Source organism: Massilia sp. (genome assembly GCF_046293535.1).
Lineage (GTDB): Bacteria > Pseudomonadota > Gammaproteobacteria > Burkholderiales > Burkholderiaceae_D > Telluria.
This window is the reverse complement of sequence record NZ_JBKBOV010000005.1, coordinates 86,863-143,053: the sequence shown is the minus strand read 5'-3', so window position 1 is coordinate 143,053 and position 56,191 is coordinate 86,863. Positions and strand designations below refer to the sequence as shown.

Annotated in this window: 49 protein-coding genes (2 of these 49 running past the window's edge); 21 read left to right on the top strand and 28 right to left on the bottom strand. The window is 67.4% G+C overall.

Going from position 1 to position 56,191, the window contains the following annotated elements; translation table 11 throughout:
• The 3 genes from ACK4S9_RS04825 to ACK4S9_RS04815 form a co-directional block, all read right to left on the bottom strand.
• Positions 1-11, bottom strand: the 5' end (the start) of a protein-coding gene (locus ACK4S9_RS04825) for a hypothetical protein (protein WP_409722222.1). The gene continues 1,705 nt to the left of window position 1, outside the view; only the first 11 of its 1,716 coding nucleotides appear in the window; the start codon lies at positions 9-11; its stop codon lies off the left edge, out of view.
• 221 nt (positions 12-232) lie between these two features.
• Positions 233-460 carry a sulfurtransferase TusA family protein gene (locus tag ACK4S9_RS04820; RefSeq protein WP_091876271.1) on the bottom strand — a complete coding sequence of 76 codons (228 nt, stop codon included), beginning with the start codon at positions 458-460 and terminating at the stop codon, positions 233-235.
• Positions 461-732: 272 nt separating this feature from the next.
• Complete coding sequence (locus ACK4S9_RS04815; protein WP_409722219.1) at positions 733-1,737, bottom strand: DUF4892 domain-containing protein; 1,005 nt, start codon at positions 1,735-1,737, stop codon at positions 733-735.
• 223 nt (positions 1,738-1,960) lie between these two features.
• On the opposite strand from ACK4S9_RS04815, the gene ACK4S9_RS04810 reads away from it, so the two are divergent.
• A complete protein-coding gene (locus tag ACK4S9_RS04810; protein WP_409722216.1) occupies positions 1,961-2,935 on the top strand; it encodes an IS1595 family transposase in 975 nt (324 codons plus the stop codon).
• 65 nt (positions 2,936-3,000) lie between these two features.
• Here ACK4S9_RS04810 and ACK4S9_RS04805 read toward each other — a convergent pair whose 3' ends face one another.
• From ACK4S9_RS04805 to ACK4S9_RS04785, 5 genes are all read right to left on the bottom strand, one after another.
• Positions 3,001-3,210, bottom strand: a complete 210-nt coding sequence (locus ACK4S9_RS04805; protein ID WP_409722213.1) for a cold-shock protein — start codon at positions 3,208-3,210, stop codon at positions 3,001-3,003.
• Positions 3,211-3,440: 230 nt separating this feature from the next.
• Positions 3,441-4,271: a 3',5'-nucleoside bisphosphate phosphatase gene (locus ACK4S9_RS04800; protein WP_409722210.1), complete on the bottom strand. Its 831-nt coding sequence runs from the start codon at positions 4,269-4,271 to the stop codon at positions 3,441-3,443.
• Positions 4,272-4,347: 76 nt separating this feature from the next.
• On the bottom strand, positions 4,348-4,896 hold the full coding sequence (locus ACK4S9_RS04795) for a FlgO family outer membrane protein (RefSeq protein WP_409722208.1): 549 nt from the start codon (positions 4,894-4,896) through the stop codon (positions 4,348-4,350).
• Positions 4,897-4,914: 18 nt separating this feature from the next.
• The gene (locus ACK4S9_RS04790; protein ID WP_409722205.1) at positions 4,915-5,586 is read right to left on the bottom strand and encodes a hypothetical protein; all 672 of its coding nucleotides are present in this window, start codon (positions 5,584-5,586) and stop codon (positions 4,915-4,917) included.
• A 249-nt stretch (positions 5,587-5,835) separates the two neighbouring features.
• Entirely contained in the window at positions 5,836-6,729 is an 894-nt protein-coding gene (locus ACK4S9_RS04785; RefSeq protein WP_409722203.1) for an alpha/beta fold hydrolase, read from the bottom strand.
• A 166-nt stretch (positions 6,730-6,895) separates the two neighbouring features.
• Here ACK4S9_RS04785 and ACK4S9_RS04780 point away from each other — a divergent pair, with 166 nt between their 5' ends.
• Complete coding sequence (locus ACK4S9_RS04780) at positions 6,896-7,420, top strand: gamma carbonic anhydrase family protein (RefSeq protein ID WP_409722200.1); 525 nt, start codon at positions 6,896-6,898, stop codon at positions 7,418-7,420.
• 3 nt (positions 7,421-7,423) lie between these two features.
• Entirely contained in the window at positions 7,424-8,377 is a 954-nt protein-coding gene (hslO, locus tag ACK4S9_RS04775) for an Hsp33 family molecular chaperone HslO (RefSeq protein ID WP_409722197.1), read from the top strand.
• A gap of 52 nt (positions 8,378-8,429) precedes the next feature.
• Here hslO and ACK4S9_RS04770 read toward each other — a convergent pair whose 3' ends face one another.
• On the bottom strand, positions 8,430-9,170 hold the full coding sequence (locus ACK4S9_RS04770) for a hypothetical protein (protein ID WP_409722194.1): 741 nt from the start codon (positions 9,168-9,170) through the stop codon (positions 8,430-8,432).
• Between the two features lie 192 nt (positions 9,171-9,362).
• On the opposite strand from ACK4S9_RS04770, the gene ACK4S9_RS04765 reads away from it, so the two are divergent.
• Entirely contained in the window at positions 9,363-9,869 is a 507-nt protein-coding gene (locus ACK4S9_RS04765; protein WP_409722191.1) for a Dps family protein, read from the top strand.
• A gap of 153 nt (positions 9,870-10,022) precedes the next feature.
• On the opposite strand, the gene ACK4S9_RS04760 is transcribed toward ACK4S9_RS04765, so the two are convergent.
• Positions 10,023-10,298 carry a hypothetical protein gene (locus ACK4S9_RS04760; RefSeq protein WP_409722189.1) on the bottom strand — a complete coding sequence of 92 codons (276 nt, stop codon included), beginning with the start codon at positions 10,296-10,298 and terminating at the stop codon, positions 10,023-10,025.
• Positions 10,299-10,547: 249 nt separating this feature from the next.
• On the opposite strand from ACK4S9_RS04760, the gene ACK4S9_RS04755 reads away from it, so the two are divergent.
• Complete coding sequence (locus ACK4S9_RS04755) at positions 10,548-10,967, top strand: PAAR domain-containing protein (protein WP_409722185.1); 420 nt, start codon at positions 10,548-10,550, stop codon at positions 10,965-10,967.
• Positions 10,968-11,005: 38 nt separating this feature from the next.
• Here ACK4S9_RS04755 and ftsB read toward each other — a convergent pair whose 3' ends face one another.
• The 4 genes from ftsB to ACK4S9_RS04735 form a co-directional block, all read right to left on the bottom strand.
• On the bottom strand, positions 11,006-11,347 hold the full coding sequence (gene ftsB, locus ACK4S9_RS04750) for a cell division protein FtsB (RefSeq protein ID WP_409722182.1): 342 nt from the start codon (positions 11,345-11,347) through the stop codon (positions 11,006-11,008).
• 93 nt (positions 11,348-11,440) lie between these two features.
• Complete coding sequence (eno, locus tag ACK4S9_RS04745) at positions 11,441-12,727, bottom strand: phosphopyruvate hydratase (protein WP_409722179.1); 1,287 nt, start codon at positions 12,725-12,727, stop codon at positions 11,441-11,443.
• 141 nt (positions 12,728-12,868) lie between these two features.
• Positions 12,869-13,723, bottom strand: a complete 855-nt coding sequence (kdsA, locus tag ACK4S9_RS04740; protein WP_409722176.1) for a 3-deoxy-8-phosphooctulonate synthase — start codon at positions 13,721-13,723, stop codon at positions 12,869-12,871.
• Positions 13,720-15,408, bottom strand: coding sequence for a CTP synthase (locus tag ACK4S9_RS04735; protein ID WP_409722174.1), 1,689 nt, complete (start codon positions 15,406-15,408; stop codon positions 13,720-13,722). Before ACK4S9_RS04735 ends, kdsA begins: the two co-directional genes overlap by 4 nt.
• A gap of 230 nt (positions 15,409-15,638) precedes the next feature.
• Here ACK4S9_RS04735 and ACK4S9_RS04730 point away from each other — a divergent pair, with 230 nt between their 5' ends.
• From ACK4S9_RS04730 to ACK4S9_RS04710, 5 genes are all read left to right on the top strand, one after another.
• A complete protein-coding gene (locus ACK4S9_RS04730) occupies positions 15,639-16,790 on the top strand; it encodes a YjgN family protein (RefSeq protein ID WP_409722171.1) in 1,152 nt (383 codons plus the stop codon).
• A gap of 10 nt (positions 16,791-16,800) precedes the next feature.
• Positions 16,801-17,847, top strand: a complete 1,047-nt coding sequence (locus ACK4S9_RS04725; RefSeq protein WP_409722169.1) for a M48 family metallopeptidase — start codon at positions 16,801-16,803, stop codon at positions 17,845-17,847.
• Positions 17,848-17,963: 116 nt separating this feature from the next.
• Positions 17,964-19,673: a methyl-accepting chemotaxis protein gene (locus ACK4S9_RS04720; RefSeq protein ID WP_409722166.1), complete on the top strand. Its 1,710-nt coding sequence runs from the start codon at positions 17,964-17,966 to the stop codon at positions 19,671-19,673.
• Positions 19,674-19,880: 207 nt separating this feature from the next.
• A complete protein-coding gene (locus ACK4S9_RS04715; protein WP_409722164.1) occupies positions 19,881-21,026 on the top strand; it encodes a YaiO family outer membrane beta-barrel protein in 1,146 nt (381 codons plus the stop codon).
• Positions 21,027-21,160: 134 nt separating this feature from the next.
• Positions 21,161-23,431: a penicillin-binding protein 1A gene (locus ACK4S9_RS04710; RefSeq protein ID WP_409722162.1), complete on the top strand. Its 2,271-nt coding sequence runs from the start codon at positions 21,161-21,163 to the stop codon at positions 23,429-23,431.
• Between the two features lie 46 nt (positions 23,432-23,477).
• Here ACK4S9_RS04710 and ACK4S9_RS04705 read toward each other — a convergent pair whose 3' ends face one another.
• Positions 23,478-25,085: a mucoidy inhibitor MuiA family protein gene (locus ACK4S9_RS04705; protein ID WP_409722160.1), complete on the bottom strand. Its 1,608-nt coding sequence runs from the start codon at positions 25,083-25,085 to the stop codon at positions 23,478-23,480.
• Positions 25,086-25,173: 88 nt separating this feature from the next.
• Positions 25,174-26,826: a methyl-accepting chemotaxis protein gene (locus ACK4S9_RS04700; RefSeq protein ID WP_409722157.1), complete on the bottom strand. Its 1,653-nt coding sequence runs from the start codon at positions 26,824-26,826 to the stop codon at positions 25,174-25,176.
• 143 nt (positions 26,827-26,969) lie between these two features.
• Between ACK4S9_RS04700 and ACK4S9_RS04695 the strand changes: the two genes are divergently transcribed.
• Complete coding sequence (locus tag ACK4S9_RS04695) at positions 26,970-27,791, top strand: cupin domain-containing protein (protein WP_409722154.1); 822 nt, start codon at positions 26,970-26,972, stop codon at positions 27,789-27,791.
• A gap of 27 nt (positions 27,792-27,818) precedes the next feature.
• On the opposite strand, the gene ACK4S9_RS04690 is transcribed toward ACK4S9_RS04695, so the two are convergent.
• From ACK4S9_RS04690 to ACK4S9_RS04675, 4 genes are all read right to left on the bottom strand, one after another.
• The gene (locus tag ACK4S9_RS04690) at positions 27,819-28,355 is read right to left on the bottom strand and encodes a gluconokinase (protein WP_409722152.1); all 537 of its coding nucleotides are present in this window, start codon (positions 28,353-28,355) and stop codon (positions 27,819-27,821) included.
• Positions 28,352-28,999: a DUF6624 domain-containing protein gene (locus ACK4S9_RS04685; RefSeq protein ID WP_409722149.1), complete on the bottom strand. Its 648-nt coding sequence runs from the start codon at positions 28,997-28,999 to the stop codon at positions 28,352-28,354. Before ACK4S9_RS04685 ends, ACK4S9_RS04690 begins: the two co-directional genes overlap by 4 nt.
• A gap of 94 nt (positions 29,000-29,093) precedes the next feature.
• Positions 29,094-29,837 carry a PEP-CTERM sorting domain-containing protein gene (locus ACK4S9_RS04680; RefSeq protein WP_409722146.1) on the bottom strand — a complete coding sequence of 248 codons (744 nt, stop codon included), beginning with the start codon at positions 29,835-29,837 and terminating at the stop codon, positions 29,094-29,096.
• Positions 29,838-29,956: 119 nt separating this feature from the next.
• Positions 29,957-33,139, bottom strand: a complete 3,183-nt coding sequence (locus ACK4S9_RS04675) for an error-prone DNA polymerase (protein WP_409722143.1) — start codon at positions 33,137-33,139, stop codon at positions 29,957-29,959.
• A gap of 100 nt (positions 33,140-33,239) precedes the next feature.
• On the opposite strand from ACK4S9_RS04675, the gene ACK4S9_RS04670 reads away from it, so the two are divergent.
• The gene (locus tag ACK4S9_RS04670) at positions 33,240-34,043 is read left to right on the top strand and encodes a PhzF family phenazine biosynthesis protein (protein WP_409722140.1); all 804 of its coding nucleotides are present in this window, start codon (positions 33,240-33,242) and stop codon (positions 34,041-34,043) included.
• 102 nt (positions 34,044-34,145) lie between these two features.
• Complete coding sequence (locus ACK4S9_RS04665; protein ID WP_409722137.1) at positions 34,146-35,972, top strand: M61 family metallopeptidase; 1,827 nt, start codon at positions 34,146-34,148, stop codon at positions 35,970-35,972.
• Positions 35,973-36,072: 100 nt separating this feature from the next.
• Here the strand turns inward: ACK4S9_RS04665 and ACK4S9_RS04660 are convergent, their stop codons facing one another.
• Positions 36,073-36,660: a PEP-CTERM sorting domain-containing protein gene (locus tag ACK4S9_RS04660; RefSeq protein ID WP_409722135.1), complete on the bottom strand. Its 588-nt coding sequence runs from the start codon at positions 36,658-36,660 to the stop codon at positions 36,073-36,075.
• Between the two features lie 281 nt (positions 36,661-36,941).
• Here ACK4S9_RS04660 and ACK4S9_RS04655 point away from each other — a divergent pair, with 281 nt between their 5' ends.
• The 4 genes from ACK4S9_RS04655 to ACK4S9_RS04640 all read left to right on the top strand — a co-directional run bounded on the left by ACK4S9_RS04655 (position 36,942) and on the right by ACK4S9_RS04640 (position 43,021).
• Positions 36,942-39,383, top strand: coding sequence for a TonB-dependent receptor plug domain-containing protein (locus ACK4S9_RS04655; RefSeq protein ID WP_409722132.1), 2,442 nt, complete (start codon positions 36,942-36,944; stop codon positions 39,381-39,383).
• 146 nt (positions 39,384-39,529) lie between these two features.
• Positions 39,530-41,020 (top strand): ATPase domain-containing protein, encoded by a 1,491-nt coding sequence (locus ACK4S9_RS04650; protein WP_409722129.1) that lies wholly within the window; start codon positions 39,530-39,532, stop codon positions 41,018-41,020.
• Positions 41,007-42,728, top strand: a complete 1,722-nt coding sequence (locus tag ACK4S9_RS04645) for an ATP-binding protein (RefSeq protein ID WP_409722126.1) — start codon at positions 41,007-41,009, stop codon at positions 42,726-42,728. The genes ACK4S9_RS04650 and ACK4S9_RS04645 overlap by 14 nt, the downstream gene beginning before the upstream one ends.
• Positions 42,729-42,814: 86 nt before the next feature.
• Positions 42,815-43,021, top strand: coding sequence for a hypothetical protein (locus tag ACK4S9_RS04640; protein ID WP_409722123.1), 207 nt, complete (start codon positions 42,815-42,817; stop codon positions 43,019-43,021).
• A gap of 105 nt (positions 43,022-43,126) precedes the next feature.
• Here the strand turns inward: ACK4S9_RS04640 and ACK4S9_RS04635 are convergent, their stop codons facing one another.
• Positions 43,127-43,378: an MbcA/ParS/Xre antitoxin family protein gene (locus tag ACK4S9_RS04635; protein ID WP_409722119.1), complete on the bottom strand. Its 252-nt coding sequence runs from the start codon at positions 43,376-43,378 to the stop codon at positions 43,127-43,129.
• Positions 43,379-43,389: 11 nt separating this feature from the next.
• Positions 43,390-44,517: a branched-chain amino acid ABC transporter substrate-binding protein gene (locus tag ACK4S9_RS04630; protein ID WP_409722116.1), complete on the bottom strand. Its 1,128-nt coding sequence runs from the start codon at positions 44,515-44,517 to the stop codon at positions 43,390-43,392.
• Between the two features lie 260 nt (positions 44,518-44,777).
• Between ACK4S9_RS04630 and ACK4S9_RS04625 the strand changes: the two genes are divergently transcribed.
• Positions 44,778-45,041 (top strand): hypothetical protein, encoded by a 264-nt coding sequence (locus tag ACK4S9_RS04625; RefSeq protein WP_409722113.1) that lies wholly within the window; start codon positions 44,778-44,780, stop codon positions 45,039-45,041.
• A gap of 9 nt (positions 45,042-45,050) precedes the next feature.
• Here ACK4S9_RS04625 and ACK4S9_RS04620 read toward each other — a convergent pair whose 3' ends face one another.
• Both ACK4S9_RS04620 and dacB read right to left on the bottom strand, forming a co-directional pair.
• Positions 45,051-47,195 carry a TonB-dependent receptor plug domain-containing protein gene (locus ACK4S9_RS04620; RefSeq protein ID WP_409722111.1) on the bottom strand — a complete coding sequence of 715 codons (2,145 nt, stop codon included), beginning with the start codon at positions 47,193-47,195 and terminating at the stop codon, positions 45,051-45,053.
• Between the two features lie 8 nt (positions 47,196-47,203).
• On the bottom strand, positions 47,204-48,667 hold the full coding sequence (dacB, locus tag ACK4S9_RS04615) for a D-alanyl-D-alanine carboxypeptidase/D-alanyl-D-alanine-endopeptidase (RefSeq protein ID WP_409722108.1): 1,464 nt from the start codon (positions 48,665-48,667) through the stop codon (positions 47,204-47,206).
• A 202-nt stretch (positions 48,668-48,869) separates the two neighbouring features.
• Here dacB and ACK4S9_RS04610 point away from each other — a divergent pair, with 202 nt between their 5' ends.
• The 3 genes from ACK4S9_RS04610 (at position 48,870) to ACK4S9_RS04600 (ending at position 53,133) form a co-directional block, all read left to right on the top strand.
• Positions 48,870-49,919, top strand: a complete 1,050-nt coding sequence (locus ACK4S9_RS04610) for a sensor histidine kinase (RefSeq protein WP_409722105.1) — start codon at positions 48,870-48,872, stop codon at positions 49,917-49,919.
• A 4-nt stretch (positions 49,920-49,923) separates the two neighbouring features.
• Positions 49,924-50,682 (top strand): LytR/AlgR family response regulator transcription factor, encoded by a 759-nt coding sequence (locus ACK4S9_RS04605; RefSeq protein WP_409722102.1) that lies wholly within the window; start codon positions 49,924-49,926, stop codon positions 50,680-50,682.
• 81 nt (positions 50,683-50,763) lie between these two features.
• Positions 50,764-53,133: a PAS domain-containing protein gene (locus ACK4S9_RS04600; RefSeq protein WP_409722099.1), complete on the top strand. Its 2,370-nt coding sequence runs from the start codon at positions 50,764-50,766 to the stop codon at positions 53,131-53,133.
• Here the strand turns inward: ACK4S9_RS04600 and ACK4S9_RS04595 are convergent.
• The 3 genes in view from ACK4S9_RS04595 to ACK4S9_RS04585 are tightly spaced (at most 46 nt apart) and all read right to left on the bottom strand, a layout consistent with a single transcriptional unit that may run on beyond the window.
• Positions 53,122-54,522 carry an ATP-binding protein gene (locus ACK4S9_RS04595; protein ID WP_409722095.1) on the bottom strand — a complete coding sequence of 467 codons (1,401 nt, stop codon included), beginning with the start codon at positions 54,520-54,522 and terminating at the stop codon, positions 53,122-53,124. The two genes, ACK4S9_RS04600 and ACK4S9_RS04595, sit on opposite strands and share 12 nt — an antisense overlap.
• Complete coding sequence (locus ACK4S9_RS04590; protein WP_409722092.1) at positions 54,519-55,181, bottom strand: response regulator; 663 nt, start codon at positions 55,179-55,181, stop codon at positions 54,519-54,521. Before ACK4S9_RS04590 ends, ACK4S9_RS04595 begins: the two co-directional genes overlap by 4 nt.
• Positions 55,182-55,227: 46 nt before the next feature.
• Positions 55,228-56,191 carry the 3' portion of a Do family serine endopeptidase gene (locus ACK4S9_RS04585; protein ID WP_409722089.1) on the bottom strand. Its footprint extends 560 nt past the window's final position, so only the last 964 of its 1,524 coding nucleotides appear in the window; its start codon lies beyond the right edge, outside the window; its stop codon occupies positions 55,228-55,230.

Below are 56,191 nucleotides of genomic sequence, written 5' to 3'. Positions count from 1 at the left end.
AGATGGCGCATGTGGGCGACTGTGGGCTCGAAAATGTCGATTCTGCCACAAGCGAGGCCGTGGGAAACGGCTTTATTGTCGGGCCCAGCCCGGGCGCCTCATGGGGCCACGCCGCCGGAGGAATGTGAGGCAAAAAAACAAGGCCTTCACGAATTCCGGGATCCGGCTTTCGAGAAGGACCTTGATACCCGGCGCGGCGCGCCAGGACTGCTGCCAGGCGTCGTGCCCGGCCTTACTTGCGTTGCATCCAGAACGTGAATTCGCCGTTCTCGGCGGTGTGCGCCAGCAAGGCGTTGCCGGTTTGCTTGGCGAACGCCTGGAAGTCGCGCACGGAACCGGTATCGGTGGCGACGATGCGCAGCACCTGCCCGCTTTCCATCTCGGCGAGTGCCTTCTTGGCTTTGAGGATCGGCAACGGACAATTCAGTCCGCGCGCATCCAGGTCTTTCTGGAATTCCATGGTGTCAATGTCGAGTGTAGTGTCGCTCATCGCATGCCTGCAAAGTAGATGGTGCTCGGAAGTCGAATACTACTCCCTTTTCCGCAGTATGACGCAGCGCACCAAAATAGTCACACATTGTTGCATGTCTGCAACCGATTGTGAAATTATCTATGCTTGCGCACCATGGCAAGTCACAAGCGACACCAAACGGCACCGCCATGGTGCGACACATGGTAAGTGCGGGCCTCCCGCCCGATTGCAAGCAGGCAGGTGCATGCCTGCCCTGCCGCCTACTGCTCCACCAGTTCGACCCGCCGGTTTTTTTGGCGGCCGGCATCCAGGCGGTTGGAGGCCAGCGGCGCGTACGAGGCCACGCCTTTCGGGCTCAGCCGACGCGCGTCGACCTTGTAGCCCTCGGCCAGCGCCCTGGCCACGGACTCGGCACGCTTCTGCGACAAGTCCAGGTTCCGGGTCAATTCCCCCTGGTTGTCGGTATGGCCCACGACAAAGACCTTCAGCTTCGGATCCTGCTGCAGCATCTTTGCCATCTCGGCCAGTGCAGGTTTCGATTCCGGCTTCACCTCTGCCTTGCCGGTGTCGAAGTACACGCCGTACACGGCGACTTTGCCTTCGCTGGCAATACCCTTGGCCATGTCGGCCGCGTTCAGGCTGGCGGATACCTTGCCGCCTTCCATCGGCTTGCCCTCGACGATTTCCTGATACACGGCGCCGATGTGGTCCTGCACCGGGGCCACCACCCACACCGCCACATGCATGGGCGTACCGTCGGGGCGGGTGCCAGTGGCGAGCAGGTAGCGTCCGTCCCCCCTGCCATAGTTGAACGGCGCCCAGCTGGCTTCGCCTCCCTTGATGAAGCCTTGGCCAATCCGCTTGTCGAGGAAGTGCTCGCCCATGCCTTCGCCACAAGCTTCCCTGGCACAGGCAAACACCACCTTCAGCCCGGCACGTTCGAGCGCCGCCTGGTAGTTGCGCATGACTTCAAGCGACGAACGCTCCTTGGGGTAGTTATAGGCGAGGCGCGTCACCTTCCCTTCGACCGCCAGCGTCTTCTCGAACATCCACTTGCGATCCTTGCTGAAGTAGCGCTTCCCCGCCGGGAGCGCCGCCTCATCGAATTCCTTGACGTCATGGCCGACCAGCCTGGCACCGTCGAAACGCGACAGTAGCGGGTGGTCCTTGCCCCCCTTGACGGTATCTTCCGCCGGCATCCTGGCGTAGGCCAGCGATACCGATCCCATGCAAACCAGCAGTCCCAACATCCGATAAGCGCGCATATTTGTTTCCTGGAAACGGTTGAACAGCGGGCGATTCTAGGGTGAGCTTGTGTTGACAGCAACAGATAGTCATCGTGCATGGCCAACCGTGCGCGACCATGCGTGCTGCATGGCCGGGGTGCCGGCACCAATAAAAAGGCGCTGTCAACCTTAACTATGGATGAGGGCCGAACTGCTGAGCTGCTCCATAGTCAAACGCCTGTCACCACAGACGGGAACGACCATGCGCGCACCGCATTTCAAGAAGTGGTTTGCCAGGCTCCCTGCACTGAACCTGCCCCAGCGCCTGCAGACGCTGGCCGCCCTGCATCCCGCTGCCGGGCTGGACCAGGCGATTGCCCTCATCGGCCAGATCGGTGCAACGCGGCGCCGCTGCCCCAGTTGCGCATGCGAACGTTACTACCGGCATGGGCAAGCCAATGGCCTGCAGCGCTACCGCTGCCGCGCCTGCGGCCGCACCTATAACGACCTGAGCGGCACACCGCTGGCGCGGCTGCGGCTGCGCGAAAAATGGCTCGATTACCTGGGCACCGTGATCGACTCGACGTCGGTGCGCGCTGCAGCCAAGAAAGTCCGGGTGCACCGCAACACCGCCTTTCGCTGGCGCCACCGCTTCCTCAAAGGCCCGGAGCAGGACCAGCCACAGCGCCTGGGCGGCATTGCCGAGGCCGACGAAATGTTCATGCTGGAATCGCAAAAGGGCGCGCGCAAGCTGGACCGTCCGGCTCGCCGGCGCGGCGGGCGCGCAGGCAAGCGCGGCATCTCACGCGAGCTCGACTGCATTCTGGTCGCGCGCGACCGCAGTGGACAGACCGTCGATGCCGTGGTCGGCCGCGGCGCCTTGACGGCAGCGCAGCTGGAGCGCCACCTGCTGCCCAGGCTCGAGCGGCAGGTGCTCCTGGTCAGCGACGCGCACGCCGCTTATCGCAGTTTCGCCCGCAAGCACGGCATTGCGCACGAGGCGGTTAACCTGCGCGCCGGCGTGCGCGTACGCCGCGGCCTTGCCGGCGCAATCCATGTCCAGAACGTCAACGCGTACCACCAGCGCTTCCGGCAATGGCTGAGCCGCTTCCGCGGTGTCGCTTCGCGCTACTTGCCGAACTATCTTGGATGGCGCCGGGCGCTCGATGGAGGACGGATCACGACGGCGGAGCAATTACTGCGCATCGCGATCGGAGTCATCCATAGCGAACGGTGACAGCGCCAAAGAAAAAGCCCGCTTGCGCGGGCTTCCAATTCCTGAACGGGCGCGGAGCCCCTGGTTCAGATGGCGCGGATTTCGCTCGCCTTGTCGCCCTTGGGGCTGCTGGCGCGCATGAAGGACACGCGCTGGTTTTCCGACAGGCTCTTGAAGCCATCGGACTGGATGTCCTTGAAGTGCGCGAACAGGTCGCCGCCGCCTGCGTCAGGGGTGATGAAGCCGAAGCCTTTGGCGTCGTTGAACCATTTGACGGTGCCGGTTTGAGTAGTCATGTAGATACCTTGAATGTGATGAGGCAAAGATGCCGGAATGCACAGGCAAGCAAGAAGGATGCAACTGAAGAGAATCAAACAGGACTGCCGGATGGCAAGACGGGAGAGAGACCAACGAGGACGACGACTTGATGTGTGCCCGATTGAAGATACAGGACTTCGCCCGCTTTACCTAATGATTTCGTTTTTATTTCACTGCCGCGTGCAGAACTTGCCAGCCTGCACACGTCTCAGAACCAGTCGTGCCAGACTGGCGTGAGGCCCGCCGGCAGCGGCGGCAGCTCGGCAAATTCCACCCGCGCCTCGCCGGGCGCATGGAAATCGGTCCCGCGCGAGGCCAGGAAGCCGTAGCGCCGCGCCACTTCGGCATAGCTCGCATACTGGTCCGGCGTATGGCTGCCGGTCACCACTTCGATGGCATTGCCGCCCAACTGGCGGAACTCGTCGAACAACGCGCCTTCGGCCGTGTCGCTGAACGGGTAGCGGCCCGGATGGGCGATCACCGGAATGCCGCCGGCGCCGCGGATCCAGCCGACCGCGTCGGCAAGCGTGGCCCAGCGGTGCGGCACGTAGCCTGGCTTGCCCTCGGTAAGGTATTTGCGGAACACCTCGGAAGTCGAGCCGCAGGCGCCGATCTCGACCAGGTAGCGGGCGAAATGGGTGCGCGAGATCAGGTCCGGGTTGCCGACGTAGCGCAGCGCGCCCTCGTAGGCGCCGGGAATGCCGGCGCTGTCCAGCTGGGCCCCGATTTCCCTGGCGCGCGCCTGGCGGCCGTGGCGGGTGGCGGCCAGGCCGTCGATGAGGGCCCGGTTGTCCTCGTCGATCCGCAGGCCGACGATGTGGACGGTCTCGTTCGCCCAGGTCACCGAAATCTCGACCCCGGCCACGAAGCGCATGCCGAGCTCGCCCGCCGCCTGGCGCGCGGCCTTGATGCCGCCGACCTCGTCGTGGTCGGTCAGCGCCCAGACGTCGACCCCGCCCTTGCGTGCGTAGGCGGCGACGGCGGCGGGTGCGAGCACGCCGTCGGAAACGTTGGAATGGCAGTGGAGATCGGCTTTCATGGCACGGCAATGTCATTGGCGATGGAGCGAAACATTGTACGCGCCAATGGGCCGGCCGTGCGGCTACGGGAACAGATCAGTTGGATTGCAGCATGGAACGCACGGTAGCTTCTTTCGCCAGCACGTAGTCGTGGCCGGCAAGCACCAGGTTGGTGCTCGGCTGGATCACCTTGACGTTGATGAAGACCGCTTCGCGGGTCTCGGCATACGAGCCCACCACCACCGCCTGGGCGTTGTGGGCGCTGGCCACCTCGCCGATCTCGCGGGTGAGCATCAGCTCGCCCTGCCCGCGCTTGAGGTAGACGCTGTTGCGCAGCTTCATCTCCAGCATCTTCATGCCGCCCTGCGCGAGGCGGGTCGAGAGCTGTTCCGACACCAAGCGGCCCAGCATCGACGTCTGCTCGAGCGCGTCGATGTTGACGATGGTGGCCATGATCAAGGGCTTCTCGTCCGCCAGCTTACCGCGTAGCTGCAGCGCCAGCGCGTCGGCGGCGCGGTAGTTGGCGGCGACGAAAGCGTTGGCCGAGACCGAGGTGTAGTTGGTGTCTTCCCTGGTCGTCGAGCAGGCGCCCAGCAGCAGGGGCAGCGCGAGGACCGCGGCGCAAAGGGTCGGGATTCGCTTCATGGCCTCAGTGCTCCGTACTCAATAGTTGCGGACCGCGAAGGTCTTGGTGGGTTGCGCCGCCGCGTCGTACAGCGCGCGATCGCTGTCGGTGGTGTAGTACACCGAGGTGGTGCGCGCGTAGTAGCGCGCGTCGTCGGCCAGCGACAGATTGACGACGATCTCGGTCTTCGGCGTGTCGCCGGTGGCGAACTGGGAGCGGAACCAGGAATAGGCGTCCTCGGCGAAGATGGCGGCGGTGGCCAGCCACTCGACGGTGTGGTCGATTTCGGTCAGCACCCAGGCGCCCGCCACCAGCAGGCTGCGCTCGCCGGCGAACTTGTACTGGGGACGCTTGCTTGAAAAAGCCACGACCTGGGTGTCGAGTTCGATGCGCAGCGTGTTTGCGTCCGGCACCTTGACCACGACGTAGCCGTCGTTGACCAGGGCCGTGACCAGGTGGCTGCCGACGCCCTGGGCAAAGGCGCTCGACTGCTGCGAGCCGACGTACAGCGGGCGCTTCGCGTTCACGCGCAGCGAAGGCGCCAGCTGGCCGGCCATGTGGCGCGCAATGACGCCCCAGTGCGCGGCCGCCTGCAGCTTGGCCTGCTGCGTGCTGGGGAAGTTGGTGGCCACCGGGGCCGGGCTGTAGGGGATGGCGCAGCCTGCCGTCAGGAGGGCGCCGCAGAGCGCGAGGCCGGCTCGAAATCGCATGTGTGTCCTGTGAGTCTGTCGAAGGCGCGCGTGGCGCCGGGTCGGGTGCGACTGTAGCACAGGCGTTTCCATGCGGCAATTATCCCGAAGGGCGTTGATGGGTACTAACAACGCTTAGGGTGCGCTACGAACTTGGGTTCCGGCCTTCGCCGGAACGACGGAACTACCGCCAGTCGCCAGCTCAAGCACGTCGTACGCGCCACTGGCGCCTACTACTCCCGGCCAAGGCCGGGATCCAGTTTCAGCAACTCAGCCCGGAACTTCAGCCCCGGTCAGGAATGCCTCGATCATCCGCGCCAGCAGTTCCGGCTGATCGTGATGCAGCATATGCCCCGCTCCCGGCATCATGCGCGCCGTGACCTTGGCCAGGTGCTCGCGGCGGCGGTCGATCTCCGCCCTGGCCTGCTCCTTCGGCCCCATCCAGCGCCACATCTCGGTGTCTTCCGCCTCGATCCACAGCACCGGCGCCGTGATCTGGGTCCAGCAGGCCAGCACCTCATCGGCGTGGTACAGCAGCGGGCCGGTCATCTTGTGCGCCGGGTCGCCCAGGATGCGCCACTGGCCGTCCGCGTCCAGGGCTGCCCAGTGCCCGGCCAGGAAGGCCGCCCGCTCCCCAGGCAGGCGCGGATTGGTCTTCTGCAGCCGCGCCGCCACCTCTTCCAGGCTGGCATAGCCGCGCATTTCCGGCTTGGCCTTCAACTCGTCGAGCCACTTGGCGAATCGGCCCGGCGCCTGCGAGGGACGGGTCGCCGGCAGGCCGAAGCCTTCCAGGTTGACCAGCTTGGCGATGCGGGCGGGGCGCACGCCCGCGTACAGGCTGGCGATGTTGCCGCCCATGCTGTGGCCGAGCAGGTTTACCGCCTCGCCCGGCGCATAATGGTCGAGCACCGCTTCCAGGTCGGCCAGGTAGTCCGGGAACCAGTAGGTGTCCGAGTGCGAGCGCTCGCTCAGCCCGAAGCCGCGCCAGTCGAAGGCGATTACGTGCCAGTCGTCCTCGAGCGCATCGACCACGAACTGGAACGAAGCCGACACGTCCATCCAGCCGTGCTGCATGAAGATCTTGGGAGCGCCTTCGCGGCCCCAGTGGCGCACATGGGTGCGCAGGCCGCGCACGGTGAGGAATTCGGAACGGGATGCTTGCATAGGTAAGATGGAGGCGCGAGCGAAAGGATGAGGAAAAAAGTACGATCGTTCGCATTATACCGCGTCGACCTTGATTTCGTGTTGCCCGGCCCCATTTGCCATCGACCGGACGATCGCGGACAGTGGGTTTACAATAGCGGCATTTCAATCTTCCGCGAGCACATCCATGGCGATTTACCAGCTGGGCGAGCATGCGCCCGAGATCGACGCGTCGAGCTTCGTGGCCGATTCGGCAACCCTGATCGGCAAGGTCACGCTCGAGGCGAACGCCTCGGTGTGGTACGGCGCAACGCTGCGCGGCGACAACGAGCGCATCACCATCGGCGAAAACAGCAACGTGCAGGAAGGCACGGTGATGCATACCGACATGGGATTCCCGCTCACGCTGGGCAAGAACGTGACCGTCGGCCACCAGGCCATGCTGCACGGCTGCACGGTCGGCGACGGTTCGCTGATCGGCATCCAGGCCGTCATCCTGAACGGCGCCCGGATCGGCAAGGGCTGCCTGGTGGGCGCCGGCGCGCTGGTTACCGAAGGCAAGGAGTTCCCGGACGGTTCGCTGATCCTCGGTTCGCCTGCCAAGGTGGTGCGCACCCTGACGGAAGAAGACATGCTGCGCCTGCAGGCCAGCGCCGCGAGCTACGTGGCGCGCGGCCAGCTGTTCAAGGCGCAGCTCAAGAAAATCGGATAAAGAATGACTACAACTACCCGTGACACCCTCCAGAAATTCATCTTCGATAACGCCGCCGTGCGTGGCGAGCTGATCGAGATCTCCGACACCTGGCGCGAGATCCAGGCCAGGCACGCCTACCCGAAGGCGGTGCGCGCCGCCCTCGGCGAAATGGTGGCGGCAAGCGCCTTGCTGTCGGCCAACCTGAAGTTCAACGGCGCCATCGTGATGCAGATCTTCGGCGACGGCCCGGTGCGCCTGCTGGTGGTCGAGTGCGACGCCCAGCTGCGCATCCGCGCCACCGCGAAGCTGGCGCCGGATGCCGAGATCCCGGAAGACGCGACCCTCGCCCAGATGTTCAATGCGCACGGCAAGGGCCGCTTCGTGATCACGCTCGACCCGGTCGACAAGGTGCCGGGCCAGCAGCCCTACCAGGGCGTGGTGCCCCTGATCGGCGAGGACATGGCGACCGTCATCGAGAACTACATGCTGCGTTCCGAACAGATGGACACGCGCCTGTGGCTGGCGGCCGACGACCAGGTCTCGCGCGGCCTGCTGCTGCAGAAGCTCCCGCGCCACAGCGGCAAGGAAGACCAGCAGAAGCAGGCTTCGGAGGCGGAAGACCTGGAAACCTGGAACCGCGCCGTCATGCTGGGCCAGACCCTCAAGCGCGAGGAACTCCTGAGCGTCGACATCGAGACCCTGCTCAAGCGCCTGTTCTGGGAAGAGACGATCCGCGTGTTCGACCCGCAGCACCCGCAATTCCACTGCAGCTGCACGCGCGAGAAGGTCGGCAACATGCTCAAGATGCTGGGCCAGCCGGAAGTGGAATCGGCCCTGGCTGACCTGGGCGAACTGGGCATCAACTGCGACTTCTGCGGCAAGCACTACGCCTTCGACAAGGTGGATTGCGCCCAGCTGTTCGCCAGCGACACCCCGGTCGAGACCATGATGCCGGCCAGCGGCAGCATCAACTAGGCATCGTAGCGATGCTTTTCGTAAGTGGGCGGCGCTGCCGCCCACTTTGCGTTTACGGCGTGGCCGGCGTCTCGGCAAATTCGTACACCACCAGCGCATCGTCGTCCCAGCTCTTGTCGCGCAGCGGGGCCATGTAGGCCGCGCCGCCCAGATAAAGCGGGAGTGCGGCCTTGCGCGCGCCCGACACCACGGTGGCCGAGGCCAGGCGCCGCGGCGCGCGGTAGGGATAGGCCACCATCGGCACCCGGCACAGGCCGCCCGCGGCGGCGGCCCCTGCGCGATACAGCAGCGGAATGTCTTCCTTGCGTACCGCTACGCCCACCTCGCACTCGAGGCGCAGGTCGCCCAGGCGCCGCGCATTCTCCGGCACGCCCGGCGTGCGCACCCGCGGGCGCCAGCGGATCTCGCCCTTCTTGCGGTTCGAGACCAGATCTGCCCGGTCGTCGAAGGCCTCCTGGCTGCGCGGCAGGACGAAGGTTCCGTCCGCATCGAGCGGCAGCGCGATGTCGACCGTGTCGCCGGCGATGCGCAGCTGCAGGCCCTCGGTGGCGGCCGGCTTGCCGTCCCCCGTCCACAGTTCGAAGCGCAGGTCCGCCTGCGGCGCCAGCGCGCGTTTCTGTTCCCAGGCGTCGAGGCCGCGCAGCATGCGGCGGTAGGGAAGCAGTTCGGGATCCTTGATGCTGCTGACTTCGACCTTCTCGGCGCCGGCCGGCGCATCCGGCGGCATGGCGTCCTGTGCAAACGCGGGCGCGGCCATCGCCAGCAGCGCGGCGATGATGGTGAGATGTTTCATGCATGTCCTTCATGGTTGGAACAACATGCATTGTAAAGACGGTTGAGTTGGCAATTTGCGCACATTCCCACTGCCCCGCATGTGAACCGGGACACTCAAAACACGCATTTTTTTCAGCGGTGCTAAGCTGATGCATCTTTGACAGTGTTGTCATTTCCTTACAAACACTGCACTTACCTCAGGAGAAAAACGATGCACATGGATACCGGAATCAGCACCGAAGACCGCGCCAAGATCGTCGAATCGCTCTCGACCGTCTTGAGCGACGCGTTCATGCTTTACCTGAAAACCCATAACTTCCACTGGAACGTCACCGGGCCGATGTTCTCGACCCTGCACGTGATGTTCGAGGAGCAGTACACCGAGCAATGGAATGCGCTGGACGAGATCGCCGAACGCATTCGTGCCTTGGGCCACTTCGCCCCTGCCACGTCCAAGCGCTATGTCGAACTGTCGAGCATCAAGGAAGAGCCGGAAGTGCTGTCGGCCAAGGAAATGATCCGCCAACTGGTCGAAGGCAACGAGATCCTGGTGCGCACCATGCGCGAAGGCGTCAAGGTTGCCGACGAACTGGACGACTTCCCGACGGCCGACATGCTGACCACCCGCATGGAAGTGCACGAGAAGAATGCCTGGATGCTGCGCTCCTTCCTGGAGCAGGGCGCCGGTTCGATGCAGGGCGAAGCTTCGTCGGAGTAATGCGAAGAGGGCCGCGACCGGCGGCCGCGGCCCCTCATGAAGTTTCAAGCGTCTAACAAAACCCCTAGGGCAAGGCGCACCATCGAAGACAGTACCCTAGTACGGCGAGATGGTGCAAGGCAGCCATAGGGGGAATTGTTAGGCGCTTCGGGCTCAGCCCCGGCCCGACATGTGCAGGTCGACCACCTTCATGATCTCGAGCGTGAGGTCGAGGTTGAATTCGTCCGCCAGCAGGGCCGTCTGCAAGGCCTCGCGCGGCATGCCCACGGCAGCCGCCAGCGCGCCCAGGCCGGGCGCCTGCGCCACGGCCCGCATGGCCACAGTGATGATGGCGCCCTCGCCATCCTCGAAGGCATCGGCCAGGCAATCGGCGATCGCGTCGAGCGAATCGAGCTCCGCAGGATTCGGAGGAGTGTTTTCTTGGTTCATGCTTGGTTCCATGAAGTCATTTTAGTGATCATACACTGCGTGCGCCTACCCTGTTTGCATCCCAATACCCCCATTGCGGTAACTTCCATGTAGTCCCAGTCCTACATCAAAATTGTTTTGAGGAAAGTCAAACATGGCCCGGCCTTGACGGATTCCAATACGCTTCGCCATATCGAGAGTAAGACCGCGCCGAGCACGCCCGGCAAGCGTGGAAGGGTCACTCGCCGGTCACACCCCATAGGAGCGTCAATGAAGCGTATGTCCGCAGCGGTAGCAGCGTCGGTCGATCACGAATTCAATCCGGCACCGGCACGCCGAAAAATCACGGCCCGTTATCCCATCGCGACGATCGGGTCGCGTACCGAGCAAGGCGGGGAGGTCGTCGTGGCCGACAATGTGGTGAACATGGACGGTTTCCGCATCGCCTGCGTCGGCGACCGGGTCCGCTATCCCGACGGCCGCGAAAGCATCATCGTTTCCGGCGCCGGCAATGCCTCCACTTTCGGCGACCGGCCGGTGGCGCTGGTCGGCAGCCATGTCGAGAACGGCGACCGGATCGCGCTGAGCCGGCAGAACATGGGCGAAATCGTGCTGTTCGAAGGCGATGCGCCGATCGTCGGACTGCTGCAGCCCGGCTACCTGCCGCCGCGGAGAAGCAGCGAAGCCTGAACCCGCGCCGCGCGCCGCCGCCGACGGGAAAGGAGCCGTCAGCGGCTGCGCTTTTCCTTCGGCTCGGGCGGGGGCGGCGGCTCGGTCATCGAGACCGCGGGCTGTTCGTCCTTGCGCAGCACCTGCACGAAGATCTCGTTCTGCTTGATCATGCCCAGTTCGTAGCGGGCACGCTCCTCCACCGCGCCGGTGCCGTCGCGCAGGTCGCGCACTTCCGATTCGAGCTTGGCATTGCGCGCCTCCAGCTGCTCGGTCTTGATGCGGGTCTTCTCGACCTGCTCGCGCATGTCGGCGACGTTGAGCCAGCCGCCCTTCCCCAGCCACAGCGGGTACTGGATCAATAGCAGCAGGACGGCGAGGGCGATGGTGATGAGTCGCATGAATGCAGTGTGACGACACGGGTGTGGCTAAATACAAGGCCGGACCGCCCGTATGGACAGTCCGGCCAACGGCCTTCGCAGGCTTGCCTGGGCTTACTTCAGATTATAGAACGCGTCACGGCCCGGGTAGGAGGCGACCTCGCCCAGGTCTTCCTCGATGCGCAGCAGCTGGTTGTACTTGGCCATGCGGTCCGAGCGCGACATCGAGCCGGTCTTGATCTGCAGGGCGTTCAGGCCGACCGCGATGTCCGCGATGGTCGAATCCTCGGTTTCGCCCGAACGGTGCGAGATCACGGCGGTGTAGCCGGCGCGCTTGGCCATCTCGATGGCGGCGAAGGTCTCGGTCAGGGTGCCGATCTGGTTGATCTTGATGAGGATCGAGTTGGCGATGCCCTTCTGGATGCCCTCTTTCAGGATCTTGGTGTTGGTGACGAACAGATCGTCGCCCACCAGCTGCACCTTCTTGCCCAGCGCGGCGGTCAGGGTGGCCCAGCCTTCCCAGTCGCCTTCGGCCATGGCGTCCTCGATCGAGATGATCGGGTACTTGTCGCACCAGGTGGCCAGCATGTTGGTGAAGTCCTGTGCCGACAGGGCCAGGCCGCCCTCGCCCTCGAGCACGTACTTGCCGTCCTTGTAGAACTCGCTCGCGGCGCAGTCCAGGCCGATCGCGATCTGGGAGCCCGCCACGTAGCCGGCCTGGTCGATCGCCTGCATGATCAGCTTGATCGCTTCTTCATGGTTGGCCACCGACGGCGCGAAGCCGCCTTCGTCGCCGACCGCGGTGTTCAGGCCCTTCGAGTGCAGGATCTTCTTGAGGGTGTGGAACACTTCGGCGCCCCAGCGGATCGCTTCCTTGAAGGACGGCGCGCCGACCGGGATGATCATGAATTCCTGGATGTCCAGGTTGTTGTCGGCGTGGGCGCCGCCGTTGATGACGTTCATCATCGGGACCGGCAGTTGCATCGCGCCCGAACCGCCGAAGTAGCGGTACAGCGGCAGGCCGGCTTCCTCGGCGGCCGCCTTGGCCACGGCCATCGACACGGCCAGCATGGCGTTGGCGCCCAGGCGGCTCTTGTTTTCGGTGCCGTCGAGATCGATCAGGGTACGGTCCAGGAAGGCTTGCTCGTTGGCGTCCAGGCCCATGATCGCTTCGGAAATCTCGGTGTTGATATTCTCGCAGGCCTGCAGCACGCCCTTGCCGAAGTAACGCTGCGGGTCGCCGTCGCGCAGTTCGATCGCTTCGCGCGAACCGGTCGACGCGCCGGAAGGCACGGCGGCGCGGCCCATCACGCCCGATTCCAGCAGGACGTCGCACTCCACGGTCGGATTGCCGCGCGAGTCAATGATTTCGCGGCCGATGATATCAACGATAGCACTCATGTTTTTCAGTCTCCGGAAGGATAAAAATCTGTAGCGGCCGCCTGCTGGGAACAGCCCCGCGGCCAAGTCGCTTGACATTGTAGCAAACGCGCGCGTCCACCCGGCCGCCGGGCGCACGCGCGCACCTTGCCGATGCCGTGCTTACTTGAAGTCGGCTTCCAGGAAGCCGGTCTTCTTGACGATGCGGTCGAGCTCGACCAGCGTGCCCAGCAGTTCCTTCATGCGGCCGAGCGGCACGGCGTTCGGGCCGTCCGACATGGCGTTGGCCGGGTCCGGGTGGGTTTCCATGAACAGGCCGGCGATACCGGCCGCCACGGCCGCGCGCGACAGCACCGGCACGTGCTCGCGCTGGCCGCCGGACGAGGTGCCCTGGCCGCCCGGCAACTGCACCGAGTGGGTCGCGTCGAACACCACCGGGCAGTTCGATTCGCGCATGATGGCCAGGGAGCGCATGTCCGAGACCAGGTTGTTGTAGCCGAACGAGACGCCGCGTTCGCAGGCCATGAAGTTGTCTTCCGGCAGGCCCGCTTCGCGCGCGGCGGCGCGTGCCTTGTCGATCACGTTCTTCATGTCGCCCGGCGCCAGGAACTGGCCCTTCTTGATGTTGACCGGCTTGCCCGAACGCGCGCAGGCGTTGATGAAGTCGGTCTGGCGGCACAGGAAAGCCGGGGTCTGCAGCACGTCGACCACGCTGGCCACCTGCGGGATCATCTCTTCGTCGTGCACGTCGGTGAGCACGGGCACGCCGATTTCCTTGCGCACGTCGGCCAGGATTTCCAGGCCCTTGTCCATGCCGGGGCCGCGGAAGGACTTGCCCGACGAGCGGTTGGCCTTGTCGAAGGACGACTTGTAGATGAAAGGAATGCCCAGCGCGCTGGTGATTTCTTTCAAGGTACCGGCGGTGTCGAGCGCCATCTGGCGCGATTCGATCACGCAGGTACCGGCAATCAGGAAGATCGGCTTGTCGAGGCCGACGTCGAATCCGGCGAGTTTCATGCTGCGTCTCCTTGCAGTGCCGGCGTCTTGTCCGCCGCCACGTTGTTGTTGCCCGCCTGGTGCTTCAAGGCGGCCTGGATGAACGCGGTAAACAGCGGGTGGCCGTTACGCGGGGTCGACTTGAACTCCGGGTGGAACTGCACGCCGATGTAGAACGGGTGCGCATTGTCGCCGCTGCGCGGCAGTTCCATGATCTCGAGCAGGTCTTCGTTCGGGGTGCGCGCCGATACCACCAGGCCGGCCGCTTCGATCTTCGGCAGGTAGTAGTTGTTGCCCTCGTAGCGGTGGCGGTGGCGCTCGGTCACGACATTGCCGTAGATATCGGCGGCCAGCGTGCCCGGTTTCACCGCGCAGGTCTGGGCGCCCAGGCGCATGGTGCCGCCCAGGTCGGAATTCACGTCGCGCTTCTCGACCTTGCCGTCGTGGTTCTGCCATTCGGTGATCAGGGCGACCACGGGCTGGTCGGTCTCCGGATCGAACTCGGTCGAGTTGGCGTTCGGCAGGCCGGCGATGTTGCGCGCGTACTCGATCAGCGCGACCTGCATGCCCAGGCAGATGCCCAGATACGGGATCTTGTTCTCGCGGGCATAGCGGGCGGCCTGGATCTTGCCTTCCACGCCGCGCTTGCCGAAGCCGCCCGGCACCAGGATGGCGTCGTACTTGGCCAGGTGATCGCAGCCGCGGCTTTCGATCTCTTCCGAGTCGAGGTATTCGATGTTGACGCGGCTCTCGGTATGGATGCCGGCGTGGCGCAGCGCCTCGGTCAGCGACTTGTACGATTCGATCAGGTCGACGTACTTGCCCACCATGCCGATGGTGATCTCGTGCTTCGGGTTTTCCAGGGTGTGGATCAGTTTCGTCCACATCGACAGGTCGGCCTTCGGCGCTTCCAGGCCGAGCACCTCGAGGATGATGTCGTCCAGGCCCTGGTCGCACAGCACCTGGGGCACCTTGTAGATGGTGTCGACGTCCCACACCGAGATCACGGCCTGCTCTTCGACGTTGGCGAACAGCGAGATCTTGGCGCGCTCGTCGTCCGGGATGCGGCGGTCGGCGCGGCACAGCAGCGCGTTCGGCGAGATGCCGATCTCGCGCAGCTTCTGCACCGAATGCTGGGTCGGCTTGGTCTTGAGCTCGCCGGCCGAAGCGATGTACGGCACCAGGGTCAGGTGCACGAAGGCGGCGCCCTTGCGGCCCGAACGCAGCGACAGCTGGCGCGCCGCTTCCAGGAAGGGCAGCGACTCGATGTCGCCGACGGTGCCGCCGATCTCGACCAGCGCCACGTCCACGCCTTCGGCGCCGCGGCGGATGAAGTCCTGGATCTCGTTGGTGATGTGCGGGATCACCTGCACGGTCTTGCCGAGGTACTCGCCGCGGCGTTCCTTGCGGATCACCGATTCGTAGATCTGGCCGGTGGTGAAGTTGTTCACCTTCTTCATGCGGGTGCTGATGAAGCGCTCGTAGTGGCCCAGGTCCAGGTCGGTCTCGGCGCCGTCGTCGGTGACGAACACTTCGCCGTGCTGGGTGGGGCTCATGGTGCCCGGGTCCACGTTGATGTACGGGTCGAGCTTGAGCAGGGTGACTTTGAGACCGCGCGATTCGAGGATCGCGGCGAGGGAAGCGGCCGCGATCCCCTTGCCCAGGGAAGACACGACGCCGCCAGTGACGAATACGAATTTGGTCATTTGTACTGAAGGTGCCGAATGGCACGCGCGGGAAATAGAAATTATACCTTAAAGCGCGCAAATACTTCTGGTCACCGTGCCAACTGCCCTTAGAAAGCGCGCATTCGGGCCCATTGCCTTGGAAAACGACGACATCTGCATGACACGCGGCAAACGCCCCAAGAATATGCCCTATCAATTGACCGACCAACGGGGGTGCCACCTATACTGCGATTTTGTCCGGCCGATCCATGCATACCTTGACTGAGCCGTCCGCCGACGTCGCCGCCCCGCCCGTGTTCGAGACGCCTGCCGCGGCCCCGCAGCCACGCCCTTTGGCGCTCGGTTTCACCGGCGACGGCCGCGAATATTTCCGCATCTGGGTGGTCAACCTGCTGCTCACGCTGGCGACTTTCGGTATCTACTCGGCCTGGGCCAAGGTGCGCCGGCTCCAGTATTTCGACCGCAACACCCACCTGGCCGGCGCCAGCTTCGATTTCCACGGCAATCCGCGCGCGGTGCTGGCGGGCCGCCTGTTGTCGGTCGTGCTGCTGGCGGCTTACCACTATGCCTTCGGCTTTTCGGCCACCTTCGGCGTGGTGGTGGTCGTCATCCTGCTGCTGGCCTTCCCCTACCTGATGCGCGGCGCGCTGCGCTTTCGCCTCGGGAACACCAGCTACCGCGGCCTGTCGCTCGGCTTCGACGGCTCGGTCGCCCAGGCCTACCTGGCCTGGCTGCCTCCCGTGTTTATCTTCCTGGCGCCGGGCGCCCTGCTCGCCCGCTATCCGGAACGCCCCGCGCTGGCGGCGCTGCCGGTGCCGCTCTACCTGCTGTGGCCACTGATGCACGCGCGGATCCGCCACTTTCAGCACGCCCACCTGCTGTTCGGCGACCAGCACGCCAGTTACGAAGTCAAGGGGCGCCGCTTCTACCGCTTCTATCTCGTGGGCGGGGGCCTGGGACTGCTTGCCGCCTTCTGCGCCGGCATGGCCGCCGGCTTCGCCGGCGCCGCCGCGGGCAACGGCAGCAACGCGACCATGTTCATCGCCATGTTCACCGGCGTCGCGACAGCCTACCTGGCCTACCTCCTGATCGGTCCCTACATGGTGGCGAGGGTATCGAACCTGGCCTGGTCGAGCACCCGTTTTCCCGGCATTCGCTTTCGCTCCACGCTGCCGGCACGCGCGTTCATGAAGCTGCAGGCCAGGAACGCCCTGCTCACCGTCCTGAGCCTGGGCCTGTACCGCCCCTTCGCCGTCGTCGCCGTGTACCGCTTCCGCCTGGCCCACCTGCACATCGAGGTCGACGGCGACATCGACGCCGCCGCTTCCCGTGTAGCGACCCGCGGCGGCGCGGCCGGCGACAGCGTTGCCGACGGTTTCGGCATCGATCTCAGCTGGTAAGAGAGGCATCATGAGCGCAGCACACTACTTCGATGGCCGCAGCGCACGCCTGCACGTGGTCGACATCAGCGCCGGCGACGGCGCCATCCACCTGGACGGCGAGGCCAGGCGCAGCTACCCGGCGTCCAGCACGCGCCTGGCCGAACCCTTCCGGCATGCCCCGGCCGTGCTGTATTTCGAGGACGGCAGCCAGGCCGAGGTCCACGACCCGGCCATGGGCGCGCTGCTGGCCGACGCGCTCGGCTACCGCAAGCCCTGGGTGGTGCGCTGGCAGGAACACAGCGCCGCCGCCCTGGCCGCACTGGTGCTGCTGGTGCTCCTGATCGGCGCCGCCTGGCACTGGGGCATCCCGGCCGCCGCCGAGCGCCTGTCGCGCGAGGTCCCGCCGTCCGCCGACCATGCGCTCGGCCGCAATGCCCTCGCCCTGCTCGAGCGCAGGGGCCTGCTCAAGCCCTCGCGCCTGAGCGACGACCGGATCGCGTCCCTGTCCAGCATCCTGCTGCGGGTCCAACCGGCCGCGCCGCGCATTCCCTTGCGCCTCGAGGTGCGCGCCGCGCCGCAGATCGGCCCGAACGCCCTCGCCTTCCCGGACGGGACGATCGTCCTGACCGATCAGATGGTGCGCATGGTCATGGGCAAGAACAACGATTTCGACGCCCGCGCCGTGGCGACGCTGGCCGGCGTGCTCGCCCACGAGGTCGGCCACATCGAGATGCGCCACAGCGTGCGCACGATCACCCGCTCCTCCCTCGGCGCGGCACTGTCGGCCACGCTGTTCGGGGACTTCAGCGCGGTCGCCGCCGGCCTGCCGGCAGTGCTGACCAACATGGAGTATTCGCGCGAGATGGAACTGGCCGCCGACGACTACGCGGCCCGCGCGCTCAAGGCAAACGGCATCCCGACCGCTCCGCTGGCGGACCTGTTCCTCCATCTCGACGAGCGCGCCAGCAAGATGCCGAAGTTCATGCGCCAGGCCATGTCCTACGCGGGGAGCCACCCCGACGGCGGCACCCGCAGCCTGCGCCTGCGTCGATCCTCAAGTCGACAAGCAGACTGAGGCCAAGTGTTGTAAATCATCGATACAAACCAGGCCGCATAGAAATAAAGCATGCACTATAGTTACATCTGGACAATAATAGTTGCTTTCTAATTGCATGTTTGGCAGGTTCAGCTATGCGCACTTTCAACGATCTCGGCATCGGCATCCGCCTGGCCGTCGGCTTTACCCTCACCCTGGTCATGGCGGTCCTGATCGCCGGCTCGGGCATGTGGCGCCTCGAGCAGGTCTCCAGCGCCGCCCACGACACCCTGGCGGCGCCGCTCACCAAGGAGCGGCTGATCGCCGAGTGGTACACCCAGATTTTCGCGGCCGTGCGCCGCACCGCCGCCATCGTCAAGAGCAGCGATCCCTCGCTGACCGCCTATTTCAAGGAAGACGCCGCCGCCACCGCCAGGACCTCGGCCGAACTGGTCAAGCAGATCGAGCCGCTGATCGCCGGCGAGCAGGAAATCGCCCTGTTCCGCCGCATCACCGAGCAGCGCAAGCTGTACGGCGCGGCGCGCGACAATGCGGTCAAGGCCAAGGCCGAGGGCAACCAGGAGCTGGCCGACCAGATCCTGGAGCAATCCTTCACCCCGGCCGCCAGGGCCTACCAGGAATCGATCCATGAACTGGTGGCGATGCAGCGCGCGCACATCGCCGCCACCGCCGCCGGCATCGATGCGACCGCCAGCCGCGGCCAGGCGATCATCGCCGGCCTGACGGCGGGCGCCGTCGTGCTCGGCGCGCTGTTCTCATGGATGCTCACGCGCGGCATCACGCGCCCGATCCGCGCCGCCGTGCAGGCCGCCGAGACCGTGGCCGCGGGCGACCTGACCGGCCGCATCGACGCCGACACCCGTGACGAGACCGGCGCCCTGCTGCGCGCCCTGCGCAACATGAACGACAGCCTGGTCAAGATCGTCAGCGAGGTACGCAGCGGCACCGACACCATCGCCACCGCATCCGGCGAGATCAGCGCCGGCAGCCTCGACCTGTCGAGCCGCACCGAGCAGCAGGCGGCCTCGCTGGAAGAGACCGCGGCCTCGATGGAGGAACTGACCGGGACCGTGCGCCAGAACGCCGACAACGCACGCCAGGCCAACCAGCTGGCGCTCACGGCCTCGAGCGTGGCCCAGGATGCCGGCAAGGTCGTCGACCAGGTCATCACGACCATGGGCTCGATCAACGATTCGTCGAAGAAGATCGTCGACATCATCGGCGTGATCGACGGCATCGCCTTCCAGACCAACATCCTGGCGCTGAACGCGGCGGTGGAAGCGGCGCGCGCCGGCGAGCAGGGCCGCGGCTTCGCGGTGGTCGCCTCGGAAGTGCGCACCCTGGCCCAGCGTTCGGCCGCGGCGGCCAAGGAAATCAAGACCCTCATCGGCGACTCGGTCGAGAAGGTCGGCGCCGGCACGAAGCTGGTGGACCAGACCGGCGCCACCATGGAGCAGGTGGTCACCTCGATCCGCCGCGTCACCGACATCATGGCCGAGATCGCATCGGCCAGCCAGGAACAGACCGGCGGCATCGAGCAGGTCAACCAGGCGATCGGCCAGATGGACCAGGTGACCCAGCAGAACGCGGCACTGGTCGAAGAGTCGGCGGCGGCGGCCGCGTCGATGCAGGACCAGGCGGCCCGCCTGGCACAGGTGGTCGGCGTGTTCAAGCTCGATGCCCAGGCCGCGCACAGCGTGGCGGCAAGCGCCAGCCCGGCTGCTCCGGCGCGCGCCCTGGCACTGCCGGCCAAGCCTGCCGCGCGGCCGGCCAAGCCGGTCGCGGCAGCGGCGCGTCCACGCACCGCTGCCCGTGCCGACGCGGATGAATGGGAAACATTCTAACGACGCAGCTCGAAAAAAACGCCCGGTTCATGGACCGGGCGTTTTTCATGGTGGGCGAAACCACATGGCCAGGATGACCAGCGTCTGACGATTCCACGCGACACCCGGGTGCTCAGCCTTGGTGTTTCCTTGACGCACTCCCCCTGCTCGGGCAAAGTTTGGGCTCTTCAAAGGCGCAAGCCGTTTTCGTTTTCCTCATTTGCTTCCATGCCCGTCGATTACCAGCAGCCACCCGCCGCAGTCGCCCAGGTCCAGCCTGCCGCCACCGCCTCGTTCGAACAACAATATGAACAGGCGCGCACGCTCGCCAACGCGGGGCAGCCCGCACTGGCGCTGGCCGCCTACGGCGCCCTGCTGGCGCGCGCGCCGGGCAACGTCGACGTGCTGCTCGGACGCGGCATCGTGCTCAGCCGCCTGGAACGCTGGACCGAGGCCGAAGCCGACCTGAGCGCCGCCGCCAGGGCCGCGCCGGACTACGCCGACGTCTGGTTCGCGCTCGGCAACCTGTACCAATGGCAGGGCCAGCCGGCCAGGGCCGCCGATGCCTATGGCCGCGCCGCCGCGCTGCGGCCCAATGATGCCGCCATCCTGGCGGCCCAGGCCCAGGCGCTGCGCGCCGCGCAGCCGCAGGTTCTGATGGGCAGCCCGGAAGCGGCGATCGCCGCCGGCTACACCTGGGTTGCCGGCCTGACCGGCAACTGGGAGGACGTCGGCGCCGGCCCGTCCTGGAACGACCAGACCCTGAGCGTGCGCCACTACATGAAGCGCGGCTCGATCGGCTTCGAGGCGCTGCGCGCCCACCGCTTCGACCAGACCGGACGCGCCTGGGCCATCGACGCCTATGCCGGCCTATGGCAGGGCGCCTACGCCAACCTGCGCTACCAGCATGCGCCGGCCGAACGCCTGTTCCCGGCCCGCTCCGGCCGCATCGAGCTGTACCAGTCGCTCGGCAACGGCTGGGAAGCCTCGCTCAGCGGCGACCTGCTCGGCTTCGATGCGCGCGTGAACATCTACGGGATCAGCCTCGCCAGATACACCGGCAACTTCTACGTCCAGCTGCGCCACCAGAACATCGTCTCGCAAGACGCGCGCAGCTCGGGCGACCGTCTGCTGGCGCGCTGGTACTACGCCGGCACTGCCGACAGCTACCTCGAGGCGGCCATCAACCGCGGACGCAGCGACGACCCGCTCTCGCTCGGCGGCGGCCGCGCGCGCTCGGGCGGCGGCAGCCTGACCTGGGTCCATTACCTGTCGCGCGACTGGGGCGCCCGGGTAGGCGCCAGTGCCGCCCGCAGCGGCGCCAACGGCGCCCGCGAACGCGGCCTCACCCTCGGCCTCCAGCGCCGCTGGTAGGCGGACAAGCCGGCAGGGTAGCGTCAGCCGAGCCCGCCGAAGGCAGGCGGCGCTACCTTGCCGGCGCCTGCTGCGCCGGCCGTGCAATGGCTTTAATATCGGCGCCGCATTCAACCCGACCCCAGATGAAACCCATGTACCAGCCATCCCTGTTCCGGCCGAGCGCGCGTGCCGCCGTGTTTGCCGCCCTGCTCCTGCCGGCCGCCCTGCCGGCGGGCGCCGGCGTCCTCGACGAAGTGCCGCTGCCCGACATCAGCGCCGTCACCGACTACCGCCCGAAAATCCCGCTGCGGGTGTACTCGGCCGACAAGGTCCTGATCGGCGAGTTCGGCACCGAGCGGCGCGACTTCGTGCCGATCGCGAAGATCCCGCCCCTGATGAAGGCGGCCGTGCTGGCGATCGAGGATGCGCGCTTTTATGAACACAGCGGCATCGACTGGATCCGCGCGCTGGGCGCCGCCAAGGCCAACCTGGCGTCGCTCGGCAGCTTCCGCCAGGGTGGCTCGACCATCACCATGCAGGTGGCGCGTAACTTCTTCTTGTCGCGCGACAAGACCCTGCCGCGCAAGCTGACCGAGGTCGCCCTGGCCTACAAGATCGAGCAGGCCCTGTCCAAGGACCAGATCCTCGAGGTCTACATGAACCAGATCTACCTGGGCCAGCGTTCCTACGGCTTCGCCAGCGCGGCGCGCACCTATTTCGGCAAGCCGCTGGAAAACCTGAGCCTGGCCGAGACCGCGATGCTGGCCGGCCTGCCGCAGAACCCCTCGCGCCACAACCCGGTCGCCAACCCGGAGCGCGCGCAGCAGCGCCAGCAGGCGGTCCTCAAGCGCATGCTGGCGCTGGGGAAGATCACGGAGGCGCAGTACCGCCGCGCCCTGGCCGAACCGCTGCGCGTGCGGCGCGATGGCGGCGGTCCCGGCGCGGGCGCCGAGTACGTTGCCGAGCTGGCGCGCCAAGCCGCGCATGCCCGCTTCGGGCAGGCGGCCTACGAGCAGGGCTACACGGTCACCACCAGCATCGACGCGGCCGAGCAGCGCGCCGCCTACGAGGCGGTGCGGCGCAACGCCATCGCCTACGACCGCCGCCACGGCTACCGCGGACCGGAGGCGCGCATCGTGCTGCCGCAAGCGCAAGACGCGCGCGAGGAGGCGGTCAACGAGGCCCTGCAGAAGCGCCCGCTGGTGAACGGCTTCACCCCCGCCGTGGTGCTGGCGGCTTCGCCCAAGCGGGTGCGCGTCCTCACCCGCGACGGCGACACCATCGAGATCAAGGGCCAGGGCCTGGCCTTCGCGGCCCCTGCCCTGCTGCCTTCGGCCAAGGCCGGCCTCAAGCTGGCGCCGGGTGCGGTGGTGCGCATCGCCGCGTCGGGCAAGGATGGCTGGGCCATCACCCAGCTGCCGCAGGTGGCTTCGGCCTTCGTGGCCATCGACGCCCAGACCGGGCTGGTGCGCGCCATGGTGGGCGGCGTCGACTACCAGCTGCAGAAGCTCAACCACGTGACGCAAGCCTGGCGCCAGCCGGGGTCGAGCATCAAGCCCTTCGTGTATTCGGCGGCGCTGGAGCGCGGCTTTTTCCCGGGCACCGCCATCCTCGACGAGCCGCTCGATTTCTCGGGCGAGAAGGCGTTTTCCAACTGGTCGCCGCGCAACGACGACGGCCGCTTCGAGGGCCCGGTGACGATCCGCCATGCGCTCACCCACTCGCGCAACGTGCCGACGGTGCGCATGCTGCGCGCGCTCGACGTGGACTACGCGCGCGAACACCTGGGACGCTTCGGCTTCGACATGGCGCGCCACCCCGGCAACCTGACCCTGGCCCTCGGCACCGGCGCGGTGACGCCGCTGCAGCTGGCTGGCGCCTATGCCGTGCTGGCCAACGGCGGCTACCGGGTCGAGCCGAGCCTGGGCATGACGATCCAGGACCGCAACGGCAAGCTGCTGTTCGACAGCGGCAAGCCGCGCGCCCTGCAGGAAAGCGCGCGCGTGCTGGATGCCCGCAATGCCTTCATCCTCGACTCCATGCTGCGCGACGTGGCCCGCTTCGGCACCGGCGCCCAGGCGTCGCGCCTATTGAAACGCACCGACCTGGCGGGCAAGACCGGCACCACCAGCAATGCCATCGACGGCTGGTTCGCCGGCTACGGCGCCAACGTGGTGGCGGTGGCCTGGACGGGTTATGCCGAACCGCGCTCGCTCGGCAGCAACGAGTTCGGCTCCACGCTGGCCCTGCCGGTATGGGTCGACTACATGCGCGTGGCGCTGGCCGGGACGCCGCAGCGCGAGCGCACGCCGCCCGAGGGCCTGGTGCGCGCCGGCGGCGACTGGATGTATGCGGAATTCGCCGAACCGGGGCCCGGCGTGGATGAAGATGGTACCGCGCCGGTGGCGCAGCAGTTACCGTGAGAGGGTGGGCGCCGGAGCGTGCATCCGGCGCCCGCCGCATGTTCGCTCAGGGTAGGCCCTCTACCCTCCCCTCTTTCGGATAATCGATCACGTAGTCGACGTTGAAGCGGGCCGTCTCGTTCGGCTTCAGGCTGCGCTCCCAGCCGACCACGCCGCGGCGCTGCTGCCAGTCCCTGACGCTCGGTTCCGGATCCAGCGAGATCTTCGCGCCGATCTTGTCCGACTGGCTGACCGGGGTCGGCTCGAGCAGCAGGATGTCGATCGGCTGGCGGTGCAGGTTCGTCACCACGTAGGTGTCCGCGATACGCTTCTGGTTCTCGCGCTTGAACAAGCCCGCCTCACCCGATTTCTCGTTGCGGCGCTCGGTCGTCACGCGCACCAGCGGGTCGCGCCCGAAGGCCATCGAGAAGCGCTCGCCGGCCTGGGGATCCCAGTACAGCGCGCCCACGTAGGAGCCGTCGCGGCGCAGCTGCACCTGGCCCGGCAGCCAGACGCCGTCGGGCCGGGCCGCATCGATGGTGAGCACGGCCACGTCCTTCTGGCTGCGCGGCGCGATGCGCACCAGCTGCCTGACCGGCAGGCTCTGCCTGGCCAGTCCCACCGAGATCTCGCGCCCGTCCGAGGCCAGGTCGACCCGGGCCGGCACTTCGAACTCGGTGGTGAAGCTGCCCTGCGTCTCGATGACCGGGGCGATGTAGTCGTCAGCGGCGACACGCGAACCCGTGACCGTCACGGCCCTGGGCGCAGGCGGCGGGGGCGGCGCGAATGAGCGGGCACGGAAACTCAGCGCTCCCTCCACTTCCTGCGCTTGCGGCGGCTGGTGGTTCAGCAGCCAGGGCTGCGGATCGGGCGCATAGGCGGTCAGGTTCGGCTGGCCGGTCGACAGGCGCAGCCTGACCCGGCTCCAGTCCTCGCCGGTCTTTTGCGAGATCGCGGCCATCCGCTCCAGTTCCACCGTGGACGTGTTCGAGTCCAGCGTGGCGCGGTAGGCCGGCTTCCAGCCGGCGCGGTTGACCTGGTAGGACAGCAGGATCTTGCCGGGCTGGCGCACCGCCACCGCCACCGTCATGCTGCGGCTGTCGCGGGTGCTGGCCTGGACCTTGGCGAGCTCGCCGTTCAGGGCCTCGAGCTGCTTCGTCAACGCACGTTTCTTCACCTCGGCCGCGTGCATGCGGGCCAGGGCCTCGCTGCCGCCCTTGCGGATCGCATCGAGCGTCCCGAGCAATGCCTTGGGATCGCCTGGCCCGGCGCGCCCGGCCCCGTTCTCGCCGCCGCCCAGGCGCTCGAGGTAGCCCTGCACCAGCTGGGACGATTTGATCTCCGCGTCGACCAGGGCGACCTGGTCCTGCAGCGCCTGGATCTTCGCTTCCAGTTCCGCTGCGCGCGGGCTGGGGCTGTCGACGGCGCGCTGGTCGCGCGTGAGAACCTGCCCCACCTGAATGCCCGGATCGGCCTGCAGGCGCACGGTGTCGGTATTGAAGTTGGCCAGCAGGCCCGTGATCTCGACCTGGGTCATGCCCGGCGTCACCTGCACCAGGCGCTCCACCGTGGCGCTGCCGGGATACAGGGTCACGCTCTGGATCGGCGCCTCGACGGCGCCGGCGCCGGACGCGGCCAGCGCCAGGAGGATGGTCCACTGCTGCTTGATTGCCATGTTTGCCTTCGGAATCGATGTGATTCCGGAAGCCTAGCAGATGGCGGGCGCCGAAAAGCCTCGGAAACTCACGGCGCAGGACACTGCTTCAGCTTCCAGCCCAGGCGAGCTGCTCCGGGCCGGCCACTTTCCTGCTCCCCGGCGCCTGCACGGCGGCTGCGTTCGGGCGCGCGTCTTCGGCCACGCGGAACACGCTCACCTGCCGCGCCAGGCCGGCAGCGCTTTCCTGCAGCGACTGCGCGGCGCCGGCCGCTTCCTCGACCAGGGCTGCGTTCTGCTGGGTGACCTGGTCCATCTGGCTGATGGCCTGGTGGATCTGCTCGATGCCGGCACTCTGCTCGCTGGTAGCGGCCGTGATTTCCGCCATGATGTCGGCCACGCGGCGCACGCTCTGCACGATGTCGTCCATGGTGGCGCCGGCCTGGCCGACCAGGCGGCTGCCGCTGTCCACCTTGTCCACCGAGTCGGTGATCAATGCCTTGATCTCCTTGGCGGCGCTCGCCGAGCGCTGCGCCAGGTTGCGCACCTCGGACGCGACGACCGCGAAGCCGCGGCCTTGCTCACCCGCCCGCGCGGCTTCCACGGCCGCGTTCAGGGCCAGGATATTGGTCTGGAAAGCGATGCCGTCGATGACCGCGATGATGTCGACGATCTTGCGCGCGGAATCGTTGATCGCGCCCATCGTGTCCACCACTTCGGCCACGACCGCGCCGCCACGGGTGGCGACGTTGGAGGCCGCGGCGGCCAGGTCATTGGCCTGGCGCGCGTTGTCGGCGTTCTGGCGCACGGTCGTGGTCAGTTCTTCCACCGAGGCGGCGGTTTCCTCGATGGCGCTGGCCTGCTGCTCGGTACGCGAGGACAAGTCCATGTTGCCGGCGGCGATCTGGCTGGAGGCGGTCGCGATGACGTCGCTGCCGCTGCGCACTTCGCCGACGATGCCGGCCAGGCTGGCGCTCATGTCGCGCAGTGCCGCGAGCAGCTGGCCGAACTCGTTGCGGCTGTCGACCTCGATACGGGCGCCCAGGTCGCCATCGGCGACGCGCCGGGCCAGGCCGACGGCAGTGCCGAGCGGGCCGGTGATGGCGCGTACCAGGTAGACCGTGGCGGCCGCCGCGAGCAGAACCGCCAGCACGATGGCGCCGATCGTCAGCAGATTCAGCTGGCGCAGTTCGGCGTGCAGCGCTTCGCTCTGCTGCAGGTTGCGCGCACTCATGTCGTCCTGCAGTTGCTTGTATGCTTCATGGCCCTTCAGGTAGGTCGGGTTGATCTGCTTGATCAGGATGGATTGTGCAAGGTCCCAGTCCCCGGCTTCGAGGGCGCGGACGGCATCGCGGGTCATCTGCACGCCGAAGCCCTGGCTGGCGTCCTGCCAGCGCGCCACCTCTTCCTTGATTTCGGGACGGCGCAGCGATGCCAGCAAGGCGTCGCGTTCCTTTTCCAGTTCGGCCGTGTTGCTGGCAATGTTATTGAAATGGTTTGCCAGTGGATGGTCGTGCATCACCGCATACTTGCTCTCCGGATTGTGCTGGAGCGCCTGCAATACCTGGCTGCGGTTGCTTTCCATGCGATGGACCATGGTCGCCAAGATCAATTGCTGCTTCGCAGCATACAGGGCAGTGTTCTCGAGCAGGTCGACCGCACCCTGGGTCGAGTAATAACCGAGGCTGCCAACCGCCAAGGTCACGACGATGAGGGCGCCCGTCACGGACGTAATGACGTGCTTGATGCGAAAGTTCTTCATGAGAGCAAGGGATAGAGGGAATTGGGCGGGATGCCGCCAAGGCGTTGTATTTTCGGCGAAACCCTTAAATTTTTCCATGTGGAAACTTTGCATATCATCCAAAATACCCGGCTTTGCGTACGAAATTGCCGGAAACATGAAATATGGACAAACTATCGGTGCTCCTCGGGCGGCACGCCTTCCATGCCCGCATTTTCTTCAATGGAAGCTTTTGCGACGCCAACCAGTTTCTTGAGAACGGTGTTTCCGGCCACCTGCACCTGGTGCGACAAGGTCCCGTCGAGTTCGTCCACGACGACGGTTCGGTCCTGCGTGCCGACCAGCCCACGCTGGTGCTCTACCCGCGCGGCAGCGGCCACCGCCTGCAGGTGCCGGACGGGCATACGGCCACGCTGCTGTGTGCCGACATCGTGTTCGAGGGCGGCGCCGCGAATCCGCTGGCGCGGGTGCTGCTTGATTGCCTCCACGTGCCGCTGTCCGAGATCGCGGGACTGGGCGCCGCGCTCGACCTGCTGTTCGGGGAAGCGGCCGGCGCGGCGCCGGGCCGCGAACTGATCCTGGACCGCATGTGCGACGTCCTGCTCATCCAGGTGATCCGGCGCGAACTCGATATCGGCAAGCTATCCCCCGGGCTGCTGGCCGGCCTGGCCGACCGCCAGCTGTCACCCGTGCTGGCGGCGATCCATGAGCGCCCCCAGCAAGCATGGACCCTGCAGTCCCTGGCCAGCGTCGCCTGCATGTCGCGCGCGGCATTCGCCGAGCACTTCCGCGAGGTGCTGGGCATGCCTCCGGGCGAATACCTGACGCGCTGGCGCCTGACCGTGGGCGCCCGGCTGCTGCGCCAGGGCATGCCGGTCAAGCTCGTCAGCAGCCGGACAGGCTATACCAGCCCCTCCACCTTCACCCGCGCCTTTGCCGCACGGATGGGCGCGGCGCCACGCGACTGGCTCAAGCAGGCGGCTTGAGCGGCGAGCGCGCCGTGCCGGTACGGTTCAGGCGAACGGGAAAGACAGCGCCTGCTCCACCAGCCGTTCGGGCGGCTCGCGCAGGTCGAGCGTGACGCCGCGTTCGTCCTGCTGCAGGGGTTCGAGGGTGCGCAATTGGCTGTCGAGCAGCGACAGCGGCATGAAGTGGCTGCTGCGCGCGGCCATGCGCTGGGCGATGAGGTCGCGCTCGCCATGCAGGTGGACGAAACGCACATCGTTTCCCTTGCCACCGTCGCCGCGCAGCACGTCGCGGTAGGCGCGCTTGAGCGCGGAGCACGACAGCACGACCACCGGATCCGTCTTCCATGCGCGCTCGATCTCGGCGCGCAATGCCTGCAGCCAGCCGCGCCGGTCTTCGTCGTCGAGCGGGATCCCGGCCGACATCTTCGCCACGTTCTCGGGCGGGTGGAAGCGATCGCCCTCGATGAAGGGCGCATCCAGGGCCTGCGCCAGGCGTGCGCCGATCTCGCTCTTGCCGCAGGCGCACACGCCCATCACCACCCACGCCGTCCCTTGCGGTTGCTCCGCGCGCCGCTTCATCATGGCTCCAGGCTCGTCGCCTGCCGGGGAACGGCGACTGTCCGCTTCGGGTGCGCAGCGCTGTGCAAGGCCATGTGGGGACTGGCGCAGTGTTCCTTGACCAAGCTCGCGTACCGGGCAAGCGGCGGCAGGCCGACCGCGCTGCGACGCTCGTCGACCCTGGCGATATCCTCGATCTCGAAAGGCTGCCACTCGGTCCTGCTGACGCAGCTGCCCTGGGTGCCGAAGCGTTGCGGGTAGTGGGTACGGTCGTACAGATAGGCGAAGTCCTTGCCGGATGCCTGCCCTTGCCGCACCAGGGGTTCCATCAAGGCCAGCACCTCGCGCTGGAAGGCCTGGTCCCGGTCGGCGTGCTGGGCGATCAGCCAGGCGGCCGTGGCCCCGTCCTGGCCCACCATCGCGACGGTCGGCCAGCCATACGCCGCAACGATCTGCTTCAGGCGCGCCCGGTTGGCGTCGTCGACGGCCACCCAGCGGCTGAAGTCCCCCTTGGCCGCGAGCTGGCGGACCTCCTGGTCGCCCGCTTCCATCTTCAATAGTTCGGCGCGCAATGCCGCGTGCGTCGGGCCGGCCGCGTGGGTGCCGGCACAGCACCCGTACAGGACGAGGGCCGCTGCCAGCAGCCGTCCCTGGTATGAAGGCTTCATGTCGTCTCCGGAGTCGATGGGTCGGCTCCAGCTTAGCGAAAACCTGCGCGTCGAAGATGCGCGCATTGTCACATGCGCGGCAATGCCGGGCCGGTCAGGCGAGCGCCCGTCGCCGGCAGCGGCCAGCGAGCCGGCGGCGCGCCAGGCTCAGGGCAAGCAGGCCGGCGGCCAGCATGCCGACCTGCCCGGGTTCCGGCACCGCACTCACCGTCCAGGCCGCACTCGTCGTCCTCCCCACGAACCAGGTCGTCAGGTCCGGCACCGCCCCCATACCGGTGGCCTCGAAGTGCGATGCGGACACCGCACCGCGCATGAATTCGGGGAAGCTGATCTCCTGCTCCAGGTTCGTGCTTGCCAGCAGCGGCCAGTCGAAGGTGACCGCTTCATGCCGGGCGACGATGCTGCGCTCGCCGGTACCGGGCTCGCGGGGGGCTGCCGTTCGCATGCTCATGGCTTGGCGGTTGCCCGGGGAATAGAGCTCGGGCGCGAGTTCCAGGTAGACGGTAGAAGACGAAGCTGGCGTCGTCCACGTGAGCGTCTTCCCGTTCATCGTCAGCGTGCCCTGCAAACCGACGCTGGCGCCCGAGTAATCGGTGAACCTGGACGTCGAATGGATGTAATCGAAATCCGCCGCATCGACCGTGAGCGACATGGTATAGGCTTGGCCGCTGAGGAATACGACCTCGCCTGGGCTACCGAAGAACAGGTTCAGGTCGTCCCTGCCCTGGTCGACGATACCGCTCATCGACCAGGTAATCTGTTGGGCACCTGCCTGCAAAGGTGAAGACAGGATGGCGCAAACACTGACTGTTGCCAGGGCCTTGACGATCGGTTTCATGCGACCTCCGCTTGCCGGGTTGTGCCGGAGAAGCTAGCACCAAACGCCGCCGATGGCCCACACGTATGGGCCTGGCTGTGGCGGCAAAACGACTCGGCAGTAAGCGAGCGTACGGGCCTTCAGCAAAAATCCCGGCTCGGCGCGCGCAGCTTGCCCAGCAGGTGCGACATGTCCACCAGCCGCTTGGCCACCAGGTGCCGCACTTCCCCCTGCTTCTGCCAGACCCCATATACCCCGAGCAGCGGCGCATTGAGCACCTCGCGCCGTTGCTGCTCCACCAGGGTGGGCCAGACGATCACGTTGATGTTCCCGGTCTCGTCCTCGAGCGTCATGAACAGCACGCCCTTGGCCGTCCCGGGGCGCTGGCGCACCGTCACCAGGCCGCAGGCGCGCGCCAGCTGGCCATCGGCATAGTCGGCGAGAAGCGAGGCCGGCACGAAGCGCTTGGCCAGCAGCGCTTCGCGCAGCAGCGCCAGCGGATGGCGGCCCAGGGTGAGGCCCTGGGCGCGGTAGTCGCCCACGATCTCGTCGGCTTCGGTCGGCGCCTCCAGCCGCGGCAGCTCCTCCTGCGGCGTGGTCGGGCGCAGCAGGTCGCGGTCGGGCACTGCCCCCACCGCCTGCCACAGGGCCTCGCGCCGGTTCCCGGCCAGCGAGCGCAGCGCATTGGCCCCGGCCAGCACCTGCAAATCGCCCCGGTCGAGCTGGGCGCGGCGCGCCAGGTCGGCCACGCTCTCGAAAGGACGCACCGCGCGCGCCATCTCGATACGCAGGGCCACTTCCTGCTTCAGCCCGCGCTGCAGCGACAAGCCCAGGCGCACCGCCGGCTGGCGCGACCGGTCGACCGGGTCGAACTCTTCCAGGGTCGAGTCCCAGCCGCTGATGGTGACGTCGCAAGGGCGCACCTCGATGCCGTGGCGGCGCGCATCCTGCACCAGCTGCGAGGGGCTGTAGAAACCCATCGGCTGGCTGTTGAGCAGCGCGCAGAGAAACGCCGCCGGCTCGTGGCACTTGAGCCAGGAACTGGCATAGGCCAGCAGCGCGAAGCTGGCCGCGTGCGATTCGGGAAAGCCGTATTCGCCGAAGCCCTGGATCTGGCTGAAGATCGCCTCCGCGAACTCCAGCGTGTAGCCGCGCTCCAGCATGCCGCGCACGATGCGGTCGTAGTATTTCTCCAATCCGCCCTTGCGCTTCCAGGCCGCCATCGCGCGCCGCAGCTGGTCCGCTTCCCCCGGCGTGAAGCCGGCGCCGAGGATCGCCACCTGCATCACCTGCTCCTGGAAGATCGGCACGCCCAGGGTGCGCTCCAGCGCCACTTTCATCTCGGGGCTCGGATAATGGATCGGCTCCAGGCCCTGCCGGCGCCGCAAATAAGGATGCACCATGCCGCCCTGGATCGGGCCGGGACGCACCACGGCCACCTCGATCACCAGGTCGTAGAAGCGGCGCGGGCGCATGCGCGGCAGCATGCTCATCTGGGCGCGCGACTCGATCTGGAACACGCCCACGGTGTCGGCCGCGCAGATCATGTCGTAGGTGGCCTTGTCGTCGGCCGGGATGTCCTGCATCTCGAACAGGTTGCCGTAGCGCTGGCCCACCAGTTCCAGGCCGCGGCGCATCATCGACAGCATGCCCAGCGCCAGCACGTCGACCTTCATCAGGCCGAGTTCTTCGAGGTCGTTCTTGTCCCACTGGATGACGCTGCGGTCAAGCATGGTGGCGTTCTCGATCGGCACCAGGCGCGACAGCTTGCCGCGCGCGATGACGAAGCCGCCCGGGTGCTGCGACAGGTGGCGCGGGAAGTTCAGCAGTTTGTCGGCAAGCGTCGCCCACTGCTGCGCCAGGCGCGACTCCGGGTCCAGTCCCGCCTCGGCCAGGCGCCCGAGCAAATCGGCGCGGCTGTCGAACCAGTGGTGGGTCTTGGCCACCTTCTCGACGATGGCCAGGTCGATGCCGAGCGCGCGCCCGCTGTCGCGCAGCGCGCTCTTGGGACGGTAGCTGATCACCACCGCCGCCAGCGCCGCCCGCTCGCGCCCGTATTTCGAATAGATGTACTGGATGACTTCTTCGCGGCGCTGGTGCTCGAAGTCGACGTCGATGTCGGGCGGCTCGTTGCGCTCCTTGGAGATGAAGCGCTCGAACAGCAGGCTGGCGCGCGCCGGGTCGACCTCGGTGATGCCGAGGCAGTAGCACACCGCGGAATTGGCGGCCGAGCCGCGCCCCTGGCACAGGATGTGTTGCGAGCGCGCGAAGCGCACGATGTCGTAGACGGTGAGGAAGTAATGTTCGTACTTCATCTCGGCGATCAGCTCCAGCTCGTGCTCGATCTGGGCCTGCACCTTGGCCGGAATGCCGTCGCGGAAGCGTCGGTGCGCACCGATATAGGTTTCCTGGCGCAGGAAGCTGCTGGCATCCATGCCGGGAGGGACCACTTCGTCCGGGTATTCGTAGCGCAGTTCGTCGAGCGAGAAAGTGCACAGGCGCGCGATGCGCAGCGTCTCGGCCAGCGCCTCGCGTCCATAGATGTTGGCCAGGCGCAGGCGCGAACGCAGGTGCTGCTCGGCGTTCTGGGCCAGGCCGTAGCCGCATTCGGCCACCGGCTTCTTGAGGCGGGTGGCGGTGAGCGTGTCCTGCAGGGGTTTACGGGAGCGCACGTGCATCACCACGTGGCCGAGCGCCGTGATCGGCAGGCCGTGCTGCCAGCCCACCTCTTCGAGCGTCGCGCGGTGCGGCTCATCAAAAGCGCGGTGCAACAGGACCAGGCCGAGCCAGGCGCGCCCCGGGAAGGTGCTCGCCATCCAGGCGGCCTGCCCGTGCAGGCGGTCGACGCCCGCCGCCTCGTGCGAGGGGTAGTGCGGCAACAGGATCGCCAGGCAGTCCGGCATGTGCTTCAGGTGCGCGTACTCCGGCGCAGGCCGGGCCAGGTCGTCCGGCGTCAGGAAGTAAGTGCCCTTGGCGCTGCGGGTGCGCCCCAGGGTGATCAGTTCCGACAGGTTGCCGTAGCCGTTGCGGTTCTTGGCCAGCAGCACCAGCGACAGCGCCGGGCTGCCGTCCGCGTTCTTCAGGTGGAAGTGGGCGCCGATCACCAGGTGCAGGCCGGCCTTCTTCGCCTCGGCATGGGCGCGCACCACGCCGGCCAATGAACATTCGTCGGTCAGCGCCAGCGCGAAATAATCGAGTTGGACCGCGCGCGCCACCAGTTCCTCCGCATGAGAGGCTCCTTCGAGGAAGGAGAAATTCGACAGGCAGAATAGCTCCGCATAGGGAGGCAAAACCTGTGGTGGCGGCGGGAACGGATCGGTCATCGGCAAAGGGGGAAGGAAGGAGCTACAATGCTGGACAAACCGGCAATACTGTATAAAAACACAGTATAACCGAGACGAGCCGCTCGACAAGGAGAAACGCATGCGGATTCATGCACTGAGCTGTTTTGGCGAACACGCCGGCGACGGCAACCCGGCCCTCGTGATCGAGGGCGGCCAGGCGAACGAGGAAGCACGCCGCGCGCTGGCGCAAGCGCGCAACACCACCTGCGTCTTCCTCGACGGCGAGGTCGTCGATTTCTATTACCCGCACATGCGCAGCCCGCTCTGCCTGCATGCGACGCTGGCCGTGGCGCACGTGCTGTTCGCGCGCCATCCCGATGCCTCTATCCTGGCGGTGACGACGGCGATGCGCGGCCAGCGGCTCGAACTCCAGCGCGATGGCGGCGCCTGCTTCGTTCGCCTGCAGGCGCAGGAAGTGGCGCAGCCGGCGCTGGCAACCGGCCTGCTGGAGCACTTGCTCGCTGCGCCCGGCTTCGTGTCGGTATCGCCGCCGCGCGTCGCCTCGGTGGGCAGTCCAAAGCTGCTGGTCGAAGTGCCGGACGCCGCCACCCTGCACGGCCTGCGGCCGGACCTGGCGGCGGTCACGGCCTGGGGCAAGGAAGCCGGCATCAACGGCATCTACGCCTGGTGCCACCTGCGAGACGGGCCTGATGCGGACCGCTTCGAAGGCCGCAACTTCAACCATCTCGATCCGGTGCTGGAAGACAGCGCCACCGGCGTGGCGGCGGGCGCGCTCACCGCCTTGCTCGGACACGGCATCGTGCTGCATCAGGGACATGCCACCGGCCAGGCCTGCCTGATCCGGACGCGGGTGGAAGACGGCGCGATCCTGGTCGGCGGCCGCGCCGAACCCGCCGCCGTCGTCACAAGCATCTCGCGATAAGATCCGTACATACAGGAGAATGCACTGTCCGTCCGGTGCGAGCTAAGCTACACTTCCGCGGATATCCACTAGCGCTCAAGCAGAGCCAGACCAACCGCGGACATGAAACCACCCTTCCTTGCCTACGCCCTCCCCCTGATCCTGCTCGGCGCCAGCGCTACCGCGCGCGCCGACGTCGATTACCAGCTGCGCATTACCGATGCGGCACAGCACCTGGCCGAAGTGCGCGCCACCTTCCCGGCCACCGCCGGCACCACGCTCGACGTCTCGATGCCGAACTGGCGCACCGGCCGCTACAACATGCTGAACCTCGCCAACGGCGTGCGCCTGTTCAAGGCCTTCGACGCCAAGGGCCAGCCGCTGGCGGTCGCCAAGACCGACAAGGGCACCTGGCAGGTCCGTACCAAGCCGGGCGACGCGGTGACGGTGCAGTACGAGCTGTATGCCAACCTGCTGGGCGAGCGCACCCGCCACATCGACGACACCCATGCCTATCTCGACGCCAGCGGCGTGTTCGTCTACGCGGCGCCCTTCCGCCAGGAGAAGGTCACGGTCAAGCTGGATGTGCCGCAGGGCTGGAAGTCGCGTTCGGGCATGGACAGCGGGGCATGCGACCACTGCTTCGTGGCGCCGAACTACGACGTGCTGATCGACGCGCCGATCGAGACCGGCATCCACGAGTTCTACACCGACAAGGTGGCCGGCCGTACCATCGAACTGGCGATCTGGGGCCGCGGCAACCACGACGGCAAGCAGATGATGACCGACTTGAAGAAGATCGTCGTCGAGACCGCGAAGATGTACGGCAACCAGTATCCGTTCCAGCGCTACCTGTTCATCGTCCACGCCACCGACGGCGTCGGCGGCGCCACCGAGCATGCCAACTCCACCGTCATCCAGAAGCCGCGCTGGACCTTCGCCCCGCGCAAGGACTACCTGAACTTCCTGCGCGTCGCCGCGCACGAGTTCTATCACACCTGGAACGTCAAGGCCTACCGTCCGAAAGAGATGGTTCCCTACGACTACCAGAACGAGAACTACAACCGCCTGCTGTGGGTGGCCGAAGGCCACACCTCCTATTACGACGAGCTGATCGTCCTGCGCGCCGGCCTGCAGAAGCGCGAGGAGTTCCTCGAGGGTTACGCCAAGCTGATCGACGACTACCTGCACCAGCCGGGCCGCTTCCAGCAGAGCGCGGCCGACGCCAGCTTCGACGAGTGGATCGCCGTCGGCGGCGAGCGCGCGCGCAACGCCTCGGTCAACATCTACTCCAAGGGCCAGCTGCTGGCGCTGATGATGGACATCGAACTGCGCCGCCAGACCGGCGGCAAGCGCGGGCTGGAGGACATGCACCGCATCCTGTTCGAGAAGCACTCGACCGCCCAGGGCGGCTATGACGTCCCCGCCGTGCTGGCGGCCCTGCGCAGCGTCAGCGGCCAGGACTGGAGCGGCTGGTGGGCCCAGTATGTGGACGGCACCGCCGAGATCCCGTTCGACACCCTGCTGGCCCAGGTCGGCCTGCAGAAGCTGGTCGACGTGCCGAAGGACCAGGAGCAGAAGACCGAATGGTGGGCCGGCTGGACCCTGCGCGAAGGCAGCGACCCGGCGCTGGTCACCGTCGTCGAACGCGACAGCCCGGCATGGAAGGCCGGTGTGGTCTCGGGCGATACGCTGGTGGCGGTGAACGGCCTGCGCGTGTCCGCCAAGGACATCGGCGACAAGATGTCGCTGCTGAAGACCGCACCGTTCAAGGTGCACCTGTTCCGCCGCGACGAACTGGTGGAAAAGCAGCTCACCCCGCTGCAGCAGCCGAAGGGCAAGGCCAAGCTGAAGGCCGCGGACAAGGCGAGCGACGCGCAGAAGGCGCTGGGCGCCGCCTGGTTCGGCGTGGCGTGGCCGAAGGAAGAATCGGCGGCAAGGAAGCCTTGATGCACTAGCGTGCCGTGCGGCCCTTGCGCCGCACCCGGCACCGCACGAAACAAAAAAGAGCCCGCTCGGCGACGAGCGGGCTTTTGTCATCCGGGGATGTTCAGGCGTTCTTCCTGCGGCGGGCGTTAAGCAGGCCTGCCAGGCCCAGGCCCAGCAAGGCCAGCGATGCCGGTTCCGGCACCTCGCTCGCCACCGACGTGACGCTGAACGTGGCCTCGCGCACGTGCAGTTCCCAGCCGCCATAGCCGAGCGGGTTGGCCTGCATGCGCATCGTCACGGCCGCGTTGTCGTTCCACTTGATCGCAGCCAGTGCGTTATTCAGACCCGTCAGCGCCGTCGTGTTGTTGGCGATGTCGAAATACTGGGTATCGTAGGTATGGCGGCCGGCGCCCGCCACCTGCGTGTCCCACAGCAGCTTGTTGCCCTGGTAGAGCGTGATGAGGACGCGGTTTTCATTCGGCGATACACCACCCCAGCCCTGGTCGTAGGCGATGGCGCTGGAGGTCAGGCCGGTGACCAGGTTGGTGCCTTTGGCAAAGGTGACCGTCGACAGGTCGTACAGACCCCAGGCTTGGAAGCCATCGTAGGTGCCGCTGCCGGTGCCGGTCTGGACGACCGCAGCCGTTGCGGAAGCCGTGAAGGCGCTGGCGAGGACGATACCGATAGCAAGGTGTTTAATGATCTGCATTTTTTTATTCCCTGGTTATGTGTATGTGAATAGACTAACAATTGTCTATAAGCATTAATCGTGCTAATAGGAAAAAACGCATGCAAATCAGCAACTTATAAAATCGACATCACCACAGCAGCTCATCATGTAAATTTTTCCGACATATCCCGTCTGGCGCTACCGGTCACGCCCATGGAATAAATGAGAGTTATATATTTACAACGTTGTGTTAATGATACAGCGGCTTGGTGCCCTCTCACGGGATTGTTTAGTATTCAATTTTCCCTCGGAGTAACCAAGTGCTCACACTCAAACGCCTCCCCCAGTCGGTCCTGCGCGCCCTGTACGGCGGCGCCGCGTTCGCTACCCTGATCCCGGCCGCCTTCGCCCAGAGCGCTGCCCAGGAGCCCTCCACCACCCCGGTCGCCGCCGGCACCCCGGCGGCCCAGGACAGCAAGGGTAGCGGCGGCATCCAGAGCGTCAGCATCGTCGGCTCGCGCCGCGTCGGCAACGTCTCGGATATCGATACGCCGGTGCCGGTGGACTTCATCCCGATGACCAAGGCGGCCGAACAGGGAGGCCAGTTCGACCTGGCGCAGGTCCTGAACAACGTTTCGCCCTCGTTCAACTCGACGCGCCAGACCGGCGCCGACGGCGCCGACCTGATCGACTCCGCCGCCCTGCGCGGCCTCGGTTCGGACCAGACCCTGGTGCTGGTCAACGGCAAGCGCCGCCACACCACCGCACTGGTCAACCTGTTCGGCGCGCGCAACCGCGGCAACACCGGCACCGACATGAACGCGATCCCGCTGATGGCCATCCGTAACGTGCAGGTGCTGCGCGACGGCGCCGCCGCGCAGTACGGCTCGGACGCGATCGCCGGCGTGCTCAACATCGAACTGAAGAAGAGCCTGGGCTGCGAGATGGTCGCGGGCTTCGGCCAGTACACCGAGGGCGACGGCGACAACTACCTGGCTTCGGCCTACTGCGGCGTGGCCATGGGCGGCGGCGTGCTGGGCATCACCGGCGAATACTACGACCGCGGCCGCTCCAACCGCGCCGAGGAAGGCAACTCGCGCATCATCGGCGACACCAAGTCGCAGAACAGCACCGTCTACCTGAACGGCGAATTCCCGGCGGGCGACGGCAAGCTGTACGTCACCGCCGGCGCCCAGAACCGCGACGCCTCCTCGGCCGCCTGGGCGCGCGAGGGCCTGGGCTCCGAGGACATCCCTTCGCGCAACTCGGCCGCGATGTACCCGAACGGCTTCGTCCCCTTCATCAACGGCGACATCAACGACCACTACGGCACCCTCGGCTACCGCTTCCGCCTGGGCGAATGGAACACCGACCTGTCGCAGACCTTCGGCCAGAACCGCATGCGCTATACCATCGCGAACACGCTCAACGCGTCGATCGCCAACCTCGACCTGCTGCGCGGCGGGCCGGGCAGGAGCGCCAGCATGTTCGACGCCGGCGGCTTCTCGTTCCGCCAGGCGACCACCAACCTGGACTTCTCGCGCTTCTTCGAGGGCATCGGCAAGGGCATGAACGTGGCCTTCGGCTTCGAACACCGCCGCGAGAACTACCAGATCAAGGCGGGCGAACCGGGTTCCTGGATCGACGCGGACGGCGTGGGCGTGGGCGGCAATGCCGGCAGCCAGGGCTTCCCGGGCTTCCAGCCGGGCGACCAGACCGACAACGACCGCCACTCGAACGCCGCCTACCTCGACCTCGAGACCGACCTCGCCGAGGGCTTCAAGCTGCAGGCGGCGCTGCGCCACGAGCGCTATTCGGACTTCGGCGCCACCACCACCGGCAAGCTCGCCGCCGCATACCGGATCAACCCGGCATTGCTGCTGCGCGGTTCCGCGAGCACCGGCTTTCGCGCGCCGTCGCTGCAGCAGGTCTACTTCTCGTCGACCTTCACCGATTTTGTGAACGGCCAGCCGCTCGACGTGGTGCTGGCCCCGAACGGCGGGCGCGTGGCGAATGCCGCCGGCATCCCGCAGCTCAAGGAAGAGGAGTCGAGGAGCACTACGCTGGGCCTGACCTGGTCTCCCGGCCAGGCCACCTCGCTGACGGCCGACCTGTACCGCATCGACATCGACGACCGCATCGTGCTGTCGGGCCGCTTCGACGCCGACAACTATCCTGCGCTGGGCACGACCCTGCAGCAGCTGGGCGTGGGCCAGGCCCAGTTCTTCGTCAACTCGGTCGACACCAAGACCCAGGGCCTGGACGTGACGCTGTCGCACCGCATGGACGCGGGCGCCGGCAAGCTGAACGCCTTCCTGGCGCTCAACTTCAGCAAGACCGAAGTCACCGGCGTGCATGCGCCGAGCGCCCTGCAGGGCTTCGAAGACGTGCTGCTGTCCGAGCGCGAGCGCCTGTTCATCGAGCAGGGCGCGCCGCGCCGCAAGGCCACGCTGGGCTTCGACCACACCCTGGGCAAGCTGGAAACGGCGCTACGCATCGTGCACTTCGGTCCGCAGACCCTGGGCACCTTCTCGGGCCCGCCGGTGCCGAACCAGTACTACGAGCCGAGGACCTCCGCCGACCTGTCCTTCACCTGGGCCTTTACGGACAAGACCAAATTCACCGTCGGCGGCACCAACATCTTCGACGTCAAGCCGAGCGTGCAGGATCCGAACGAGACCGACAACGGCTTCAAGTACGAGAGCGTGCAGTTCGGCCTGAACGGGGCGGCCTGGTTCGCGCGCCTGTCGCACCGTTTCTGATCCGCGGCGCGCGGCCACGCCTCGAAGGGTCCCCGCCGGGACCCTTTTTCATTACACGTGATGTTCGCATGTGTAACAATGAGAATTTGGCGGATTTGCCTGTGTATATAATGCCCAGCATCTCCGCCTTCCATTACCATGCACGTATGACCAGCGCCGCAGACACCCGCATTTCCACCGGCATCGCCGGACTCGACGACATCCTGGGCGGCGGCCTGATGCCGCAGCGCATCTACCTGGTCGAAGGTTCGCCCGGCGCGGGCAAGACCACGCTCGGCCTGCAGTTCCTGCTCGACGGCGCGGCCAGGAACGAGAGCGGCATGTACATCACCCTGTCCGAAACCGCCGACGAGCTGGCGGCGGTGGCGGCCAGCCATGGCTGGGACATCGGCGCGCTGTCGGTCTACGACCTGGCGGGCGACACCGAGCTCGATCCGAACGCCCAGCAGTCGGTGTTCCACCCGTCCGAAATCGAGCTGGGCGAGACCACCCGCAACGTGATGAACCAGGTCGACGCGCTGCGCCCGGTGCGGGTGGTGTTCGACAGCCTGTCCGAGATGCGCCTGCTGGCGCAGAATCCGCTGCGCTACCGGCGCCAGATCCTGGCCCTGAAGCAGTTCTTCGCGGCGCGCGCCTGCACCGTCCTGCTCCTGGACGACAAGACCAGCCAGTCCGACCAGCACCTGCACAGCATCGCGCACGGCGTCATCAGCCTGGAACAGATCGCCAAGGAATTCGGCAAGGAGCGCCGGCGCGTGAACGTCATCAAGATGCGCGGCATCCGCTTCCGCGGCGGCTATCACGACTACACGCTCGACACCGGCGGCATCACCATGTATCCGCGCCTGGTGGCGGCCGAGCACCTGCGCGACTTCGTGCCGGCGGTGCGTTCCACCGGCTCGGAAGGCATCGACGCCCTGCTGGGCGGCGGCCTGGTACGCGGCACCAATACCTTGATCGTCGGTCCTTCGGGCATCGGCAAGACCACGCTGTCGACGCGCTGCCTCCTGAGCGCCCTGGAGCGCGGCGAGCAGGCTTCGTTCTACCTGTTCGACGAAGGGCTGGGCACCTTCTTCGCGCGCAGCCGCGCGCTTGGCATGGAATTGCGGACCTTCGTGGACAACGGCCAGCTGCGCATCCACCACATCGACCCGGCCGAGCTGTCGCCGGGCGAATTCGCGCAAATGCTGCGCGACGCGGTCGAGCTCTCCAAGGTCGGCTTCATCGTCATCGACAGCCTCAACGCCTACCTGCAGGCGATGCCGGGCGAGCAATACCTGATCCTGCAGATGCACGAACTGCTGTCCTACCTGAACCAGCAAGGCGTCACCACGGTGCTGGTGCTGGGCCAGCACGGCATGATCGGCGAAGTGAAGTCCGACGTCGACCTGAGCTACCTGAGCGACAGCACGGTCCTGATGCGCTTCTTCGAGTCGAACGGCCGCCTGCGCCGCGCCGTCACGGTCATCAAGAGCCGCGCCGCCGAGCATGCGCTCACCATCCACGAGCTGCAATTGGGCGCCGACGGCATCCGGATCGGCGAACCGCTGGAAGGCTTCGACGGCGTCCTCACCGGCCTGCCCAGCTACCACGGCCAGACGCCGATGATGTCGGACATTCCCGATGTCGCCAGCTAGCCGGCACGACGAGCGCATCCTGATCCTCGCGCCGCGCGGGCGCGACGCCGAAGTCATGGGTGCCGTCCTGGCGCAGGATGGCGCGGCCTGCGGCGTGGTTCCGGACTTCGCGGGCCTGGCCGCCGCCATCTTCGAGGGCGCCGGCATGGCCATCGTGGCCGAGGAAGCGCTGCACGGGGCCGATCTCGCCCCCCTACACGCCTGGCTGGCGGCACAGGAGCCCTGGTCCGACTTTCCCTTCGTGATCCTGCTCGGCAAGGCGCTCGGCCTGGCGAGCGCCGGCACCCGCACCCGGCTGGAGGAGCTGGGCAACATCATCCTGCTCGAGCGTCCGCTCAATGCCCAGACCTTGCGCAGCGCCGCCAGTTCGGCGCTGCGCGCGCGGCGCCGCCAGTACCAGGCGCGCGACCTGCTGGCCGACCGCGAGCGCGACGCCGCCAGCCTGCAGCAGAGCCGCCAGGCCCTGCTCTCGCTCAACGAGACGCTCGAGTCGCGCATCGAGGAACGCACGCGCGCCCTGGCCGGGGCCAACGACCGCCTGATGAACGAAGTCATCGAACGCGAGCGGGTGCAGCAGGCGATGGTGCAGTTCCAGAAGATGGAAGCGGTCGGCCGTCTCACCGGCGGCATCGCGCACGACTTCAACAACCTGCTCAACGTGGTCCAGGGCAGCATGGACCTGATCCTGCTGCTGTCGAAGGACGAGGTGGCCAGGCAGCGCGCCGAGATCGCGCGCCGCGCCTGCCAGCGCGGCGGCAAGCTGACCAGCCAGCTGCTGGCCTTCGCGCGCAACCAGAACCTCGACCTGCGCCCGGCCGAGGTGAGCGTCCTGTTCGAGGGTGTGCGCGAACTGGTGGCGACCTCGGTCGGGTCGCGCATCGACCTGCGCTTCGAGGTCGAGGCAGGCTGCGCGCGCGTGTTCGCCGACGCCAACCAGATGGAGATGGCGCTGCTGAACCTGACCATCAATGCGCGCGACGCCATGGGCGACAGCGGCGCGCTGAGATTTCATGCGGGGAACGCAGAAGCGCCGGATGACCTGCTCCCGTCCGGCGACTACGTGTGCATCGCCGTCACCGACAACGGCCCCGGCATGGCGCCGGAACTGGCGGCCAAGGTCTTCGAGCCCTTCTTCACCACCAAGGCCGTCGGCAAGGGCACCGGCCTGGGCCTGAGCCAGGTGTACGGCATGGCCCAGCAGTCGGGCGGCGCGGCGCGCATCCTGAGTCAGCCCGGCGCAGGCACGACAGTCGAAATCTGGTTGCGCGCCTGGGACGGCACCGAGATCCCCGCCGCGGCGCCGCTGCCGGACGCCGTCGCGGCCGCCGGACAGGGCTTCCATATCCTGGTGGTCGAGGACGACAACTTCGTGCGCGAATCGATGGTGCAGTCGCTCGAGGCCTTCGGGCATGCCGTGACCCAGGCCGCGGACGGCGCGGCCGCCCTGCGCGAACTGGGGCGCGGACGTCCGGACCTGATCATCACCGACTACCTGATGCCCGGGATTACCGGGGCCGAACTGATGCTGCGCGCGCGCGAGGTATTCCCCGGCATACCGATGATCATCGCCACCGGCTATGCGGACATGCACCTGATCGACCAGGTCCTGGGTGACGACATCCTGCTGCGCAAACCCTTCCAGCTGGCCGAACTGGCGCTCAGCGTCGAGCGTGCGCTCGGCCGCAGCTCAGCGTCGCCGCGACACTAGCCGCATCGAGCCGGACGCCGCCGAAAACGACTCTGTGCCACACTGGATCCATCACCTCTTGGGCAATGCCATCCAGGGAGCACATCATGAGCAACGAACAGAAATCGCAGGAACAGCAGGGACAGGCAGGCGTGGCCGGCCAGGCCGCGCCGCAGGGCCAGCAACAGGCCGGGCAGGATGTGTCGAAGCAGCAGGATTTCGACGGCCTCGAGAACAAGAAGCCGGAAGAACTGACGCCGGAAGAGCTGCGGCTGATGGCCGACACGATGCCGGGCGAAGGACCGGGGGACTAATGTTCCTATTCTTCTCGAACAAACTCGGCTGCCTCGGCTCCATCGCCATCTCGATCGTGCTGACGCTGATCGTGCTGCTCCTTATCGGGGTGTTCTGAAGCGGCTTTACTTCTTCAGCGAGCGCACGTAGGCCAGGACTTCCTCCGCGCGTCCCTCGCCCACCGCCTCGGCGGCAGTCTTGCCGCCGAGCGCAGGCTGCGCCTCGTTCATCCACGCGTTGGCGGCATCGTCCCCGCCGGCGATGGCGCGCACTTCGTGCATCACCGTGTAATAGGCCTGCGCCTTGCGCGACTGCTGGCCAAAACGGGCCTGCAGCGCCGCGAAGGCGTCCGGCTTGATGGGATCGCTTCCTGCCATGGCCGTGCTCCTTATTTGGTGACGGAGAGCAGCGACCGCTTGCCGCCCTTGAACGAATACAGCGTGATGGTGCCGTCCTTGATGTCGCCGCGTGCGTCGAAGGCGATCGGCCCGGTCACGCCCTTGTGCTGGATTTTCGCCAGCACCGGCAGGTACTTCGCCGGCTGGCTGGAGCCGGCCTGCGCCATCGCCTCGGCCATGGTCATCACGGCGTCGTAGGCGTAGGGGGCGTTGATCTGGACGTCGATGCCGAAGCGCTTCTTGTAATCGGCGCGGAACTTGTCCATGGCGGCGCGGGCTTCGCCCTGCACGCCGCCGGCTTCCGCGCATACCACCTGGCCGTCCGCCATGGTGCCGCCCGAGAGCTTGTGGATCTCGTCCGAGCACAGGCCGTCGCCGCCCATCATGCGCACGTTCATGCCGAGCTGCTTCATCTGGCGCAGCATCGGGCCGGCGGTCGCGCTCATGCCGCCGAAGAAGACCAGGTCGGGCTTGGTGGCGCGGATGCGGGTGATGATGGCGGAAAAATCGGTCGCCTTGTCGTTCGTGAACTCCTTGGCGACGATGCTGCCGCCCTGGCTTTGCAGGCTGCGCGCGAATTCGGTGACCAGGCCCTGGCCGTAGGCGGTGCGGTCGTCGACCACGGCGACGCGCTTGGCTTTCATGGTGCCCGTCGCGTAGCGGCCCAGCGCCTGGCCCAACTGCACGTCGTTGGCCACCACGCGGAAGGTGGTGTTGAAGCCCTGCCGGGTGTACATCGGCGAGGTCGACGAAGGCGAAATCTGCGGGATGCCGGCCGCATGGTAGATCTTCGAGGCCGGGATGGTGGTGCCCGAGGTCTCGTGGCCGACCATGCCGTTGATCTTCGCGTCCACCAGCTTCTGGGCCACGGCGGTGGCCTGCTTCGGCTCGCCGGCGTCGTCCTCGGCGACCAGCTCGAAGCGGACCTTCTTGCCGCCGATGCTGGCGCCCTTCGCGTTGAGCGCTTCGATGGCCATGCGCGCTCCGTTCTCGGTGTCCTTGCCAAAATAGGCCACCGGGCCGGTCACGGCGGCCGCGTGGCCGATCCGCACGACTTCCTGGGCCGAGGCCAGGCCGGCCGCCGCCAGGCCAGCCAACAGGACTGCTTGCTTCTTCATCGATTCCTCTATATCCGTTCAGGGCCAGCGGCCCTGGTGAGCAAAGGGGCCATTCTACCGCCAGCGCGCCGGGCCTGCCGGAGGCCCGCATTGCCGATGTGACAATTGGATAGAATACGGCGGGCAAAACACTTGTATCCTGCGCGCCTCACCCAAGAACGAGAGGGGCCGGCAGCGCCGAGCGACCCTCCGATACGACGGAGACCACCATTTTCAAGCTCGCCCCCCGACCTGCCGCCTCGCTCGCGGCAAGCCTGCTGTTGTCCTGCGTACCGCTGCCGGCCGGCGCCGGCCAGCCGGCGCCGCAGCCCGCACGCTGTGAAGCCGCCGGCAAGCACTGTCCTGCCGCGCGCCCGCGCGTGAAGCAGGAGCCGGCGTGCGGCCGCCTGCGCGCGGCCATCGTCGAAGCGGAGCAATCCGAGCGGCGCATGCGCGTCGCGATGATGGAGTCGGTGCAGCTGGACCTGCTCAGCCTGCGCAAGCGCTACCGCAAGCTGGGCTGTCACGGCGGGCCCAAGGCCTGAGCCCGGCCCTTACAAGGATTGCTCCCACACCAGGCGCCAGGTCGGACGCACCCGGTAGACGGTCGAGCGCTGCAGCGGTCCGCGCCCCTCGTAGGCCAGGCTTTCCAGGTAGTCGCGCTGCGACAGGCCTGCCACGGACAGGCGCAGCCGCGACCCGGCGTTGCGCTTCCATAGCGCGTACAGGTCGAGCTGGCGCCTGCTGCCGTCGTCGCTCAGGACCAGCGCGCTGGCGCGGCTGACCGCCCGCCCGCGATAGCTCCAGGTGCCGCCCAGGTCGAGCCGGGCGGCAGGCAGCACATAGTCGAGCCCGAGATTGCCGCTGCGGGCCGGCTGGTCTTCGAGCCGGTTGTCCGGCCCCGGCACGCTGTCCAGGCGCGACCAGTTGCGCGCCAGGTTGAGGCGCGCCGACAGCGCGCCGCGCGTCAACCGGCCTTCGAACTCGATGCCGCGCACCGTCGCGCTGCCGGCATTTTCCGGCATGGCGGTCCATGTTCCCCCGTGTTCGCCGATGCGTACCAGCGTGACGTCGCGGATGCGCTTGTGGAACAGGCTGACGCTCACCATATCCGACGCGCCGAAGTAGCGCTCCCAGGCCAGGTCGACCGCCAGGGCGAGTTCGGGCCGCAGCCCGGGGTTGCCCTGCTGGTCCGGGTTGGTGGCGCTGTTGTTGTTGTCGACCGTGTAGCGGCGCGGCATCAGCTGGACGATGTCGGGCGCCTTGTAGGTGCGGCTCACGGCCAGGCGCAGGCCGTCGCGCGGCCCACTGTCCCCGTCGGCGTGCTGCGGCTTGTACAGGGCCTGGAACACCGGGCTCCAGGCGCGCGCCTCGACGTCGACCGGCGCGGCGGCGTTGCCCTCGCCGGTCGTGCGCAGGGCTTCGCGGCGCAGGCCGGCATAGGCCGACCAGCCGGGAGCGATGTCCCACTCGTCCTGGACGAAGAAGGCGTTGCGCGAGACGCTGGCGCGGTAGTCCTCGCTGCTCTGGAACAGCAGCTCGCCGGCCGGGCCGGCATGCCGTTCGCGCCGGTATTCGCTGCGCCCCTTGCGGCCGAGTTCCCAGCCGGCCGCCAGGAAATGGCTGCCCCACAGCGGGCGGCGCCAGCTGCCGCTGAAGGTCCATTCACGCTCGATCGGACCGGAAGCGACCGCATGCGACTCGATCAGCCGCTCCTGCACGTCCATGCCGTGGTAGAGGAAGCCGGCTTCGCGCCGCATCCGGAAGCCGGACAGCTTGGCGTTCATGCGCGCGCCGCCGTCCAGCCTGCGGGTCCAGGCCAGGTCGGCATAGGCATGCAGGGGCCGGGTCTCGAAGCGTTGCTGCGCGTGCGGGAACGCCGTCGGCCGGCCGATCTCGGTCGTCTCGTGTTCGCGCTTGCGGTTGTCGATGTGGCGCCGGCGCAGGTAGCCCTGCGCGCTGATGCTGTCAACGGCGGTCGGCTGCCAGCACAGGCGCGGCGCCAGCTCCAGGATGTCTTCCACCTGGTGGTCGGTCCAGGCCGTCCGGCGCAGCAGCAGGGGATCCGCTCCCGTCTCGGTGCCGAGGGCCGCGATCGGGTTCAGCTTGCGCTGCACGGTCGCGGCCACGGTGTAGGCCAGCGCCCCCCTGCGGCCGCTGTGCCGGGCCAGTAGTTGCGGCGCCGCGTGGCCGCGTTGGAAGGCGCTGCCTGCCTTGATCTCGTGGGCGGCCTCGCCCCTGGCCGGGCCGGCGCGGCGCAGGACGACATTGATGGCGCCGGCCACCGCCTGGCTGCTGGTTTCGGCGCTGGCGACGCGCTGGATTTCGATGCGTTCGACCAGCTCCGGACTGATCGATTCGAGCGAGAAGCCGTTTGGTGCGGGCACGCCGTTCAGCAGGATCGCCACGTAGCCGCCGCCCAGGCCGCGCATGCGGATGGCGGCCTCCTTCCCGGCAGTGGCGTCGAGCGTGATGCCGGGCTGGCGCTTCAATACGTCGAGCAGGCTGGCGTCGCCCTGGCGCAGGATCTCCTCGCGTCCGACGACGATGGCGGCGGTGGTCGACTGCGCGCGGCTCTCGAGGGCGCCGGCATTGACGACGACCTGCTGGATGGCCTGCGGGGCAGGAGCCTGGGCGGATGCGCAGGCGTGCGCCGCCAGCAGCAGCGCGCCTGCGCCGCCGGTTCGGATGATATGCATGGTTCGATTCAGTAAGGAGGGTGGATGGTCGGTGTGCCGGGAGCGGCGGCCTTTCCTTGCGCGACCCAGAGGATCAGCTGGTCCAGCACCGCCCTGCCCCGGCCCTCGCCGGCTTGCGGGTCGTTGACGAAGGCCGTCACGATCCAGTCCTGCCCGCGCCGGTCGCGCACGTAGCCGGCCAGCGCCGCGACGTCGCGCAGGGTGCCGGTCTTCAGGCGCGCATTGCCTGCCGCGGGCGCCAGCGTCACGCGGTTCTTCATGGTGCCGTCCAGCGCCGCGATCGGCAGGCTGGCGGCGAATTCCGGATACCAGCGGCTCGCCGCCGCCAACCTCAGCAAGGCTGCCAGCTGGGCCGCACTGAATCGCTCGATGCGCGACAGCCCGGAGCCGTTCTCGATGACGATGCCGGCGCCGTCGACGCCCTGCGCGGCGATCCAGTCGAGCACGCGCCGGCGCGCCCGTTCCAGCGTCGCCTGGCCGGCGCCGGCGTGCGCGGTGGCGCCGAGCGTCAGGTAGAGCAGGCGCGCCTTGACCGCGTGCGAGTCCTTGTTGATGTCGCGGACCGTCTGCGCCAGGGTCTCGAACTGGCGCTCGGCCAGCACGGCCGCGCCGGCGGGCACCTTGCCCTCGCGGGCACGGCCGCGCCACCGCCCGCCCATCTCCTCCCACAGCGCGCGCACCAGGCGCTCGATGTACAGGTCGCGCTCGATGGTCTGCAGCTCCACGGTCTGGTCGCAGTCGCGCGGAAAGCTTCCGTCCAGGACGATGCGCAGCACGCCGCCCTCGCCCTCCTCCACCTTGGGCTGCCGCCAGGTCTCGCGCCAGTCCTTGCACGGCAATCCGTTCAGCGTCATCCGGTTCAGCACGGCCACGCCGGACAGCGGCGGCGCGGTCCGCACCGCCACCCTGGTTCCACCCGAGGCCAGGGTATAGGTGACCAGGTAGTCCGACAGCGTCAGCGCGTCCGGGATCACGTTGTAGGACGCGTCCGGGGTGTCATCGAAAGGGGGCAAGCCGATATCGCCGCGGGTCGGCTGGAACCGGGTCCGGTCCAGCACCAGGTCCCCGCCGATGGCGACGATGCCGCGCTCGCGCAGGCTGCGCAGCATGCCGCCCAGGCGTTCCCAGCCGAGGTTCGGCTCGCCCCCGCCCAGCAGGTACAGGTCCCCCTTCAGCTCGCCGTGCTCGATCCGGGCATCGGAGAGCATGGAGGTAGTCCAGCGGTGCGCGGGTCCCAGCGCATCCAGCGCCGCCAGGGTCGTCACCAGCTTCATGGCCGAGGCGGGATTGAGGGCGCGGCGCTCGCCCAGCACGTGCACTGTCGTTCCGGCCAGCGCTTCGATCCGGTAGCTCAGCGCACCCGCCGGCAGGCCCTGGCGCGCCAGCTCCTGCTCGACTTCGGCGGGCATGGCGGCGGCGTGGGCAGCCGCCAGGAGAACGGCGGGGACAAGGCAAAGCAGGCGAAGGAGCATGTCGGTTTTCCGGTCCGTGCGTGGAAGACCGGTCCATTGTGCGCAGCCTCCTGCCTGCCGCCACCGGAAATGTGACGAACGCCGGCTTTCGTGTGACGGCCTCGCGCACCGCCCGCTCTGGCGAGCGTTTTCGCGCTGCTATACTTTTCCGATGACGTCATCCTTCCACCGCCTTCCGCCCTCCGCCAGGATCGTGCTGTCCATGATCTGCCTGTGGACGGCCTTCAGCGTGCTCGGCGCGCTCCAGACCTACAGCGACAACCTGCGCGCCGGCCTCTCCAGCCACTATCCGGCGCTGCTCGCGACCTGGTTCGTCGAGTACGCGGTGCCGCTCATCGTCCTGAGCTGCCTGCTGTCGATCGCGCTGACGCGCTGGCCGGGCCTGCTCGCGCGCCCGCGCAACGTGGCGGCGATGTTCGCCGGCCTGGTGCTGCTGTTCCAGCCTGCCCAGTGGACCTGGATGGCCTGGCAGCGCGACCTGCTGCAGGTCACCAGCCTGGAAGACGCCTGGCAACTGCTGCTGAAGATGCTGCTGGTCGGCTGGTTCTCGACCACCGGCACCTTTGCCGCCATCCTGGCCTTCTTCTACTGGCGCCAGTCCAAGGAGCGCGAGCTGGCGTGGCAGCGCTCGCAGACCGACATGCTCAACCTGCGCCTGGCGCTCGAGGAGCAGCGCATGCTGGCCCTGCGCGCCCAGCTCGAACCGCATTTCCTGTTCAATGCCCTGAACGCGATCAGCGCCCTGGTGCGCAGCGAGGACAAGCATCTCGCCCTGCAGGGCATCGGGCGCCTGAGCGAGTTGCTGCGCTACGTGCTGTCCGCGAGCAGCGGCGACAGCGCCACCGTCGCCGCCGAACTGCGCTTCGTGCAGGACTACCTGGCCCTGCAGCGCCTGCGCCATGGCGAGCGCCTGCGGGTGCACGTCGAGGGCGCCGGCGAGCTGCTGGGGCGCGTCGCCTGCCCGCCGCTGCTGCTGCAGCCCCTGGTCGAGAACGCGCTGCGGCACGACCTCGATTGCAGCGAGGGGCCGAGCGACATCCACCTGTCCTTCGTCCAGGAACGGGATGCGTTGCTGGTGCGGGTGACCAATCCGGCGCGCGGCGACGCCTCCGCCAATCCGGGCGCCGGCCTCGGGCTCGCCAACACCCGGGACCGCTTGCGCCTGATGCACCCCGAGGCCGCGCTGAGCGCCGGACGCCAGGGCGGGCGCTTCGTCGCCGAAGTGCGCCTGCCGCTGGCGCAGCAGGCTTGACGCCATGGCCATCCGTTACCTCATCGTCGACGACGAACTGCCGGGCAGGACCAACCTGCGCCTGGCCATGGCCGCGCATCCGGGCTGGCTGCTGGCGGCGGAATGCGGCGGGGCCGCGTCCGCGCGCGCCGCGCTGGCAGGCAATGACGTCGACCTGGTGTTCCTGGACATCCAGATGCCGGGACAGTCAGGGCTGGCGCTGGCGCGTGAGCTGAGCCGCCTCCCCGAGCCGCCGCTGGTCGTGTTCGTGACCGCCTACAGCGAGCACGCGATCGAGGCCTTCGAGGTGCACGCCCTCGACTACCTGCTCAAGCCGCTCGACGATGCGCGCCTGGCCCAGGCGCTCGAGCGCGCGGCGGGCATGCTGCGCCAGCGCCAGCGCGAGGCCTATGGCGCGGCGCTGCGCGGATTCGTCGATGCCGACGACACGCGATCCCGCGACGCCATCAGCGTTCGTTCGGTGGGCCGCATCCAACAGGTCAAGGTGAGCGAGATCCTGCGCATCGAATCGGCGGGCAATTACGTCGAGCTGCGCCTGGCCGGGCGCACCGTCCTGCACCGGATCACGCTCAGCCGCCTGGAAAACCTGCTGGCGCCGGGTGAATTCGTGCGCGTGCACCGCGGTACGATCGTGCGGCGCAGCCAGCTCGCCGGCATGGAAACCCGGGGCGACGGCAGCTACTGGCTAAGCCTGCGCAACGGCGACCTGGTGGCCGTCAGCGAGCGCTATGCGGGAGCACTGAAAGCCATCCTCGGCAGGTAGGGCCCTGTCATCGACTATGCTATGGTTTGGTTCTGCAAACTTTGAATGAACCATGCTTTTCGGCTGATGAAAGAGGGACGTATGCGTGCTGGACATGAAGCGTCGGGAACGCCGCCGGCGATGAGCGAGCGCGAGCTGCACTTCGCGATCAAGGCCGGACGTCTCGGCACCTGGAGCCTGGATCTCGCGACGGGTGAACTGCGCACCTCGGAAGTCTGCCGGCTCAACTTCGGCCGCGATCCGGCGGCCCCGTTCAGCTACGCGGAACTGCGCGCCGCCATTCACCCCGACGACCAGGGCCGGATGGCCGGCGCCGTCGAGCACAGCATCGTTTCAGGGGCGGATTACGACATCGAATACCGGATCGTGACGCCGGCCGGCGACGTGCGCTGGGTGGCGATTCGCGGGCAGCCCGACTACGACGGCGACGGCAGGCCGCTCAGGATGACGGGCGTGTCGATCGACGTCACCGACAGGCGGCAAGCCGAGGAAAGACTGAGCGACAGCGAGGCGCGCTATCGAACGCTGTTCGATTCCATCGACGAGGGCTTTTGCGTGGTCCAGTTCATCGACGGGCCGCAGGGCCCGATGTCGGACTACGTGCACCTCGAAGCGAACCCCGCCTACATGCGCCATGCCGGCATTCCCGACATCGTCGGCAAGACGGCTAGAGGCCTGCTGAGCCAGAGCGAGGCGGACGCCTGGGTGGCGATCGTCCGGGGCGCGCTGGAAACGGGGCAGCCGGTGCGCTTCGAGCGCGTACTCGAAACCACCGGCCGGCACCTCGACGTGGCGTGCTCGCGCGTCGAGCCGGCCGCCAAGCGCCAGGTAGCGGTCATCTTCCAGGACGTGAGCGCGCGCAGGCTGGCCGAGCGCAGGCTCCACGAGCTGAACGAGAGCCTGGCAAGCCAGGTTGCCGAGCGCACGGCCGAGCGCGACCAGCTCTGGAAGCTGTCCCAGGACATGCTGGCCCGGGCCAGCTTCGAAGGGACCATGTCGGCGGTCAGCCCCGCATGGACCCAGGTCCTGGGCTGGAGCGAAGCCGAGCTGCTGGCGCGCCCCTACGCCAGCTTCATGCATCCGGACGACATGCCGCCCACGCTGGTGGCGATCGGGCGGATGGCCGAGACGCACCAGCCGGCCCGCTTCGAAAACCGCATCGCCACCCGCGAAGGCGGCTGGAAGCACATCGAGTGGACCGTCGCACCGGAGCTCGACGGCGAGAATTTCGTCGCCATCGGGCGCGACCTCAGCCTGAACAAGGCGCGCGAAGCCGAGCTCGAACAGGCGCAGCAATCCTTGCGCCAGTCGCAGAAGATGGAGGCGGTAGGCCAGCTCACCGGCGGCCTGGCGCACGACTTCAACAACCTGCTTGCGTCGATCAGCGGCGGCCTGCAGGTCCTCAAGCTCAAGCTGCATCGCGGCCAGGTCGCCGGGCTGGAACGCTACATCGAGATCGGCGAATCCTCGGTGCGCCGCGCCGCCTCGCTCACGCAGCGGCTGCTGGCGTTCTCGCGCCGGCAGACGCTCGATCCCAAGCCGGTCGACGTCAACCGCCTGATCGCCGGGATGGAGGAGCTGGTGCGCCACTCGGTCGGCCCGATGATCGAACTGGAGGTGCGCGATGCGCGCGATCTCTGGCTGACCAGGGTCGATCCATCCCAGCTCGAGAATGCCCTGCTCAACCTGTGCATCAACGCGCGCGACGCGATGATGCCCGGCGGCGGCAGACTGACGCTGGCGACGGCCAACGAGCGGATCGACGAGCGCGACGCGCAAGGCGACGTGCCGCCGGGGCAGTACGTTTCCCTGTGCGTGTCCGATACCGGCACCGGCATGCCTCCCGACGTGGTCGCGCGCATCTTCGACCCCTTCTTCACCACCAAGCCATTGGGCGAAGGGACCGGCCTGGGACTGTCGATGGTCTACGGTTTCGTGCGCCAGTCGGGGGGCCGGGTGCGGGTCCGGTCGGAGCCGGGGCGCGGGACCAGCATGTGCCTGTATATGCCGCGCCATGCCGGCGCCGCCCAGGCGGAGGCGGCGCCCGGCGTCCTGCCGGCCAGCTCGGGCCATGGCGAGACGATCGTGCTCATCGAGGACGAGCGTGCGCTGCGCGAGATCGTCGAAGAGGTGCTGCGCGAGGCCGGCTATTGCGTGCTCACGGCGCAGGATGGCCCGACCGGCCTGCAGATACTGAACTCCGATACGCGCGCCGACCTTCTCATCACGGACGTGGGCCTGCCCGGCGGGCTGAACGGCCGCCAGGTGGCCGATGCCGCAAGGCTGCGGCGCCCCGGCCTCAAGGTGCTGTTCGTGACCGGGTACGCCGATACGGCGGTGGTCGGCGACGGCCGGCTGGCGCCGGGCATGGAGGTGATCACGAAGCCGTTCGAGATCACCGCGCTGACCTACAAGGTCCGCGCCCTGATCGACGCGCGGCTAGCGCGCTGACGCATCCTGGAAGCAGACGGTGGCCGACAGGCCACCCAGGCGTTCCGACCGACCCAGCGCCAGGGTGGCGCCGTGGCGTTCGGCGATCGCCTTGATGATCGCCAGTCCCAGCCCGCTGCCGGCCGCTTCGCTGCCGGCCACGCGGTAAAAGCGGTCGAACACGCGCTCGCGCTCTTCCGGCGGGATGCCGGGGCCGCTGTCCTCGACCGTGACGGTGACAATACAGCCTTCCTTCGCGCCGTCCTTGCCGAGCTCGCTGCGCACCGAGATATCTGCGGTGCCGCCCGCCGGGGTGTACTTGATGGCGTTGTCCACCAGGTTGCGCAGCAGGATGTGGAGCGCATCCGGCTGCCCTTCCACCGTGGCCGGGTCGGCGTGATGAATGCCGACGTCCACCCCTTTGGCAGCGGCCACGCCGGCCAGGTCGGCGACGGTGCGGCGCGCCAGGTCGGCCAGGTCGACCGGACGCGCCACGGTGCCGACTGCGGCGGTGGCTTCCTGGCGCGCCAGCACCAAGAGCTGCTCGACCAGGCGGGTGGCGCGGTCGATGCCGGCGGTCAGGCGCGACACCGCGAGCTTGCGCGCTTCAGGCGTGTCGGCGCGGTCCAGGCTCTGGGCCTGCAGGCGCAGCGCCGCCAACGGCGTGCGCAGCTCGTGCGCGGCATCGGCAACGAACGACTGCTGGGCGTCGAAGGCGGTCTTCACGCGCCCGAACAGCAGGTTCAGTTCCTGCACCAGCGGCTGCACTTCGTCCGGCAGGCCGGCTTCCGACACCGGCGACAGGTCGTCCGCCTGGCGCGAGGCCACCTGCGAACGCACCCGCGCCACCGGCTCGAGCGAGCCGCTCACCACCCACCACACCACCAGCATCAGGATCGGCATCATGACGGCGATGGGGCCGAGTGTGCGCAGCGCCAGGTTGCCGGCCATGTTGCGGCGCACCGCCAGGTCCTGGGCCACCTGCACGGTCTGGTTTTCGCTCTGGATCGAAAACACGCGGTAGACGGTGCCGTTGGCCTTGACGTTGGAGAAGCCCAGCACCGCGCGCTGCGGCAGGCGGGCGCGCGAGACGCTGTGGAAGACCTGCACCCCGTCGGGCGACCACATCTGCACCACCATGTCGTCGTTGCCGGCGCCCGGGTTGGCCTCGTTCTTGGCCTGGAGCCGCTGCTGCGCCTCGCTGTTCGACAAGGGCGTGCTCGAACGCAGCGACAGCGCCATCTGCTGCATGTGGTAGTCGAAGATCTGGTCGGCGTCGTGCAGCGAGGTGCGGTAGGCGATCGAGGCTTGCGCCAGGGCGGCGATGGTGATCGCCGCCAGCAGATACCACAACAGGCGCCCGCGCAGGGAATGCGTAACGTTGGACCTGAGCTTGGCCCTGAATTTCATGCCTTGGGCACCATGTAGCCGACGCCGCGCACGTTCTGGATCAGGTCGCTGCCCAGCTTCTTGCGCAGGCCGTGGATGTAGACCTCGACCGCGTTGCTGGAGACTTCGTCGCGCCAGCTGTACAGTTTTTCCTCGAGCTGGGCGCGCGACAGCACCGCGCCGGGACGCGCCACCAGCGCTTCCAGCACCGCCCATTCGCGTGCGGACAGGGCCACCTGGGTGCCGTCGACCAGCACTTCGCGGGTGGCGGGATTGATGGTGATGTTCTTGTATTCGAAGATGGGTTCGGCGCGCCCGGCGGCGCGGCGCAGCAGCGCGCGGATGCGCGCCAGCAGTTCGTCGAGGTCGTAGGGCTTGAGGACGTAGTCGTCGGCGCCGGCGTCCAGCCCGGCGATGCGCTGGGCGACCGAATCGCGCGCGGTGGCGACCAGCACCGGGGTGCGGTCCTTGCGGGTACGCATCGAGCGCAGCACGTCCAGCCCGTCCTTGCGCGGCAGGCCAAGGTCGAGCAGGACCAGGTCGTAGTTCTGGTTCTGCATCAGGGCCGTGTCGGCCATCTCGCCGTCCTTGACCCAATCGACGGCGTAGTGCTCGGCCCGCAGGAGGTCGAGCACCACTTCGCCGATCATCGTATCGTCTTCTACCAGCAGTAAGCGCATGGATTCCCTGTCGTTGATGCCAGCCGGTCGAGGACGCTGTGCTTCCTTAGCCAATCCGCACTGGAATGAAGATTCTTTCACTTCCGCGCTGAATCAGCAAGGCCACCGACTTGCTGGCCTTGGACACCACGTCGCGGACCTGGTCGAGCGAGTTGACCGCACGGCCGTTGACCGAGACCAGCACGTCGCCCGGCTCGATGCCGGCCATCGCCGCCGCGCCGCGCGCGTCCTCGATCAGCAGGCCCGAGGCGATGCCGCTCTGGCGGCGCTCGATCGGCTCGAGCGGACGCAGGACCAGGCCCAGCTTGGCGCCCTTGTTGTCGGCGCCGGCGGCCAGCTCTTCCGGCAGACTACGCTTGGCCTTCTCGGTCGCGTCACCCAGGGTGGCGTCGATGCGCACCAGCTTGCCGTCGCGCCAGACGTCGAGCGCCACGCGCTCGCCCGGCTTGGACAGCGAGACGGTGCTGGACAGGTCGCGCGACGATGTGATGGCCTGGCCGTTGATGCTGCGGATCACGTCGCCCGACTTCAGGCCGGCGCGTTCGGCCGGACCGCCGCGCTCGACGCTCGAGACCAGGGCGCCGCCCGGCGTATCGAGGCGGAAGGAGTCGGCGAACTCCTGGCCGACTTCCTGCACCGCCACGCCCAGCTTGGCATGCTGCACCTTGCCGGTGGTCAGGATCTGGTCCTTGATCTTGACCGCGACGTCGATCGGGATCGAGAAGGACAGGCCCTGGTAGCCGCCGGTCTGGCTGTAGATCTGCGAGTTGATGCCCACCACTTCGCCGCGGGTGTTGAACAGCGGGCCGCCCGAGTTGCCGGGGTTGACCGCCACGTCGGTCTGGATGAAGGGCACCTGGCCGTCCGGGAGGTTGCGGCCGGTGGCGCTCACCACGCCGGCGGTGACGGTGCTTTCCAGGCCATACGGCGAGCCGATGGCCAGCACCCATTCGCCCGGGGCGAGGTTGCGCGATTTACCGATCGGCACCACCGGCAGGTTCTTGGCGTCG

What these genes read in the sequence shown, in the direction of transcription:
- ACK4S9_RS04815 (WP_409722219.1), bottom strand. Translation starts at nt 1,737, where the DNA reads ATGCGCGCTTATCGGATGTTGGGACTGCTGGTTTGCATGGGATCGGTA.
- ACK4S9_RS04600 (WP_409722099.1), top strand. Translation starts at nt 50,764, where the DNA reads ATGCGTGCTGGACATGAAGCGTCGGGAACGCCGCCGGCGATGAGCGAG.
- ACK4S9_RS04780 (WP_409722200.1), top strand. Translation starts at nt 6,896, where the DNA reads ATGGCGATTTACCAGCTGGGCGAGCATGCGCCCGAGATCGACGCGTCG.
- ACK4S9_RS04590 (WP_409722092.1), bottom strand. Translation starts at nt 55,181, where the DNA reads ATGCGCTTACTGCTGGTAGAAGACGATACGATGATCGGCGAAGTGGTG.
- ACK4S9_RS04710 (WP_409722162.1), top strand. Translation starts at nt 21,161, where the DNA reads ATGTACCAGCCATCCCTGTTCCGGCCGAGCGCGCGTGCCGCCGTGTTT.
- ACK4S9_RS04675 (WP_409722143.1), bottom strand. Translation starts at nt 33,139, where the DNA reads ATGACCGATCCGTTCCCGCCGCCACCACAGGTTTTGCCTCCCTATGCG.
- ACK4S9_RS04665 (WP_409722137.1), top strand. Translation starts at nt 34,146, where the DNA reads ATGAAACCACCCTTCCTTGCCTACGCCCTCCCCCTGATCCTGCTCGGC.
- ACK4S9_RS04810 (WP_409722216.1), top strand. Translation starts at nt 1,961, where the DNA reads ATGCGCGCACCGCATTTCAAGAAGTGGTTTGCCAGGCTCCCTGCACTG.
- ACK4S9_RS04795 (WP_409722208.1), bottom strand. Translation starts at nt 4,896, where the DNA reads ATGAAGCGAATCCCGACCCTTTGCGCCGCGGTCCTCGCGCTGCCCCTG.
- ACK4S9_RS04765 (WP_409722191.1), top strand. Translation starts at nt 9,363, where the DNA reads ATGCACATGGATACCGGAATCAGCACCGAAGACCGCGCCAAGATCGTC.
- ftsB (WP_409722182.1), bottom strand. Translation starts at nt 11,347, where the DNA reads ATGCGACTCATCACCATCGCCCTCGCCGTCCTGCTGCTATTGATCCAG.
- ACK4S9_RS04695 (WP_409722154.1), top strand. Translation starts at nt 26,970, where the DNA reads ATGGACAAACTATCGGTGCTCCTCGGGCGGCACGCCTTCCATGCCCGC.
- ACK4S9_RS04715 (WP_409722164.1), top strand. Translation starts at nt 19,881, where the DNA reads ATGCCCGTCGATTACCAGCAGCCACCCGCCGCAGTCGCCCAGGTCCAG.
- ACK4S9_RS04820 (WP_091876271.1), bottom strand. Translation starts at nt 460, where the DNA reads ATGGAATTCCAGAAAGACCTGGATGCGCGCGGACTGAATTGTCCGTTG.
- ACK4S9_RS04735 (WP_409722174.1), bottom strand. Translation starts at nt 15,408, where the DNA reads ATGACCAAATTCGTATTCGTCACTGGCGGCGTCGTGTCTTCCCTGGGC.
- ACK4S9_RS04610 (WP_409722105.1), top strand. Translation starts at nt 48,870, where the DNA reads ATGATCTGCCTGTGGACGGCCTTCAGCGTGCTCGGCGCGCTCCAGACC.
- ACK4S9_RS04630 (WP_409722116.1), bottom strand. Translation starts at nt 44,517, where the DNA reads ATGAAGAAGCAAGCAGTCCTGTTGGCTGGCCTGGCGGCGGCCGGCCTG.
- ACK4S9_RS04660 (WP_409722135.1), bottom strand. Translation starts at nt 36,660, where the DNA reads ATGCAGATCATTAAACACCTTGCTATCGGTATCGTCCTCGCCAGCGCC.
- ACK4S9_RS04680 (WP_409722146.1), bottom strand. Translation starts at nt 29,837, where the DNA reads ATGAAACCGATCGTCAAGGCCCTGGCAACAGTCAGTGTTTGCGCCATC.
- ACK4S9_RS04800 (WP_409722210.1), bottom strand. Translation starts at nt 4,271, where the DNA reads ATGAAAGCCGATCTCCACTGCCATTCCAACGTTTCCGACGGCGTGCTC.
- ACK4S9_RS04650 (WP_409722129.1), top strand. Translation starts at nt 39,530, where the DNA reads ATGACCAGCGCCGCAGACACCCGCATTTCCACCGGCATCGCCGGACTC.
- eno (WP_409722179.1), bottom strand. Translation starts at nt 12,727, where the DNA reads ATGAGTGCTATCGTTGATATCATCGGCCGCGAAATCATTGACTCGCGC.
- ACK4S9_RS04670 (WP_409722140.1), top strand. Translation starts at nt 33,240, where the DNA reads ATGCGGATTCATGCACTGAGCTGTTTTGGCGAACACGCCGGCGACGGC.
- ACK4S9_RS04690 (WP_409722152.1), bottom strand. Translation starts at nt 28,355, where the DNA reads ATGATGAAGCGGCGCGCGGAGCAACCGCAAGGGACGGCGTGGGTGGTG.
- ACK4S9_RS04685 (WP_409722149.1), bottom strand. Translation starts at nt 28,999, where the DNA reads ATGAAGCCTTCATACCAGGGACGGCTGCTGGCAGCGGCCCTCGTCCTG.
- ACK4S9_RS04640 (WP_409722123.1), top strand. Translation starts at nt 42,815, where the DNA reads ATGAGCAACGAACAGAAATCGCAGGAACAGCAGGGACAGGCAGGCGTG.
- ACK4S9_RS04790 (WP_409722205.1), bottom strand. Translation starts at nt 5,586, where the DNA reads ATGCGATTTCGAGCCGGCCTCGCGCTCTGCGGCGCCCTCCTGACGGCA.
- ACK4S9_RS04785 (WP_409722203.1), bottom strand. Translation starts at nt 6,729, where the DNA reads ATGCAAGCATCCCGTTCCGAATTCCTCACCGTGCGCGGCCTGCGCACC.
- ACK4S9_RS04595 (WP_409722095.1), bottom strand. Translation starts at nt 54,522, where the DNA reads ATGAAATTCAGGGCCAAGCTCAGGTCCAACGTTACGCATTCCCTGCGC.
- ACK4S9_RS04645 (WP_409722126.1), top strand. Translation starts at nt 41,007, where the DNA reads ATGTCGCCAGCTAGCCGGCACGACGAGCGCATCCTGATCCTCGCGCCG.
- ACK4S9_RS04760 (WP_409722189.1), bottom strand. Translation starts at nt 10,298, where the DNA reads ATGAACCAAGAAAACACTCCTCCGAATCCTGCGGAGCTCGATTCGCTC.
- ACK4S9_RS04805 (WP_409722213.1), bottom strand. Translation starts at nt 3,210, where the DNA reads ATGACTACTCAAACCGGCACCGTCAAATGGTTCAACGACGCCAAAGGC.
- ACK4S9_RS04635 (WP_409722119.1), bottom strand. Translation starts at nt 43,378, where the DNA reads ATGGCAGGAAGCGATCCCATCAAGCCGGACGCCTTCGCGGCGCTGCAG.
- ACK4S9_RS04705 (WP_409722160.1), bottom strand. Translation starts at nt 25,085, where the DNA reads ATGGCAATCAAGCAGCAGTGGACCATCCTCCTGGCGCTGGCCGCGTCC.
- ACK4S9_RS04620 (WP_409722111.1), bottom strand. Translation starts at nt 47,195, where the DNA reads ATGCATATCATCCGAACCGGCGGCGCAGGCGCGCTGCTGCTGGCGGCG.
- ACK4S9_RS04730 (WP_409722171.1), top strand. Translation starts at nt 15,639, where the DNA reads ATGCATACCTTGACTGAGCCGTCCGCCGACGTCGCCGCCCCGCCCGTG.
- ACK4S9_RS04605 (WP_409722102.1), top strand. Translation starts at nt 49,924, where the DNA reads ATGGCCATCCGTTACCTCATCGTCGACGACGAACTGCCGGGCAGGACC.
- ACK4S9_RS04770 (WP_409722194.1), bottom strand. Translation starts at nt 9,170, where the DNA reads ATGAAACATCTCACCATCATCGCCGCGCTGCTGGCGATGGCCGCGCCC.
- ACK4S9_RS04700 (WP_409722157.1), bottom strand. Translation starts at nt 26,826, where the DNA reads ATGAAGAACTTTCGCATCAAGCACGTCATTACGTCCGTGACGGGCGCC.
- kdsA (WP_409722176.1), bottom strand. Translation starts at nt 13,723, where the DNA reads ATGAAACTCGCCGGATTCGACGTCGGCCTCGACAAGCCGATCTTCCTG.
- dacB (WP_409722108.1), bottom strand. Translation starts at nt 48,667, where the DNA reads ATGCTCCTTCGCCTGCTTTGCCTTGTCCCCGCCGTTCTCCTGGCGGCT.
- ACK4S9_RS04755 (WP_409722185.1), top strand. Translation starts at nt 10,548, where the DNA reads ATGAAGCGTATGTCCGCAGCGGTAGCAGCGTCGGTCGATCACGAATTC.
- hslO (WP_409722197.1), top strand. Translation starts at nt 7,424, where the DNA reads ATGACTACAACTACCCGTGACACCCTCCAGAAATTCATCTTCGATAAC.
- ACK4S9_RS04720 (WP_409722166.1), top strand. Translation starts at nt 17,964, where the DNA reads ATGCGCACTTTCAACGATCTCGGCATCGGCATCCGCCTGGCCGTCGGC.
- ACK4S9_RS04725 (WP_409722169.1), top strand. Translation starts at nt 16,801, where the DNA reads ATGAGCGCAGCACACTACTTCGATGGCCGCAGCGCACGCCTGCACGTG.